The organism is Rhodococcus sp. PML026, assembly GCF_000963615.1.
Lineage (GTDB): Bacteria > Actinomycetota > Actinomycetes > Mycobacteriales > Mycobacteriaceae > Rhodococcoides > Rhodococcoides fascians.
In genome coordinates, this window is record NZ_KQ031373.1 from 84,684 (window position 1) to 134,557 (window position 49,874).

Annotated in this window: 49 protein-coding genes and 1 tRNA gene (1 of these 50 only partly in view); 22 read left to right on the plus strand and 28 right to left on the minus strand. The window is 65.2% G+C overall.

Features of this window, described 5'->3' with window-relative positions:
* The 4 genes from VF34_RS10980 to VF34_RS10995 form a co-directional block, all read right to left on the minus strand.
* Positions 1 to 533, minus strand: partial view of an ABC transporter substrate-binding protein gene (locus VF34_RS10980; protein ID WP_231578213.1) — the 5' portion only. Its footprint begins 451 nt before the window's first position; the window shows 533 of its 984 coding nt (coding positions 1–533); its start codon is at positions 531 to 533; its stop codon lies beyond the left edge, outside the window.
* A gap of 44 nt (positions 534 to 577) precedes the next feature.
* On the minus strand, positions 578 to 1,723 hold the full coding sequence (locus tag VF34_RS10985; protein ID WP_239536539.1) for an acyl-CoA dehydrogenase family protein: 1,146 nt from the start codon (positions 1,721 to 1,723) through the stop codon (positions 578 to 580).
* A 62-nt stretch (positions 1,724 to 1,785) separates the two neighbouring features.
* A complete protein-coding gene (locus VF34_RS10990) occupies positions 1,786 to 2,613 on the minus strand; it encodes an SDR family oxidoreductase (RefSeq protein ID WP_027494413.1) in 828 nt (275 codons plus the stop codon).
* Positions 2,614 to 2,685: 72 nt separating this feature from the next.
* The gene (locus tag VF34_RS10995) at positions 2,686 to 3,507 is read right to left on the minus strand and encodes a sulfurtransferase (RefSeq protein ID WP_045841420.1); all 822 of its coding nucleotides are present in this window, start codon (positions 3,505 to 3,507) and stop codon (positions 2,686 to 2,688) included.
* 65 nt (positions 3,508 to 3,572) lie between these two features.
* On the opposite strand from VF34_RS10995, the gene VF34_RS11000 reads away from it, so the two are divergent.
* A complete protein-coding gene (locus VF34_RS11000; protein WP_045841421.1) occupies positions 3,573 to 4,718 on the plus strand; it encodes an NADH:flavin oxidoreductase in 1,146 nt (381 codons plus the stop codon).
* Positions 4,719 to 4,773: 55 nt separating this feature from the next.
* Here the strand turns inward: VF34_RS11000 and VF34_RS24320 are convergent, their stop codons facing one another.
* Positions 4,774 to 6,816, minus strand: coding sequence for an HNH endonuclease signature motif containing protein (locus VF34_RS24320; protein ID WP_052718661.1), 2,043 nt, complete (start codon positions 6,814 to 6,816; stop codon positions 4,774 to 4,776).
* A gap of 211 nt (positions 6,817 to 7,027) precedes the next feature.
* On the opposite strand from VF34_RS24320, the gene VF34_RS11015 reads away from it, so the two are divergent.
* Both VF34_RS11015 and VF34_RS11020 read left to right on the plus strand, forming a co-directional pair.
* Positions 7,028 to 7,993 carry an arsenic resistance protein gene (locus VF34_RS11015; protein WP_231578214.1) on the plus strand — a complete coding sequence of 322 codons (966 nt, stop codon included), beginning with the start codon at positions 7,028 to 7,030 and terminating at the stop codon, positions 7,991 to 7,993.
* Positions 7,994 to 8,002: 9 nt separating this feature from the next.
* Positions 8,003 to 8,257: a hypothetical protein gene (locus tag VF34_RS11020; protein WP_045841422.1), complete on the plus strand. Its 255-nt coding sequence runs from the start codon at positions 8,003 to 8,005 to the stop codon at positions 8,255 to 8,257.
* On the opposite strand, the gene VF34_RS11025 is transcribed toward VF34_RS11020, so the two are convergent.
* Positions 8,254 to 9,036: an IclR family transcriptional regulator gene (locus tag VF34_RS11025; protein ID WP_230072931.1), complete on the minus strand. Its 783-nt coding sequence runs from the start codon at positions 9,034 to 9,036 to the stop codon at positions 8,254 to 8,256. The two genes, VF34_RS11020 and VF34_RS11025, sit on opposite strands and share 4 nt — an antisense overlap.
* A 141-nt stretch (positions 9,037 to 9,177) precedes the next feature.
* Here VF34_RS11025 and VF34_RS11030 point away from each other — a divergent pair, with 141 nt between their 5' ends.
* Together VF34_RS11030 and VF34_RS11035 are read left to right on the plus strand one after the other, a co-directional pair.
* Positions 9,178 to 9,939 carry a CoA transferase subunit A gene (locus VF34_RS11030; RefSeq protein WP_027494423.1) on the plus strand — a complete coding sequence of 254 codons (762 nt, stop codon included), beginning with the start codon at positions 9,178 to 9,180 and terminating at the stop codon, positions 9,937 to 9,939.
* The gene (locus VF34_RS11035) at positions 9,936 to 10,574 is read left to right on the plus strand and encodes a 3-oxoacid CoA-transferase subunit B (protein ID WP_027494424.1); all 639 of its coding nucleotides are present in this window, start codon (positions 9,936 to 9,938) and stop codon (positions 10,572 to 10,574) included. Before VF34_RS11030 ends, VF34_RS11035 begins: the two co-directional genes overlap by 4 nt.
* Positions 10,575 to 10,646: 72 nt before the next feature.
* On the opposite strand, the gene VF34_RS11040 is transcribed toward VF34_RS11035, so the two are convergent.
* Positions 10,647 to 11,495, minus strand: a complete 849-nt coding sequence (locus VF34_RS11040) for an aldo/keto reductase (protein ID WP_027494425.1) — start codon at positions 11,493 to 11,495, stop codon at positions 10,647 to 10,649.
* Between the two features lie 54 nt (positions 11,496 to 11,549).
* Here VF34_RS11040 and VF34_RS11045 point away from each other — a divergent pair, with 54 nt between their 5' ends.
* From VF34_RS11045 to VF34_RS11065, 5 genes are all read left to right on the plus strand, one after another.
* Positions 11,550 to 13,223 carry a phospholipase D family protein gene (locus VF34_RS11045; RefSeq protein WP_045841647.1) on the plus strand — a complete coding sequence of 558 codons (1,674 nt, stop codon included), beginning with the start codon at positions 11,550 to 11,552 and terminating at the stop codon, positions 13,221 to 13,223.
* Positions 13,224 to 13,280: 57 nt separating this feature from the next.
* Positions 13,281 to 14,234 carry a 1-phosphofructokinase family hexose kinase gene (locus VF34_RS11050; RefSeq protein WP_045841424.1) on the plus strand — a complete coding sequence of 318 codons (954 nt, stop codon included), beginning with the start codon at positions 13,281 to 13,283 and terminating at the stop codon, positions 14,232 to 14,234.
* Positions 14,231 to 14,980, plus strand: coding sequence for a 5'/3'-nucleotidase SurE (surE, locus tag VF34_RS11055; RefSeq protein WP_032369346.1), 750 nt, complete (start codon positions 14,231 to 14,233; stop codon positions 14,978 to 14,980). Before VF34_RS11050 ends, surE begins: the two co-directional genes overlap by 4 nt.
* A 90-nt stretch (positions 14,981 to 15,070) precedes the next feature.
* A complete protein-coding gene (locus VF34_RS11060; protein ID WP_032364515.1) occupies positions 15,071 to 16,144 on the plus strand; it encodes a M4 family metallopeptidase in 1,074 nt (357 codons plus the stop codon).
* A gap of 9 nt (positions 16,145 to 16,153) precedes the next feature.
* On the plus strand, positions 16,154 to 16,435 hold the full coding sequence (locus VF34_RS11065) for a protealysin inhibitor emfourin (RefSeq protein WP_052053277.1): 282 nt from the start codon (positions 16,154 to 16,156) through the stop codon (positions 16,433 to 16,435).
* Between the two features lie 14 nt (positions 16,436 to 16,449).
* Here VF34_RS11065 and VF34_RS11070 read toward each other — a convergent pair whose 3' ends face one another.
* The 3 genes from VF34_RS11070 to VF34_RS11080 are packed head-to-tail and all read right to left on the minus strand — an operon-like array spanning position 16,450 to position 19,529.
* The gene (locus VF34_RS11070; RefSeq protein WP_032391319.1) at positions 16,450 to 17,109 is read right to left on the minus strand and encodes an NADPH-dependent F420 reductase; all 660 of its coding nucleotides are present in this window, start codon (positions 17,107 to 17,109) and stop codon (positions 16,450 to 16,452) included.
* A 37-nt stretch (positions 17,110 to 17,146) separates the two neighbouring features.
* Positions 17,147 to 18,637 (minus strand): flavin-containing monooxygenase, encoded by a 1,491-nt coding sequence (locus VF34_RS11075; RefSeq protein WP_045841425.1) that lies wholly within the window; start codon positions 18,635 to 18,637, stop codon positions 17,147 to 17,149.
* Positions 18,638 to 18,662: 25 nt separating this feature from the next.
* The gene (locus tag VF34_RS11080) at positions 18,663 to 19,529 is read right to left on the minus strand and encodes an SDR family oxidoreductase (RefSeq protein WP_045841648.1); all 867 of its coding nucleotides are present in this window, start codon (positions 19,527 to 19,529) and stop codon (positions 18,663 to 18,665) included.
* Between the two features lie 72 nt (positions 19,530 to 19,601).
* Here VF34_RS11080 and VF34_RS11085 point away from each other — a divergent pair, with 72 nt between their 5' ends.
* Positions 19,602 to 20,246, plus strand: a complete 645-nt coding sequence (locus VF34_RS11085) for a TetR/AcrR family transcriptional regulator (protein ID WP_045841426.1) — start codon at positions 19,602 to 19,604, stop codon at positions 20,244 to 20,246.
* Between the two features lie 7 nt (positions 20,247 to 20,253).
* Here the strand turns inward: VF34_RS11085 and VF34_RS11090 are convergent, their stop codons facing one another.
* The gene (locus tag VF34_RS11090; protein WP_045841427.1) at positions 20,254 to 21,255 is read right to left on the minus strand and encodes an EamA family transporter; all 1,002 of its coding nucleotides are present in this window, start codon (positions 21,253 to 21,255) and stop codon (positions 20,254 to 20,256) included.
* Positions 21,256 to 21,294: 39 nt separating this feature from the next.
* On the opposite strand from VF34_RS11090, the gene VF34_RS11095 reads away from it, so the two are divergent.
* Both VF34_RS11095 and VF34_RS11100 read left to right on the plus strand, forming a co-directional pair.
* A complete protein-coding gene (locus VF34_RS11095) occupies positions 21,295 to 21,828 on the plus strand; it encodes a CGNR zinc finger domain-containing protein (protein ID WP_045841428.1) in 534 nt (177 codons plus the stop codon).
* A 118-nt stretch (positions 21,829 to 21,946) separates the two neighbouring features.
* Positions 21,947 to 22,207 carry a hypothetical protein gene (locus tag VF34_RS11100; RefSeq protein WP_052053276.1) on the plus strand — a complete coding sequence of 87 codons (261 nt, stop codon included), beginning with the start codon at positions 21,947 to 21,949 and terminating at the stop codon, positions 22,205 to 22,207.
* Between the two features lie 28 nt (positions 22,208 to 22,235).
* Here the strand turns inward: VF34_RS11100 and VF34_RS11105 are convergent, their stop codons facing one another.
* The 5 genes from VF34_RS11105 to VF34_RS11125 form a co-directional block, all read right to left on the minus strand.
* Positions 22,236 to 23,345, minus strand: a complete 1,110-nt coding sequence (locus tag VF34_RS11105; protein WP_032373875.1) for a hypothetical protein — start codon at positions 23,343 to 23,345, stop codon at positions 22,236 to 22,238.
* Positions 23,342 to 24,697, minus strand: coding sequence for a hypothetical protein (locus tag VF34_RS11110; RefSeq protein WP_032373822.1), 1,356 nt, complete (start codon positions 24,695 to 24,697; stop codon positions 23,342 to 23,344). The genes VF34_RS11105 and VF34_RS11110 overlap by 4 nt, the downstream gene beginning before the upstream one ends.
* A 48-nt stretch (positions 24,698 to 24,745) precedes the next feature.
* Positions 24,746 to 25,978, minus strand: a complete 1,233-nt coding sequence (locus tag VF34_RS11115; protein WP_032373821.1) for an AGE family epimerase/isomerase — start codon at positions 25,976 to 25,978, stop codon at positions 24,746 to 24,748.
* A 39-nt stretch (positions 25,979 to 26,017) separates the two neighbouring features.
* Positions 26,018 to 26,575 (minus strand): dihydrofolate reductase family protein, encoded by a 558-nt coding sequence (locus VF34_RS11120; protein WP_027494440.1) that lies wholly within the window; start codon positions 26,573 to 26,575, stop codon positions 26,018 to 26,020.
* Between the two features lie 75 nt (positions 26,576 to 26,650).
* The gene (locus VF34_RS11125; RefSeq protein WP_032373820.1) at positions 26,651 to 27,031 is read right to left on the minus strand and encodes a RidA family protein; all 381 of its coding nucleotides are present in this window, start codon (positions 27,029 to 27,031) and stop codon (positions 26,651 to 26,653) included.
* 109 nt (positions 27,032 to 27,140) lie between these two features.
* On the opposite strand from VF34_RS11125, the gene VF34_RS11130 reads away from it, so the two are divergent.
* The gene (locus VF34_RS11130) at positions 27,141 to 27,509 is read left to right on the plus strand and encodes a winged helix-turn-helix transcriptional regulator (protein WP_032364524.1); all 369 of its coding nucleotides are present in this window, start codon (positions 27,141 to 27,143) and stop codon (positions 27,507 to 27,509) included.
* A 4-nt stretch (positions 27,510 to 27,513) separates the two neighbouring features.
* Here VF34_RS11130 and VF34_RS11135 read toward each other — a convergent pair whose 3' ends face one another.
* Complete coding sequence (locus VF34_RS11135; RefSeq protein ID WP_032373819.1) at positions 27,514 to 28,605, minus strand: spore photoproduct lyase family protein; 1,092 nt, start codon at positions 28,603 to 28,605, stop codon at positions 27,514 to 27,516.
* Positions 28,606 to 28,655: 50 nt separating this feature from the next.
* Entirely contained in the window at positions 28,656 to 29,540 is an 885-nt protein-coding gene (locus VF34_RS11140) for a LysR family transcriptional regulator (protein WP_032373818.1), read from the minus strand.
* 112 nt (positions 29,541 to 29,652) lie between these two features.
* Between VF34_RS11140 and VF34_RS11145 the strand changes: the two genes are divergently transcribed.
* A complete protein-coding gene (locus tag VF34_RS11145; RefSeq protein ID WP_032373817.1) occupies positions 29,653 to 30,900 on the plus strand; it encodes an MFS transporter in 1,248 nt (415 codons plus the stop codon).
* A gap of 3 nt (positions 30,901 to 30,903) precedes the next feature.
* On the opposite strand, the gene VF34_RS11150 is transcribed toward VF34_RS11145, so the two are convergent.
* Both VF34_RS11150 and VF34_RS11155 read right to left on the minus strand, forming a co-directional pair.
* Entirely contained in the window at positions 30,904 to 32,160 is a 1,257-nt protein-coding gene (locus VF34_RS11150) for a putative bifunctional diguanylate cyclase/phosphodiesterase (RefSeq protein ID WP_052718662.1), read from the minus strand.
* A complete protein-coding gene (locus VF34_RS11155) occupies positions 32,060 to 33,181 on the minus strand; it encodes a PAS domain-containing protein (RefSeq protein WP_045841430.1) in 1,122 nt (373 codons plus the stop codon). Before VF34_RS11155 ends, VF34_RS11150 begins: the two co-directional genes overlap by 101 nt.
* Before the next feature lie 303 nt (positions 33,182 to 33,484).
* Here VF34_RS11155 and VF34_RS11160 point away from each other — a divergent pair, with 303 nt between their 5' ends.
* From VF34_RS11160 to VF34_RS11175, 4 genes are read left to right on the plus strand one after another with little or no spacing between them, the layout of a single operon-like run.
* Positions 33,485 to 34,582: a DNA alkylation repair protein gene (locus VF34_RS11160; RefSeq protein ID WP_045841431.1), complete on the plus strand. Its 1,098-nt coding sequence runs from the start codon at positions 33,485 to 33,487 to the stop codon at positions 34,580 to 34,582.
* A gap of 59 nt (positions 34,583 to 34,641) precedes the next feature.
* Entirely contained in the window at positions 34,642 to 35,733 is a 1,092-nt protein-coding gene (locus VF34_RS11165; RefSeq protein WP_156158518.1) for a LolA family protein, read from the plus strand.
* Positions 35,730 to 36,692: an ABC transporter ATP-binding protein gene (locus tag VF34_RS11170; RefSeq protein WP_032386024.1), complete on the plus strand. Its 963-nt coding sequence runs from the start codon at positions 35,730 to 35,732 to the stop codon at positions 36,690 to 36,692. Before VF34_RS11165 ends, VF34_RS11170 begins: the two co-directional genes overlap by 4 nt.
* On the plus strand, positions 36,689 to 37,501 hold the full coding sequence (locus tag VF34_RS11175; protein WP_027494448.1) for an ABC transporter permease: 813 nt from the start codon (positions 36,689 to 36,691) through the stop codon (positions 37,499 to 37,501). The genes VF34_RS11170 and VF34_RS11175 overlap by 4 nt, the downstream gene beginning before the upstream one ends.
* On the opposite strand, the gene VF34_RS11180 is transcribed toward VF34_RS11175, so the two are convergent.
* The 4 genes from VF34_RS11180 to VF34_RS11195 all read right to left on the minus strand — a co-directional run bounded on the left by VF34_RS11180 (position 37,491) and on the right by VF34_RS11195 (position 39,531).
* The gene (locus VF34_RS11180; RefSeq protein WP_045841432.1) at positions 37,491 to 38,300 is read right to left on the minus strand and encodes a lipase family alpha/beta hydrolase; all 810 of its coding nucleotides are present in this window, start codon (positions 38,298 to 38,300) and stop codon (positions 37,491 to 37,493) included. The two genes, VF34_RS11175 and VF34_RS11180, sit on opposite strands and share 11 nt — an antisense overlap.
* 52 nt (positions 38,301 to 38,352) lie before the next feature.
* Positions 38,353 to 38,571 (minus strand): hypothetical protein, encoded by a 219-nt coding sequence (locus VF34_RS11185; protein ID WP_032364533.1) that lies wholly within the window; start codon positions 38,569 to 38,571, stop codon positions 38,353 to 38,355.
* A gap of 125 nt (positions 38,572 to 38,696) precedes the next feature.
* Positions 38,697 to 38,769: transfer RNA gene (locus VF34_RS11190), tRNA-Thr, on the minus strand.
* 66 nt (positions 38,770 to 38,835) lie between these two features.
* Positions 38,836 to 39,531: an SDR family oxidoreductase gene (locus VF34_RS11195; protein ID WP_045841433.1), complete on the minus strand. Its 696-nt coding sequence runs from the start codon at positions 39,529 to 39,531 to the stop codon at positions 38,836 to 38,838.
* 87 nt (positions 39,532 to 39,618) lie between these two features.
* On the opposite strand from VF34_RS11195, the gene VF34_RS11200 reads away from it, so the two are divergent.
* On the plus strand, positions 39,619 to 40,137 hold the full coding sequence (locus VF34_RS11200; protein WP_045841434.1) for a CGNR zinc finger domain-containing protein: 519 nt from the start codon (positions 39,619 to 39,621) through the stop codon (positions 40,135 to 40,137).
* Here the strand turns inward: VF34_RS11200 and VF34_RS11205 are convergent.
* The 4 genes from VF34_RS11205 to VF34_RS11220 form a co-directional block, all read right to left on the minus strand.
* A complete protein-coding gene (locus VF34_RS11205; protein ID WP_027494468.1) occupies positions 40,134 to 41,321 on the minus strand; it encodes a DNA polymerase III subunit delta' in 1,188 nt (395 codons plus the stop codon). The two genes, VF34_RS11200 and VF34_RS11205, sit on opposite strands and share 4 nt — an antisense overlap.
* Before the next feature lie 118 nt (positions 41,322 to 41,439).
* On the minus strand, positions 41,440 to 44,445 hold the full coding sequence (topA, locus tag VF34_RS11210) for a type I DNA topoisomerase (RefSeq protein ID WP_027494469.1): 3,006 nt from the start codon (positions 44,443 to 44,445) through the stop codon (positions 41,440 to 41,442).
* Between the two features lie 109 nt (positions 44,446 to 44,554).
* A complete protein-coding gene (locus VF34_RS11215) occupies positions 44,555 to 45,142 on the minus strand; it encodes a hypothetical protein (protein ID WP_032364537.1) in 588 nt (195 codons plus the stop codon).
* Positions 45,143 to 45,293: 151 nt separating this feature from the next.
* Positions 45,294 to 45,497 (minus strand): cold-shock protein, encoded by a 204-nt coding sequence (locus tag VF34_RS11220; protein WP_005248460.1) that lies wholly within the window; start codon positions 45,495 to 45,497, stop codon positions 45,294 to 45,296.
* A gap of 470 nt (positions 45,498 to 45,967) precedes the next feature.
* Between VF34_RS11220 and VF34_RS11225 the strand changes: the two genes are divergently transcribed.
* Positions 45,968 to 48,337: a DEAD/DEAH box helicase gene (locus VF34_RS11225; protein ID WP_045841435.1), complete on the plus strand. Its 2,370-nt coding sequence runs from the start codon at positions 45,968 to 45,970 to the stop codon at positions 48,335 to 48,337.
* Between the two features lie 243 nt (positions 48,338 to 48,580).
* On the plus strand, positions 48,581 to 49,843 hold the full coding sequence (locus VF34_RS11230; RefSeq protein ID WP_045841436.1) for an alpha-hydroxy acid oxidase: 1,263 nt from the start codon (positions 48,581 to 48,583) through the stop codon (positions 49,841 to 49,843).
* Positions 49,844 to 49,874 lie beyond the last annotated feature (31 nt).

Sequence of the window (49,874 nt, forward strand, 5' to 3'; positions counted from 1 at the left end):
ATGATGCTCTGTGCATCGTCCTCGCGATCGAGCACCCGCCCGAGCGTCTCGATCTGCGATTCCCACGTCTCGACCTTCTCCGCCTTCGGAAATATCGTGGGCGCGACGTCGGACAAGCTCGTGTACGGCTCTATCGACGGTATCCCCGACAGCAGGATCAGGTCGGGCTGTAGCGCCGCGATCTGCTCGGTCGGCACCGAAGCCCCCATCTGATCGACGGCGGCCGGGTCGAGCATCTGGGCATCCGTACCCACTGCGGACTGCCAGGGGTAGAGCCCGCGTTCGTCGCCGTTCGATCCGGCGGAGACATACCCGACGGGTTGCACGTCGAATTCGAGCAGAGCGTCCACCCACTGCTGCCCGAACGCGACGATGCGCTGTGGCGTTCCCGTGATCTGCGTGGGTCCGGCGAGTGTGTCGACGGTGATGATGCGGGTGTCGGAGCCGGCGTCGTCAGCGGTGTTACTGCTGCACGATGCCAGCGTCAGGGCCGTGGCGACGGCAAAGGCGCACCCCAGGAAGGTCCTTGTCATCGGCAGAAATTAGCACAGCCTTGCCTTCCTGAGGTGAGCTACGTTCACATGTACTTGCGCAGCTCCATCTTCGCGATGGACATCTTGTGCACCTCGTCGGGACCGTCGGCGAGCCGCAGCGTCCGCACGTGTGCGTACATCATCGCCAGCGGGAAGTCGTTGCTGACTCCGCCGCCGCCGTGCACCTGAATGGCGCGGTCGATGATCTTCAGCGCCATCTCGGGCGCAGCGACCTTGATCGCGGCGATCTCGGTGCGTGCTTCCTTGTTTCCGACGGTGTCCATCAGGTACGCGGCCTTGAACGTGAGCAGCCGCGTCTTCTCGATCTCGATGCGCGCCTCGGCGATCCAGTCCTGGATGTTCGCACGCATGGCGACCGGCTTGCCGAAGGTCACCCGTGAAACCGCACGGCGACAAAGTAATTCGAGCGCCCGTTCCGCAACACCGATGGTCCGCATCGCGTGATGGATACGGCCGGGCCCCAGCCGAGCCTGACTGATGGCGAATCCCTCACCCGGCCCCTTCAGCACGTCCTTCGCCGGCACCCGCACGTCCTCGAAGAGAACCTCGGCGTGGCCCTCTCGGTCGACGTAGCCGAAGACGGGCAGGTTGCGCAGCACGGTGACGCCGGGCGCATCGATGGGCACGACGAGCATCGACTGCTGCCGGTGCGTTGCTGCCTCGGGATCGGTCTTGCCCATGACGATCAGAACCTTGCAGTTCTTGTGCATCGCGTTCGACGTCCACCATTTGCGCCCGTTCAGGATGAAGTCGTCGCCGTCGCGGTCCATCTTCATTGCGATGTTGGTGGCATCGGAACTGGCGACGTCGGGCTCGGTCATCGCGAAGGCCGAGCGAATCTTGCCGTCCAGCAACGGCTTCAGATACTTCTCTTTGTGCTCGTCGGTACCGAAGAGGGTGAACACCTCCATGTTGCCGGTATCGGGTGCGTTGCAGTTGCATGCCTCGGGGGCGAGCAGGCTGCGGCCCATGATCTCGGCCAGCGGAGCGTATTCGAGGTTGGTCAGGCCGGGGCCCCACTCGGGGTGCGGATGGAACAGATTCCACAGTCCACGCGAGCGCGCTTCCTTCTTCAGGTCCTCGAGAATCGGGGGATGGAAGTGCGGGTCACCGGCTTCGAGCATCTGTTGCTCGTACACCGCCTCCGCCGGATAGACGTGAGAGTCCATGAACTCCAACAAATCCGACTCGTACTTCTTCGCGCGGTCGCTGGTCTCGAAAAATGCCACGTTCAGTTCCCCTGTTGGTTGTCGAGCAAGCTGTCCTGGTAGCGGCGCATGCCGCGCAACCACCGGTCGTAATCGGCACCTTTGTTGCGGTACATGTCCAGTACGTTCTCGTGGGGCAGGATCAGGAACTGCTCCCGGTCCATCGCGTCGAGCACCACGTCGGCGACGTCGAGCGGCTCGAGCACAGCACCCGCGCTCAGTACCGCGGCAGTTGCGGCCGCTCCCAAGGCATCTCCCGATTCGCGGCCTTCGTAGAGCAGCTTGGTATTGACGCCCATCGGGCACAGGCAGCTGACGCGAATGCCCCGATTGCCGTAGGTGACGTTGAGCCATTCGGCGAATCCCACCGCGGCATGCTTGGTCGTCGCGTATGTCGCGGAACCGATCTGGGTGAGCAAGCCGGCTGCAGAGGCCGTACTGACGAAGTAGCCCTCACCCCGTTCGAGCCAACCGGGCACCAACAGCTGCGCAGCGCGGATGTGTGCGCGCACATTGACGTCGAAGGACAGGTCCCAGTCCTGTTCGCTGGCGTCGAGCCCGGGGGCACCACTGATGCCGGCGTTTGCGAAATACAGATCGACCGGACCGAACGACTCTTCGGCGACCGCGATCAGCCGCTCGATATCCCCGATGTCCGACGCGTCGGCCGCGGCAGCGACGGCTGTGCCCGGCCGGTCCCGCTCGATGGCGTCGACGACGGACCGGGCCGTGGACTCGTCCACATCGGAGACGACGACGCGGGCTCCGTGTTCGGTGAGTCTGGCGGCGATGGCTCCGCCGATTCCGCCACCACCTCCGGTGACGATGGCGACCTTGCCTGCAACCTTCATTCCCCAGGTATAGTTGAAGTCAGATTCAAGTTCAACCCTGGTTGGATGAACTGCCAGGTCAGCGCCGGTGTGTCATGCCCTCGGCCGCGTCGGATCGGTGATCCAACCCGACCACGAGCCGGGATACAACGCGGCATCGATGCCTGCCAACTCCAGTGCGAGAACCTGATGTGCAGCGGTCACGCCCGAGCCGCAGTAGACGGCGACGTCCTTTCCCTTCGGTACGAGTCCACCGAATGCGCCATCGAGTACCTCCGGGGGCAGGAAGCGCCCGTCGGAATCGACATTGTCGGTCGTCGGCCTGTTGACCGCCCCGGGGATGTGGCCGGCCACGGGATCGACTGGCTCGACCTCGCCGCGGAATCGCTCGGGTGCGCGGGCGTCGAGCAGGACGTTCTCGCGTGCGAAGTCGAGCACGTCCCCGACTTCGAGGACCCGGGCCAGCGGCGGCCGCGCCGTGAACGATCCAGCCGCCACGATCGAGGGCTCGGTGCCGACGGAATAGCCCTCGTCGACCCATCGCGCGAACCCGCCGTCGAGGACGCGCACATCCCGGTGGCCGAAGTAGCGGAGCAACCACCAGGCCCGCGCAGCCGCAGTTGCCGGCCCCGCGTCGTAGACCACCACCGCGGAATCGTCGCCGACTCCGGCTCCTCGCATCGCCGCAACGAACGTATCCGCGTCGGGCAGCGGATGGCGACCACGATCGTCTGGCGGTGCCGCCAGTTTCGTACCGAGATCGACGAATTGCGCGGTCGGGATGTGCCCCGCCTCGTAACCTGCTCTGTCGCTACCGTTTTGAAGGGTCCACCGAATGTCCAGGACCACTGGGCCGCGACCCATCTCGAACAGACCGTGCAATTCGGAAGCTGATATCAGCGGCGACTGGCTCATAATGTTTCGACGCTAACAGTCCGGGAGGGGGAATAGCTCGGACTCCGGCCAGGTTGTGCGCAGGCGTGACCGAAACTGCAACGACAACACCGCACCTGTCCACCGCCGGGCTCTTCGAGCCGTTCGAGGTCAAGTCGCTGAAGCTGCGTAACCGCTTCGCGATGGCCCCGATGACGAGGGCGTTCTCGCCCGACGGCATCCCCGGCCCGGACGTGGCGGAGTACTACCGCAAACGTGCAGCAGGCGGCACCGGCCTCATCATCACCGAGGGCACGTACATCCCCGACCCCGCCGCAGGACCGCACACCCGCGTACCGAGGATCTACGGCGACGCCAGCCTCGAAGGATGGAAGGGCGTCGTCGATGCGGTCCACGCCGAGGGCAGCGCGATCATCCCCCAGCTGTGGCACCTGGGGGTCGAGCGCGGCACCGAGCCACGCCTGTTCCCCGACGTCACCACCGTCAGCCCGTCCGGCATCGCTCTCGACGGCTCCTCCGTCGGTCGCGCCTTCACCGACGCCGACCTCGACGAACTGACCTCGCACTGGGTCCAGGCTGCCGTCAACGCGAAGAACACCGGCTTCGACGGCCTGGAACTGCACGGTGCTCACGGTTACCTCCTCGACGAATTCCTCTGGGCAACAACCAATGTGCGTGACGACGAATGCGGCGGATCTCTCGAGGCCCGGACCCGCTTCCCCGCACAGGTTGTCGCCGCGATCCGCGCCGCGGTGGGTGAGGACTTTGCCATCGTGTACCGCTTCTCGCAGTGGAAGAGCAACCACTTCGACGCTCGACTCGCAGAGAACCCGGCCGAACTCGATCGCGTCCTCACGCCGCTGGTCGACGCAGGCGTGGACGTACTGCATGCTTCGACTCGTCGGCACTGGGATCCGGCATTCCCCGAACTGGACGGAGTGGACGGCAAGCTCGGTCTGGCCGGTTGGACGCGCAAGCTCACCGGCGTTCCGACCATCACCGTCGGCTCCGTGGGCCTCGATTCGGTGTTCACCTCGGCATGGTCGGAGGACGCGGCCTCCGGTGTGACGGGATTGGACGCGCTGGCGGGCCAGTTCCAGGACGGCGAGTTCGATCTGGTGGCTGTCGGACGCGCGCTGCTCTCCGATCCGGAGTGGGTGAACAAGGTCGGCGACGGCCGCGTCGACGAGCGCATCGAATTCACGCGCGACCACATTCGGAACCTGGTCTAGCGCTTACAGCTCCACCACGTCATCTCGCACCGGCACCATCGTTTTGGGCACGCGCCTAGAACGGTGGTGCTGTGTCGTCTTCCTCGTCGTTCGGCTCCGGCTGCGGTGTCGGTGTCGGGTTGTCCGGTGGGTCGGGGTAGGCGACGATGCCGGATCGTTTGGGTTTGGTGGGTATGTACGGCCGGAGGTCGTTCCCGATGATGGGTACGGCTGTTCCGTTGGCGGGCAGGGTGATTCGGGTGGTCTTCGAGGTGGAGGTCCATAGGATGGCACCACCGGGGAGCATGACCGCTTTCCAATAGCCGGCGGTCTTGACGCTGTGGTGGTATTCGCAGAGGCATTGGAGGTTGTTGACTGTCGTCCAGCCGCCGCCGAGTGGATTGGCGTGGTCGAACGGAGCGACGTGGTCGAGTTGGCAGCGTTCCGCAGGTCGGTGGCAGCCGGGGAAACGGCAATGGCGGTCGCGTAGCCGGACTGCGGCGGTGGTGAGGGCGTCGGGCCGGTAGATCAGGGCTCGGTCGGTGAGGGGGTCGCGCCCGACGGACTTGCCGAGAGTGGGGTCGGCGGCGATGGCGGCTTCGAGCGCTGCGGCCAGGGATGCGTTACCGATATAGATGCCTGAGGAAGTGCGCTGTGCGGTGCGGCCTGCGGGGCGGATCGTCGGGTTGTCGGGGCGGACCTCCGAGGATAGGTCTAGGGCAGAGCTGTGCCGTGTGCCCCTGCCGACGGGTGTGTGAGTACAGAACAGGGCTGCAGAGGACGCCAAGGCATTCCGACGTCGTTGCCGGTGCTGGGTCTCGTCGTAGTCGGTCGGCTCAGGCGGTGAAGAGTCTGGCTTCGAATGCGATTCTGCGGCAACCGAACCCGAACCCTGGCCCGGCCCTGCGCCGGGATGCGGTCCTGGGTCCGGTAGCGACGGTGGCGGTAGCGACGGTGGCGGTACCGAAGGCGGCGGTATCGACGGTAGTGGCGCTGCTGTGTTCGTTGCAGTGCCAGTGCCAGTGCCAGTGCCAGTGCCAGTGCCAGTGCCAGTGCCAGTGCCAGTATCCGTCCGCGTTACTCGCGTATCCGGTTTCGCTGCATTCGGTTCCGCGTTGGTTTGTGTCGCGTCAGGCTCTGCCGGCTCGGGCTCTGTCGCACTCGGCTCGGCTGTGGTTTCTGCCGAGCGTTGTTCCCATTCCCCGGTTTCCGGGTTCTGCACTGCCAGTCCGAGTTTCTCTGCCAACGTCACCGCCTCGGTGAGCAGGACCTGCCAGTGACTGTTGCGCGCCAATGCCCGCGCGAGGTCGGGATCGATGGATCCGTGCCCGGCCAGGTACGCCGGGTTCGCGAGCAGTCCGATCAGCGTTGCGATGTCGACAGTGACCATCGTCAACGGCACCCGACGATCCGGCAGCTCTGCATCTTTCTTCGGGCAGTCCGCTCGTTGGCACAGGCATACCAGCCTGGGTTCTCCGTGCATCCGGGCCATGAAGGCGTCACACAGCCGATCTTGTTTGCCGCGTGGGTCTTTCGGGCAGAGTGTGTCGGCCATTTCCTCCAGGAGCTGCCATGCGGCCGCGGCTTCGGGGGCGGTCAATTCTGCTCGGATCCGCGCCAACTCCCCAGCCGGGGCGTAGGAAACATTGCGGAACCTTTTCGCGAACTCCCGCAACGCTGCTGCTTCCTCCGGCGCGACCCGCAGAAGAATGTCCCAGATCTCCTTCTCCAAAGGCCCCGGTGACGACCGTCGGGCCGCCTCGACGATCTCGTCCTCGACCGACCTCACGATGCCGTCCGAGAGGTTGTCGAGGATCCGGCACACCACCCTCACTCGCGGAAGGTCGATCTCCCCAGCCTCGAATGCCTTCTTCACCAGCGGCAGTCGAGTGTGCAGGGCGACCCCGACCGAGACATACGCCTCGGCGACCGTCGCCGAACACCCCAACGCCACCGCCATCTCGGTGCGCCCATACCGGCTGTAGTGCTTGTGCTTGGTGTCGAGAGTGATCCAGCTCCGATGGACGTCGTAGCACGCGGAAATCTTGCGAGCCGCCAGCCGATTCTCTTCCCGCGCAGCAGCGGTCAACGCATCCAACGACACCGTCGGTATCGCCATCTCTTCACCCCCCAGTGAATCGAAACAAGAACGCATGTTCGAACTGAAAGAAGAGTATCCCGACCCACCGACAAGAACGCCGGACCCGTCGAACCCCAGGTCGTCGGACCGACGCGGCGATGATCGCGTACCCGAGCCACATCCCCCGAATACTCGACAACGCCTATCCTCGGTACGTGCCCACCCTCTGCACTTCATCGACGAGTACCACGTGACCGGTTCGGCAGTGGCGTGGCTCGAGAAGTTCCAGATCCCGCTGTATCTACTGGCGTTGGCCGTCGGAGTTGTTGTCGGGTTGGCGGCACCGGCATCGGCTCCCGCATTCGAGATCGCCATCAATCCGGTGCTGATCGTCTTGCTCTACGCAACGTTCCTCGCAGTTCCGTTCTCCGCCATCGGCGATTCGCTACGCGACCGGAATTTCTTGCTGAGCGTCGTGGTGCTCAATTTCGTACTCGTCCCGATCGTCGTGTTCGCACTGACCCGGTTCGTTGCGAGTAACGAAGCGGTGCTCGTCGGGATACTTCTCGTGCTGTTGGCTCCGTGCATCGACTACGTCATCGTCTTCAGCGGATTGGCCGGGGCGGCATCGGAACGACTTCTCGCCGCTGCTCCATTACTGATGCTGCTGCAGATCGCGTTCTTGCCGCTCTACCTCTGGTTGTTCGTCGGACCCGACCTGGTGAAGATCATCGACGTCGCACCGTTCGTCGAGGCGTTCGTCCTACTGATCGCGCTGCCACTGACATCGGCTGCGGCAACGCAATGGTTGGCACGACGCACACGCCTCGGCACTCGCATCATGGACGCCATGGCAGCGGCAATGGTGCCGATCATGATGGCGACCCTCGCAGTCGTCGTCGCATCTCAGGTCGACGCAGTCCGCAGCGAGGCATCTCAGCTGATCGCAGCAGTGCCGATCTTCGTGGCGTTCCTGGTCGTCATGGCCGTCGTGGGACTCGCGACGGCTCGGGTCACCCGCCAGGACGTGCCCGCGACCCGGGCTTTGATCTTCTCCGGGGCGACCCGGAACTCGCTGGTGGTGCTGCCTCTCGCGCTCGCGCTGCCGCCGGCTCTTTCCCTCGCCGCAGTGGTCGTGGTGACGCAGACGTTGGTGGAGCTGATCGGCATGATCGCGTACGTCAGAATTGTTCCTCGCCTCGCACGGGCGACTTAGACTCCGTACATGACCGAACCCACGCCATCCGACCTGACCGCGCTACGTGCACAGGCTGCGGGCGGTGACCAGGACGCGATCGACGAATTGGTGGAGCAGGGCACCGTCGACGATCTGCGTTCACTTGCCGCAGCCGGCAACAGCGACGCCGTCGACATGCTCGTCGAACGCGCCGGAGAGCGCGAGGACCGCGACGAACTGCAGCGACTGGCAGCCGGCGGAAGCCAGGATGCCGCAGACATTCTCGAAGAACTGGACGGCTAGATCGGATCGGGACGGGTGCCCACCTGCAGGGTGAGCCGGTGCGCGGCGTCGAGCAGCATCTTTCCCAACTCCCGACGTCTGTCCTCTCGAAATCTCGTTTCCACACCGGTCAGACTCAACGCCCATGCCGGCCTGCGGCCGCGGTCGAACACCGCCGCGCCCAGTCCCCAGCTGCCTTCCACGAGCAACGCCGGGTTGACGGCGTAGCCCGAGGATCGCGTCAGCTCGATCCGGTGGCGAATGGCCGACTCCGAATGATCGGTTCCCCACTCGGGCACCAGATCGACGCCGTCCAGGTAGTCGTCCACCTCGCGGTCCGGGAGATGGGCGAGAACGGCCAAGCCTGCGGAGGCCACCCCGAGCGGTAATCGGATGCCCTCGTACAGCACATGCGACCGTAGCGGGAAGCTGCCCTCCACCCGAAGCAGACACACCGTCTCACCACCTCGACGCGCGGACAGGAACGCGCTCTCACCACTCCGCATTGCCAAGTCCTGCACGATATCTCGGGCCTGATCGGTGACGTCGTAGCGCAACGCGGCCATGGAGCCGAGGAGGTAGATTTCCGGTCCCAGTGCCCACCGTCCGGTCGCCGTATCGCGGTCGACGAATCCCTCGTCGGCCAGTTCCGTCAACAACCGATGCGCCGTCGGGCGCGCAACTCCAGCGGACCTCGCCAACTCGGTGGTCGAGGTACCGGTCGCCTCCGCCGCACTGGCGGCACGCAGCAGAGCACACACTTTGGCGATGACGCCTGCGTTGGCATCGAGCACAGTCACCGCACCACTGTACGTCCACTGAGTGAACGCTGACGCACTTCATGTTCGACATTCGAGCAGAATTTCCTAAAACAGCCGCGATGCGCGCTGGTCGAGTTCACTGGACCCATCGTTTGCTCAACGAACACATCAGGAGTTCACGTGACAGGAAAGACCTACGACTCCGCAGCCGACGCGGTGGCGGACATCGGTAGAGGAGCGACCATCGCGGTCGGCGGCTTCGGCCTGTGCGGCATCCCCGATGCCCTCATCGAGGCCATCGCCGACACCGACGCGGACGAATTGGAGGTGTTCTCCAACAACTGCGGCGTCGACGGCTACGGATTGGGAATTCTGTTGGCAGCCGGACGTATTCGCCGCGTCACTGCGTCGTACGTCGGCGAGAACAAAGAGTTCGCCCGGCAGTACCTCGCCGGCGAACTCGAAGTGGAACTGACACCGCAGGGCACGCTCGCCGAACGTCTCCGCGCCGGCGGCACCGGCATTCCCGCTTTCTTCACCCCCGCCGGGGTCGGCAGCCCCATCGCCGACGGCGGAATGCCGTGGCGCTACAACGCCGACGGTTCCGTCTCGATCGAGTCACCGCCCAAGGAAACACGGGTGTTCGGCAACAAACGCTACGTGCTCGAGGAGGCGATCAACGCCGACTTCGCTCTGGTGCATGCCGAGATCGGCGACACCGCAGGCAATCTCGTGTTCGACAAGACAGCGATGAACTTCAATCCGCTGGCAGCGATGGCGGGCAGGATCACCATCGCTCAGGTGGAGAAGCTCGTCGAGCCCGGCGAAATCGACCCGGCCCAGGTGCATCTTCCCGGAGTGTTCGTCCAACGTGTCGTACATACCGGTCCACAGGACAAGCGCATCGAAAAGCGCACCGTCAGTTCAGGAGTTCGAGCATGACCGCAGGATGGACCCGAGACCGGATGGCCGAGCGTGCAGCGGCCGAGATGGTCGACGGCGAATACGTCAACCTCGGCATCGGCTTGCCGACGCTGATCCCGGGCTACCTCACCGACAAGGTGAACGTCACTCTGCATTCGGAGAACGGCATCCTCGGCACCGGCCCCTACCCCACCGAGGACGAGGTCGACGCCAACCTCATCAATGCCGGAAAGGAGACCGTCACCGTCAATCCCGGTGCGTCGTACTTCGATTCGTCGCTGAGCTTCGGCATGATCCGAGGCGGCCACATCGACACAGCCGTTCTCGGCGGCATGCAGGTCTCCCGTAACGGCGACCTCGCCAACTGGATGGTCCCCGGCAAGATGGTCAAGGGCATGGGCGGCGCGATGGACCTGGTGCACGGGGCTCGACGCGTCATCGTGGTCATGGAACACACCGACCGCGACGGCAATCCGAAGATCCTCGACGCGTGCACCCTGCCGCTGACCGGCCAGGGCGTCGTCGACCGCATCATCACCAACCTGGCCGTCATCGACGTCGTCGGCGACGGCACGCTCGAGCTCGTGGAACTGGCACCGGGCGTGACCACCGAACAGGTCATCGCCGCCACCGGATCAACCCTGAAGCACTGAAGCACCGACAGCCGTTCGAACAACACTGTGGGCCCGAACGTCCGAAGACGTTCGGGCCCACAGTGTTACGTTCTAGTCCGGGATCATGTCGAACGTGTCCGGATTCGGACCGTTCCGGCCTTCCTCGCCCTTGTCGAGTGCAGTGATCGCATCGACGTCGGCCGAGCTCAGCTCGAAGTCGAAGATGTCGAAGTTGGCCTTCACGCGCTCCGGTGTCACCGACTTCGGGAAGATGATGTTGCCCCGCTGAATATGCCAGCGCAGCACCACCTGTGCGACGGATTTGCCTGTGGCGTCGGCGATTCGCTTCAGTTCCGCGTCGTCGAGAACGTTGCCCTGAGCGATCGGCGACCACGCCTCGGTAGGGATGGCATGTTCGCGGCCGTAGGCCCACACGTCGTGGTTGACGAAGTACGGGTGCACCTCGATCTGGTTCACCGCGGGGACCGTCTCGGTCTCTTCGGCGAGGCGATCGAGGTGAGCGGGCTGAAAGTTCGAGACGCCGATGTTGCGGGCCCGGCCGTCGGCGGCGAACTCCTCCAACGTCTTCCACGTGGAGACGAAGTCGCCGTCGTACCGGGTGGGCAGCGGCCAGTGGATGAGGAAGAGATCGACGTAGTCGGTCCCGAGGTCGCTGAGCGTCTTGTCGAACGCCGAGCGCGCGTCGTCGGGCCGATGGAAACCGTTGTTGAGCTTGCTGGTGACGAACACCGATTCGCGGTCGATGCCGGAGTTGCGAATGCCCTCGCCGACCTGCTTCTCGTTGCCGTACATCTGCGCGGTGTCGATGTGTCGGTAGCCGATCTCGAGCGCCGTTTCGACGGCCTTCGCGGTCTCGTCGGCGTCGATCTGAAAGACGCCGAAACCGAGCTGGGGAATCTGCTTGCCGTTTCTGAGCGTGACGTTGGGTACCTGAGTCATATCGCCGGGGTGCCCGCCCACTGTGGCCTTCAAACCGGGTGGAACAATGCCATCGTGATAGTGCAGCGCATCCGGCGCGTCGTAGACGGAGTTGCCGAGAAATTCGGTCGGTCCACCTCTGCTCTGACAGCTCCCGAGCGCAGTTTCGATCCGGGGCACCCATGGTTCCTGACCGCGCCCGAGCGAGGCAACGACGACACCCGAATTTCGGCCTGGACCGAGGGCAATCGCGTCGAGAACCTCGTGCACGGCAAGACGTACTTCGCGGCACTCGCACGGGCCCTCGAGCAGACCGAGCGCGACGATCTGGTGCTCTTCACCGATTGGCGCGGGGACCCGGAGCAGCTGCTCACCGACGACGGCGTGACCGTCGAGGATGCGCTGGCCGCCGTCGCGCACCGCGGTGGCGTCGTCAAGGGCATGGTGTGGCGCTCCCACATGGAAACCCTCGGTTTCACCGGTCCGAAGAACCGCAAGCTCGCGCTGCGGCTGGAGGAGGCGGGCGGCGAGGTCATTCTGGACCAGCGCGTGCTGGTCACCGGAAGCCACCATCAGAAGTTCGTGGTCGTGCGGTACGGCAGGAAAGATCTGCCCGACGTCGCTTTCGTGGGCGGTATCGATCTGGCCCGTGCTCGACGCGACGACGCCGATCACTTCGGTGATCCCGTCTCGCGCCCCTTCCCGCCCGAGTACGGCGAGATTCCGGCGTGGCACGACGTGCAGGTGCAGATCGAGGGGCCCGCAGTCCGGGATGTGGAGGACGTCTTCCGCGAACGGTGGGAAGATCCCGCGGCGCTCTCGCGTCTACCGTGGCACGCCATTCCCGATTTCCTGCGCGGAGTCACGCGTGAACCGTCGGAGTTGCCACCCGCTGCCGCCGCCCCGGAGCCGCAGGGCACGTGCTCGGTTCAGCTGCTGCGTACCTACCCGCGTCGACGACCCGCCTACCCGTTCGCGACGAGAGGCGAGCGCAGCGCGGCCCGCGCATACGCCAAAGCCCTGGACCGTGCCACCGAGCTGATCTACATTGAGGACCAATATCTGTGGTCCGTCGACGTCGCGCGCGTGTTCGCCGCGGCACTGCGCCGCAAGCCGAACCTGCGGCTGGTGGTGGTGGTGCCCAAGCACCTCGACGACGACAGCAACTTGACCATTCCCTCTGCGCTGCTGGGACACTCGGCGGCGCTCGGGGTCATCCGCGCAGCCGGCGGTGACCGCGTACTGGTACTCGACATCGAAAACGACCGTGGCATACCGGTATACGTGCACTCGAAGGTCTGCATCATCGACGACGTGTGGGCGGCAGTGGGGTCGGACAACTTCAATCGCCGTTCATGGACCCATGATTCGGAGCTGACCGCAGCCATCGTCGACGAGCAGCGCGACGATCGGGCACCGCTCGACCCAGCGGGCCTCGGCGACGGTGCCAGAACCCACGCGCGCAACCTGAGACTCGAACTGATCCGCGAACACCTCGGGCGGACCGACGGCGACGACGCCGACCTCGTCGACCCGCAGCAGTTCTTCGACGTGATCTCGGCGAGCGCGACGGCCCTGGACAACTGGCACCGCAACCCGTCCGCGAAACCCCGGCCCGTCGGCCGTCTGCGAATGCACGAGATCACGGTGCCGCCCGTCTGGCAGCAGCGACTCGCCGCACTCGCCTATCGGTTGTTCGTCGACCCTGACGGACGCCCCATCGGGATGCGCCTGCGTCGTCGATTCTGAGTCGACGTTTTCGAGTTGTAGCTGTTTCGGACCTGACATATCGGGCATTCGCTCACGATGTCCACCTCCTCTCGCGCACCGAGCGCGCTCGTCTTTGCGCCGTCCCCACTACTGACGGTGACCCTCGACGCTGCCCCCAACGGCAGTACCGAACTGCACGTGCACGCGGGCGGTCAGGGTCACTGGATCGCCAGGATGGCGTCGGTGCTGGGTCTCGATGTCACACTCGCCGGGGTGTTCGGCGGCGAGATCGGTGCCGTACTGCGCGGCATCGTCGAGAGTGAGGGCATATCCGTCGTCTCCGTCGACATCGGCCAGGAAAGCGGCTCCTACGTGCACGATCGCCGCAGCGGAGAGCGCGAGGTACTGGCCACGGTCGATCCGCCGCCGCTGGCCAGGCACGCGCTCGACGACCTGTTCGGCGCGGCACTGGCCACCGGTGCCCGCAGCGACGTGGCAATTCTCGGCGGTCCGCACGCCGACAACATCGTGCCTGCGGAGGTGTACGAGCGGCTGTGTGCCGACCTGCGCGCACTCGAGGTCCCGGTGGTCGCCGACCTGTCGGGCCCCACCATGCTGGCCGCCCTCGCCGGCGGCCTCACGGTGCTCAAGGTCAGCCACGAGGACCTCATTGCCGACGGCGGAGCCGAGTCCGAGGACCCGAAGCACCTGATCGACGCGATGAAAAAGATGCACGACGACGGTGCCGAGGTGGTCGTGATCTCCCGAGCGGGAGACCCCGCCCTGGCGTTGGTCGAAGGAGACGTGCTGGAGATCGTCACCCCGGGTCTACAGATGGTCGACCACCACGGCGCAGGCGATTCGATGAGCGCCGGCATCGCCGCCGGAATCGCTCAGGGACTGTCGATGCCGGAGGCGCTCCGCCTTGGCGGCGGCGCGGGCACTGCCAACGTCACCCGCCGCGGCCTCGGTAGCGGCCGGAAAGACCTGGTTCTCGGACTCACCGAATCGGTCGACGTGCGTCCGTACGGCAAGGCGGGCAAGAAATGAGGGCGCTGATCACCAACGACGACGGTGTGGACAGCGCAGGCATCGCGCTGCTGGCGCGGGTCGCGCTCGACGCCGGCCTCGACGTCGTGGTGGCCGCTCCCCATGAAGAACGCAGCGGTGCCAGTGCATCGTTGACGGGGATGGGCGTCGACGATCACCTCGGTATCGGGCGAACCGAGATCGAGGGGTTGCGCGGTGTCGAAGTGTATGCGGTACAGGCCTCACCGGCCCTCATCGCGTTCGTCGCCACTCGAGGTGCGTTCGGCGATCCACCCGACGTCGTCCTCTCCGGCATCAATCACGGCCCCAATACCGGTGCAGCCGTACTGCATTCGGGCACGGTGGGCGCGGCGCTGACCGCATTGACGCACGGGGTTCCCGCCATGGCGCTGTCGTCGCTCGCCACCCGGCCGTCGCACTGGGACACCGCCGAACACGTCGCGCATCTGGCGGTGACATGGATGATCTCGCATCTGACCGTCGATGCGGTCGTCAACGTCAACATTCCCGACGTTGCACGGTCGGATTTCGCCGGGATCGTTCCGGCCTCGCTGGCCCGATACGGCGCGGTGCAGGCCGAAATAGGCGATCGCGGAGAAGATTTCGTCACCGTCCGGTTCGACGAAATCCACGCCGAGGACGACGACTCCGACGCCTCCCTACTGGCCCGGAACTGGGCGACCGTCACCGCGCTGCGTCCCCCGAGCGAGGTGGACAGTATCGATCTGTCGACGCTGCGTGAGTGAGCTCGGTGCGGTGGACCCGAATGTGTCGGTGCCCTCGGGCACACTGGGAACCATCACCGCACATGCCACGGACCTAGGGGGTCACCGCACATGACGAAAGATACCGATTCCGGATCGTTCCGCAGGCTCCACTCGCATGGCGTAGTTCCACCGTTTCTGCTCGAGCGTCTGCAGGGAGCCGGTGCCCGCGCGACTCTGCTGGCCGACCGCGAGATGCGGGCGGGCCGAGAGGTCGTCCAGGCACGTACCGCCATCGCACCGCGGACCGGCGGCACCCTCGAACGCACCATCTCCGATGCGAAAGCGACCCGCGACCTCCCGGGTCAGCAGGTTCGCGCCGAGGGTGAGGATCCCACCGGTGATGCTGCGACCGACGAGGCATACGACGGTCTCGGTGCCACGTATCTGTTCTTCGACGAGGTGTACGGCTACTCGAGTCTCGACGGCAGCGGCCTGCCCCTCGATGCGACGGTGCATTACGGCCGGGACTACGACAACGCGTTCTGGGACGGCTCTCGCATGGTGTTCGGCGACGGCGACGGCGAAGTGTTCGCCCGCTTCACCGTTTCTCTGGGCGTCATCGCGCACGAGCTCGCGCACGGGTTCACGCAGTACACCACCCCGCTCGAATACAAGGACCAGGCCGGCGCACTGAACGAGTCCATCTCCGACGTGTTCGGTGCACTCGTGGAGCAGTACACCGCGAAGCAGAACGCCGAGGACGCGTCGTGGTTGATCGGCGAAGGTCTGTTCCTGCCCGCGGTGCAGGGCAAGGCGCTGCGCTCGCTTCTCGAGCCCGGCACCGCGTACGACGACGATGTACTCGGCAAGGACCCACAGCCGGCGAGCATGGACGACTTCGTCGTCACCACCGAGGACGACGGCGGTGTGCACATTAACTCGGGCATTCCCAACCGCGCGTTCGCCGTCGCCGCAACCACGTTGGGTGGCCCGGCGTGGGATCGCGTCGGGCAGGTCTGGTTCGACACCATGACTGTCGGGGGTCTGGCACCGACGGTCGACTTCGCGGGTTTCTCCGCGGCGACGCTGCTCGCAGCGCAGAAGCGATTCGGTACCGATTCCGACGTCGCCCGGGCCGTGGCCACCGGTTGGTCTACCGTGGGAGTTCAGTCAACACGGGAGCCGAGCGACGATCGGGTGTGATCGAGGGGCATGAGCCTGCGCATCGAGGTACTGCGAACCGGTGGGATCGCCGGGATGTCCAAACGCGGAGTGGTCGAGACCGACGAGCCGGAATGGCAGTCGCTGGTCGAGGCTGCGCGCCCGTACCTCGCTGAGCCGCCCCCACCCGAGCCCGCCGAGTCGCAGGCCCGCGACCTCTTCGTGTGGAACGTGTCTGTGGGCGAGCAGTCGTGCCGGGTCGGCGATTCGGCCCTGACCGGGCCGCTACGCGACCTCGCGGAGCGCACACTCCGCGAGGGTCGCGTCAGGTAGTTCAGCAGCTCGGCTCAAGCTTTCCATTCCGCGGAGCGTTCCGGGGACGCCTCGGCCAACGCCTTCACCGTGTCGTCGACGCCGAAGTCCTTGCCGTACACCGGGGTTCCCGGCTGCTGACGCCAGGACTCGGCGAGCGAACCGGCATCGACCGGGTCGAAGCCGAGCTCGTCGATCACCGAGAACACCAGCTTCTTCGACTCTGCGTCGTCCCCGGCGATCGGCAGTGCGATGCGCTTGTCGGTCCCGGCAGGAACACCATTCTTCAGCAGGTGCTTCCAGTAGATTCCGTTGAACGCCTTGATCACCGGCTCACCGAGCTGCTGCGACACCCATACGCTCTCGGGTGTGCCGCCTTCGATGTCTTCGATCAGACCGTCGCGCTGCTGCGGGTAGTAGTTGTTCGTTTCGATGATCGGTGCTCCGGGCTTGCGCGCGCCGGCGATGTCGGCGGCGAGGTCGGGCACGTTCTTCTGCGGGATGCTAAGGATGACCAGGTCGGCATCCTGCGCCGCGTCCGCTGCCCACACCGCCGTCGCTCCGGTTTCCGACGCCAGCTCCGCCAGAGTCTCCGGGTCGCGTGAGTTCGAGAATCGAACCTCATGACCGAGCGCCGTCAAGCGACGCACGAGCGTTCCACCGATGAATCCACTTCCGATGATGCCAATTTTCATGTCCGGAACAAACGATCAGGGACTCGATCTATTCCCGTCAGGAGGCGACCGCGGCCTTCGATCGAGGCCGCCCGAACTTCATCGCCTTGTCGACGAGCTTGCCGTACCGCAGAACCGGCAGGTCGCGGAAGTAATTCATCCGCAGCTTCCACGGGGTTTCGCTGCCCTGCCTCGGGAAGTTGTCCACGGCCCGCAGCACGTAGCCGGCGGCGAAATCGAGGAACGGCTCTTCGTCCACGGACGGGTCGCGTTCGAGCTCGACGGTGCTGTACCCGTTCTCGTCCATGTGTGCGAGCAGGCGCATGACGTAGTTGGAGACCATGTCGGCTTTGAGCGTCCACGACGCGTTGGTGTACCCGACGACAAAAGCGAAGTTGGGGATTCCGGTGAGCATCATGCCCTTGTACGCCATGGTGCCGGGCAGATCCACGTCTCTACCGTCGACGCGGAAGGTCGCGCCGCCGAGTGCGGACAAGTTCAATCCCGTTGCGGTGACGACGATATCGGCGTCGAGGTGCTGCCCGGACTTCAGCTTCAGGCCGGTCTCGGTGAAGCTGTCGATGTGATCGGTGACGATCGAGACCTCGTCCTTGCGGATCGAGCGGAACAGATCGTTGTCGGGCACCAGGCACAGGCGCTGATCCCACGGGTTGTACGACGGGGTGAAGTGGGTGTCGAGGTCGTATCCCTTCGGCAGCCATCCCTCCTGCATCTTCCGGATCCGCTTCTTCATGAATTCCGGGTACTTCTGGCTCAACGAGAAGATCAACATGGCCATCGACACGTTCTTGAGCCGAGTCACGCTGTACGCCAACTTCTTCGGCAAACGCTTCCGCAGTGTCTGCGCAATCGGATCCTTCGAGGGGAGCGAGAGGATGTAGCTCGGCGAGCGCTGCAGCAGCGTCACGTGCTCGGCCTCACGAGCGAGGTTGGGAGCCAGTGTGATCGCCGTTGCACCGCTGCCGATGACGACGACCTTCTTGCCCGCGTAATCCAGATCCTCGGGCCAGTGTTGCGGGTGGATCACCTGCCCACCGAAGTTCTCCTGGCCGACGAACTCCGGGCTGAAACCCTTGTCGTAGTTGTAGTAACCACTGCAGGAGAACACGAACGACGCGGTGATCGTGACGGTCTCGTCGGTGTCGCTGCGCTGCGCCGTGACCGTCCAGAACTGCTGCTCGGACGACCATTCGAGGGCGACGACCTTGTGGTGGTATCGAATGTGCTTGTCCACACCCGCTTCTCGTGCGGTTTCGACAATATAGTTACGGATGTCGGAACCGTCGGCGATGGACTTCTCTCCCGTCCACGGCTTGAAGCTGTACCCGAGGGTGTACATGTCGGAATCGGAGCGAATACCGGGATAGCGGAACAGATCCCAGGTGCCACCGATCGCCCCGCGGCTTTCGAGGATGGTGTACGTCTTCCCGGGCAGATCGTGCCCGAGGTGACGCGCGGCACCGATCCCGGACAGGCCGGCACCGATGATGAGGACATCGACGTCGGGGGTGGTCAGTACGGCAGTCATGAGCAACGATTCCTTCGGTGGGGGGTCAGCTGATTTTGTTGCGGGCGCTCTCGGACCTACCGAGGCGCGCTACTTCTTCGTCCATCTTGGGCAGGATCGTCGGCACGTGCGCCAACATGCTGCGATCGCCGACGCGCGAGGTGATGACGGCCTTGAACCAGGACGCCGCACCAACCCACCGCGGTACGTAGACGCGGCGCTTGCGCTTGGCCAGGCCGTCGACGAACGCATCCACGCACTGCTCGACGGTCATCGTCTTCCCGAGGGGGCCGGGCAGTACCGCGAGCAAATCCTGGAATGCCGTGAGATCGGACTTCGCGTCCTGGACCATCGGGGTATCGATCCAGGCCATGTGGGCCGAGCCGACGTCGACTCCTCGGTAGTTCACTTCCAGCCGAGGCGCATTGGCGAAATGCTCGGCTGCGGCCTTGCTGGCGTTGTACGCGGCCAAGCCGGGGCACGGGGTGAACGCGGCCAGCGAGGAGACGACGAGGATGTAGCCGTTGCGTTCGATCAGCGACGGCAACGCAGCGCGGACGGTGTTGAACACGCCCATCACGTTGATGTCCATGACGCGCTGGAACGTGGCCGGGTCCACCTGCAGGATCGATCCGTAGCTGGCGATTCCCGCATTGGCGAGCACCAGATCGATGCCTCCGTAGGCCGCGATGCCGCCGTCGACGGCGCGCTGCATGTCGTCCAGATTTCGGACGTCGGCGACGAACGCCTCGGCCTTCAGCTGCGTCGCGACCTCCCGCAGCGGAGCCTCGTCGACGTCGACGAGTACCAACTTGGCTCCACGACCTGCCAACGCACGTGCGGTCTCGGCACCGATTCCTCGTGCCGCGCCTGTGATCAGAACGACCTTGTTCCGGAGCGTCGATGACGCCATGTCTCCCCCTCGATCGAGATGCATTCCTGCGAACACTTTGCATCTGATACCGAGCGGTGTCAAGATCTGTCTGTGACTACCCATCACAGTGACGTCGGCAGGACGTACCGCGGAGCTCCCCCGCAGCAGCGGCAGCAGGAGCGTCGAACCCGGCTGCTCGATGCCGCCGTCGAAGTGTTCGGCACCACCGGGTACCGGACGGCGACCGTGGAGAAGGTCTGCAGCGAAGCGGGGCTGACCAAGCGCTACTTCTACGAGTCCTTCACCAACAGCGAAGAACTCCTGATGGCCACCTACGCCCGCGCCACCGACGCGATGCGCGAGAGCATCCTCGCCGGAGCGGCCTCGGAGACGGAGTCCAGCGAACAGGTGCTCCGAGGAGCCCTGACCGGATTCTTCACATTCGTCGCCGAGCACCCAAAATCCGCTCGTATCGCCTTCGTGGAAATTCTCGGCGTATCCCCCACCGTCGACGCGCTGTACCGAAAGACCACCACCTCGTTCTCCACGACAGTGCTACAGGTGGCCGAGACCGTCGGATCCAGCCGTGGCCTGGCCGGACCGAACCGTCGAACATTGGCAATGGGACTCGTCGGCGCGGTCCTCACCATCGCTCAGCAGTGGCTGCTGTCCCCCGAACGCGAACCTCTGGACTCGGTGATCGCCAGTGCCCACACCATCCTGGCCGCGGTGGTGTTCGGACGCGTCGACGGCTGAGCAGTTGTCATGCCCTGCTCTGCAGCGGCTCCACCGGTTCGTCCGCGGTCACGCGTTCACCCGATTTGACGACGACGACGCCGAGCAAAATCAGTGCGCCACCGGCCAATTGGATCGGACCCGGAGCCTGGCCGAGCAACAGCCACGCGAACACGAGGGCCGCAACAACTTCCATCAGACCCATGAACGACGCCAGCCGCGAGCCGAGGCGTCGACCCGCGGCGATCCCGAGTACGTAGGCCAACGCGGCGGTCACCACTCCGAGCCCGATGATCGGAACCCACCACGGCACAACAGCATCGACGAAGGTGACGTCGGTCAGTGGGGCCGCGAACGGCACGATTCCGACGAGCCCGGCAACCAGCAGGATCAGCCCACCCGCGAGCAATCCGCCGCCGGCGAGCACGATCGGTGGCAGTCCGTTGCTCTCGTCCGCGGAGAGCACCCAGTAGACAGCTGCCCCGGCCATCGCACCGAGCGCCCACAACACACCGACGCTGTCGACGTCGGCACCGGAGATCAGGTCCAGCACGAGCACCAGACCCATCGCGGCCAACAGCGCACCCACCAGGGTCAGGCGACCGGGGCGTTGGTGATGGCGGAACCACATCCACCCGATGACGGCAACAGGCGAGGTGAATTCGATGAGCAGCGCTACACCCACCTCCATGCGGCCGACCGCGTTGAAGAAGGCGAGCTGGCAGCCTGCGACCGCAAACGCTCCGTACGCAGCGATCAGCTTCCAGTTCTTGGCCAACAGGCTCCAGCGTCCGCGCAGCGCCAAGATCGACGGAATCAGCAAGACGGCGGCGGCCAGCAGAATGCGCGCGGTCACCGCAGCCCCGGCAGTCCAGCCGGCGTCGAGCAATCCTGTGGCCAACGAGCCGGAGAGTCCGAACGACGCGGCCGAGAGCAACGCGAACCCGAGCCCCGAAAGCCGGCGCGATCGCGCGGCAGCGTCGTGTGCAGCCGCGCGATCCACCGTCGTGTCATGAGTGTAAGCCGTCATGACATGTGACAGTAAAGAGTGAATTGGTAAGGTGTCAACATGCTTTTTGCTCATGACGCAGAACTGTCGCTTCTGTCCGCCGTGGCATTGGTCAATTCCGCCGAGGACCCGGACACGCTGACCACACGAGAGCACCTGGCCGAGTTCATAACCGAACAGGGGTACTCCGGGCGATTCGACGGCGACGACGCAGAGCTGGACGCCGTCCGAGCCCTGCGACCGACCCTGCGATCACTGCTCACCAGCAGTCGAGACGATGCCGTGCTCGAGGTGAACCGCTTGCTTGCCGAATCCTCGGCCCTGCCCCGACTGGTCCGGCACGACACTCTCGACTGGCACGTCCATGCCGTCGCCGACGACAGTCCACTGGCAACCCGCATCGTCGTCGAGACCGCGATGGCCATGATCGACGTCATCCGAGCCGACGAGCTCTCTCGTTTCGACGTCTGCGCCGATCCGGACTGCAACGGGCTGGTTCTCGACCTCTCCCGAAACCGCTCTCGCCGCTTCTGCAGCACCACCTGCGGCAACCGCGCGGCGGTCGCCGCGTACCGCGCACGCAAGGCCCAGTAGCACCGCAGGGCTTAGACGACCGGGTTTCGGGTATTCGGCGACGGAACTTAGCGAGAGGAACATCCCCATGGTCGAGAAAAGGCCTTCGAAAACGAGCTGGGCACGTGCAGTCGAGAACATGCTGGCCGTCATCTTGATCTTCGCCGGAATCGCATCCGCGGGCGGTCTGATCGCGGCTCTGGCGGGCGGCTTCGAGGGATGGGCGATCGTCGCCGGCATCACCGTGGTCGTACTGTTCGCAGCCGCGTTCTTCGCCGTTCGCGATGGTGCCCGACGACGCGCGCGGGAAGTCGACACCGTCGTCTACTCCCCCGACAACACCGATCAACTGTTCGACGTGGACCCGAACACCGGTGAGCGCACTCCGCACCGGGAATAGCACTGCCGCACGGTAGAGCTGCTCGGCGTCAACTCGGAACCGATTCGAGACGAACCATCGAATCGGTTCCGAGGAAGAACACACCCGATCGCGTCTGGGCGATAGTGCCGCTGTCGGTGAACCCATCGGATCCAGCCGGGATGGTCCAATGCCACCGCACATCACCGGAATCCGTGGTTGCGACATACGCCGGACCGTCGATCGAATAACGAGTGTTGCCGATGACCTTGTCCGTATCGAACGGATCCGGCAACTCCCACACAGTAGCGCCGGTGGAGTCGACGACGGTGTCATCCGAGGTCATGTCGAGACCCCGGACGGGTGCTCCGGTGGTCGGATCGAAAAATGTCGCCTCCCCGCCCATCGCCACGACGCCTCGCCCGTCGGCCGTGTGAATCACTGTGCCACTCAGGCCCTCCCACCCCATGGATGTGGTGATCGGTAGCCTCCACATTCGGTCGAGTGCATTCACCGACCCGCCGTGCAACACGGATTCGCCGTCCTCAGGGCTGCCTTCCAACAACAGCACCGATGTCCCGTCGCTCTCGATCGCGTAGACGTACCAGTCCTCGGGGACCGGTATCCGCTTCACCACCCCGTCGTTCGTACCGATAGTGACGAGGGACTGCACATCGGAATACGTGTCGAGACAGACGATCTCGCTCTGAACGGGAACGCTCGCGCATACGTCGACTGTTCCGGGCGACGCCTTCCATCGCACACTGCCGTCGTCGGCATCGAGGGCCACGAACTCGACTGCATCGAGCGAAGACGACCGTGGATTCGGCAGGCCCATTGCGGTGACGAGAACATCGCCGGCGTCGATCACGCCCGTGACCCCGAGATCGAACGTCAAACTTGCGGTCGGCGAACGGAATGCAGCGAATTGCCTGCCGTAGACGGTCTCTGCGTCGATCCGCGAGCTGGGCTCGAGCGCCGGCCCAGCCGGCACCTCAATTGTCTCCGTCTCCTCCGAGAACGTCGGCATCTCGTCGAACGCCGACGTCGTTGCATCGTCCATCGACGGCTTTACGGACACGTCCACATTCACCAGCACGACCGCAGCCGCGGCGACGGATACCACTGCCACCGTCACCGCGGCTGCAGCGAGAACAGTGCGTGTCGTCGAATCCTTCACGGCCACTCCGTGATCGGAGCTTGGGCGACTGCATCCAGTAGCTCGAATGGCAGCGGTTCCGGCCGTGTCGAACGGCCCCCGCCAGGAACGAAATCCGCCGTCGACCGAACCGACACCTGCACGCCGGACGGTCGCGTCAGCGTGACCGACCTCGCCAACCGCATGGTTCCGTCCTCCGCGGTCATGCTGCTCGACAGATCGACGTCGTACGATTCGAGCACCGAACCGTCGGGCAGTGTTCGCAACTCGACAACAGGTTCGTACGCATTTTCCGGATCGTAGGGGTCCCTCGCCACCGGGAGTGCCGCGCCGGAGGACGCAGAAATCGACAGCGCTACATCGGAGTTCACTACGTCGATGTCCGTACAGGCACCCCTGCCCGTGCGATCGGGTACCAGTGACCCGATCGGCCGGTTCAGGACGGGCGCGTCGGATAGCGCCTGCCACGTTGTCGTCAACGCCTCGTTCGCGGCGTCCAAGGACACCTCGTCGATATCCACCGCTGTCGCCTCCCCTGCGAGCGAGACCGAGCAATCCTGGCGCGGCGCAGCGCTTCCCGCCGGTGCAGGCGAACCGACTCGGAGGCCCGGCAGCGCCGCGATTCGGGTCAACTCGGATGTGTCCAAGGGAAATTCGGGACCGACGGTAGTACTGAGATTCGCGGTGACCAGAGTTCCGTCCGGGTGATACGCCGTCGCTCTGCGACTGTTCGTGCGGTCACCGCCGATCTCGTACCAACTGTCGTCGGTATCGACCACCGTTCCGTCGGGCTCGGTGGTGCGGGCGTCGAGAACGCCTGCGACACAGGCCGGAATCCCCGTCGACGACGGTCGAACATCGACGCTGGAAAACGCAGACACCCCCGCGCGAGTCAGGTCGCCGCGGGCACTGGTGCTTGCCTCGAGGCCCTCCGGCACATTACCGCCGAAGTCGTCCACCGGTTGGAAGGTCAGCGACTGGGATGGGGCGGCCAACTTCACGGTGACATCCGCTGGAAGTGCGCCCACGAGAGCGTCGGTCATCGCTCCCGCCTTGCTCGCGGTCAACCACGGGTAGGCAGGATTGTCGTAGGACGGAGCCTGACTCCCGATGACCGAGATGAGGCGCCCATCCTCACTGGGCGGGGGTGGCTCGACCTCGGAGCACCCCGGAATGTCGGCCGGATACTCGACAGGCTCGGAGACGATGGAGTAGTCACCGTCGCGCGCGGCCTCTCCGGATGACACAGCATTTCCGGGCGGCAGTTCACTTTCCGGCGAATGCAGCAGTCCGGCCGCAACGACACCGAGTGCGACCACCGTGACGATGACGGATACGTCGATGACGGCGTTGTGTCTTCTACCTTCGCGCACGAGACGACACTACATACCCAACGGACGGTTTTGGTCCGATGCGGCCATTCAGGCCGCCAGCAGCGCCGCCACCATACTCGAGCTGTTCACACCTCGGCTGATCCATGTTGCCTGCACAGCGTGGTACAGGTCGGGTTTGCCACTCCACACCGTGGCTGCGGGCCTGTTGTCCGCGTCGAGTTCGTGATGCCAGGAGCCGTCGACGAGGTCGATGAAGGAGTCGGCGGCAATGTCCCACCAGGTGCGATAGTCGTTGTCGTAGCGGTCTTCTCCGGTCCGACGACCCAGTGTCGCGGCGGCCGCGATCGCCTCGCACAACACCCAGTGCAGACGCTCTCTCACTACCGGTCGCCCAGTCCAGTCGGTGGTGTAGACGAAGCCAGGCGACGGGCCGCCGGGTTGCCAGCCGTCCTGCGCCGCGCGGTGATACAGCGACGCGGCGGCGGCAACGTAATCGTGGCCACCAGGGCTATCGGCCACGAGACTCGCCTGCACGAGCAGCCGCGCCCACTCGAAACCGTGCCCCACCGTTGCTCCGTAAGGCTTGAACTGGTTTGCTGTGTCGCCGCTGTTGTACTCGAGCATCGGCTGCCATTCCGCAGTGAAATGCTCGGGAATGCGATTCTCGTTCGCCTGTGACCAGCCGATCACGTTGTCGCAGATGCGTACTGCCCTGCTTCGCCAGACCTCGGGCGCACCCGCATCGGCCGCCGCCAGCAGCGCCTCGACCATGTGCATGTTGGCGTTGATTCCGCGATAGCCGTCGAGCGCGGTCCAGCTCGCATTCCAGGTGTCTGCGCACATGCCGTGGTTCTCGTCCCAGAATCGCCGATCCACGACCTCGAGGGCTTCGTCGAGAAGCCCCCGTCCACTGGGGTGTCCCGCCGCTGCGGCTGCGGCTGCAGCCAACACTACGAAGGCGTGCGTGTAGGCCGTCTTCGTCGCATCGGGAGACGAGGCGTCGGCGCTGGACTCGAACCACCCGCCGTTCGTGCTGTCCCGCAACGTCGTCAGTAGACCGTCGAACACTCGATCGGCTTTCCTACGAGACCCCGGATACCCCTGCATCGAGGCCAGGAAATGCACGTGCGCCATCCGAGCAGTGATGTAGGTCAGGGCCGGATGGCTCAGGTCCGGATGTCCGCGGTCGTTCAACCACGCCGCTCCCCCGGCAGGATGCTCGAGCGAGCTACCGAACCGGAGGAGCCGAGCCGATTCTGTGTCGAGCCACCGCTGGTGCGCGGGCAAGGTCCACCACTGACGACGATCACCGGATGTCATGAGCCCATTCTGCGCGATCGGGCCGGACGACAGGTCTGCTTACCGAACCACCCTGTACCGCAGATACATCCAGCCCGACGTGGGGAAGTGCCTCTGCTCTTCCAGCACCAGGTTCAGTCGGTGCCCCACGGGGAAGTACGGCTTTCCACCACCCAGGATGGTCGGGACGACAATGAGCTCGAACTGGTCGATCGAGTCGAACAGCGATGCGGCCAACGACGCGCCGGCGACGGCCAACGTGCCCTCGGTCTCCCGTTTCATTCGCTCCACTTCCGCGACGGCGTCGGCACTACGGACCAGCCGGCAACCGTCGGGCACGGAAGTGAGGGTGTCCGAGAAGACCACCCGGGGAGTTGCCTTGTACAGCTCGGCGAATTCGGCTTCGACGGGGTCGCCGGCCGCCCGTTCCGGGTCGGTCCAGTAGTCCTCCATGGCCTCGTACAGCCGCCGTCCGAACAGAAAGACGCTCGTCTCCACGGTCTGTCGATTCGAGAACCGATGCGATTCCTCGTCGGGCATCGAGTAGTCGAGGCTGCCGTCGGGATCCTCGATGTAGCCGTCGAGGGAAACATGCAGGTTGTAGGTCAGAATCGCCATGTCACTCCAAAGGTCGGGTGGGTTTGCCGGTATCGACCTCCGCACCGCCGAGAAGTCACCGGCCTATCCGCGGTTTCAGTCCAGAATCGCGGTTGCTTCCACCTCGACCCGCACGTCCGGTTCGAAGAGGTAATCCACTCCGATCAACGACGCAGGCGGCATGGGAGTCGGCAGTCCGATCTCGTCGGCGACGCGCGTGACGCCGTCCATGAACTCACCGATCAGCTCGGGAGCCCAGTGCGTGACGTAGAACGTCAGCCGCAGTACGTCCTCGAATGTTGCTCCTGCACCGGTCAATCCGATCGCGGTATTGCGCAGCGCCTGCGCAACCTGACCGGCGAGGTCGTCGGTATCGATGGCCGACCCGTCCTCGTTCCGGGCGATCTGACCGCTGACGTGGACGTGTCGAGAACCCTGACCCACCGCCACGTGGTGATACGGGGTGGGTTGCATCATTCCGGGCGGGGTGAATCGAGTGACGCTCGTGGTTGGTCCTTCGTCGTAGAAATTCAGGTATAACGTTGATACCTGGTACACAAAGGACACTTCAAGGGAACCTGGTTTCATGACCGATACCGCCGACGGCACCGCAGAACTCACGATCACTGCCCCGCACCGCGAACTGTTGGATCAGGTGCTGGACAAATGGTCGCTGCAAGTACTCAACGAATTGTGCGAGCGCCCCTGCCGATTCAACGATCTCCGCCGCGGGATTCCCGAGGTGACTCAGAAGTCCCTCACCGCAACGCTGCGGAAGCTCGAACGCAACGGAATCATCGAACGCACGGTGCTGAGCACCCGCCCGGTGGCGGTGGAATATCGAATCACTCCCCTGGGCAAAACGCTTCGAACTCCCGTCGACGTCCTGCTAGCGTGGGCAACCACGCACATGGACGACATCGACCGAGCGCGAGACCGATTCGATGCCCTGTGACGGTTCACGTCCAGTACAGCAGCTGCGCGTCGGGCAGAACGTCGCGAAGTTCGTCGACGAACCAGCTGCGCATCTCGGCCATCGTGTCCTTCGGATAGACGTATTTCACGCCGCCGAACTTGTTTCTCTTCGCTGTGCGCGCGCCCTCGTCCATCTCCAGTTTCGTTCCCGGATACCAGCTCAACAACACATCCTTGCTCGACGGCGTGAAGCGGTGAGTGATGATTTCGGCGGTCAGATCGAGATCGGTCACATCGCGCAACGCGTCGGCGACATTCGCGAGCAATCGACCGTACTGCTCGCGCCACTGCGGGATCGGCATGATCGGCGCGATCGTCAACCCCACTCGGTAACCGGCCAGTGCCAACTGCCGCAGAGCTTCTATCCGAGCCGGCATACGTGCCGTGCCGCCCTCGAAGCGGTGCGCGATGTCATCGGCGTTGACCGACAGCCGAACTCGCGTTCGGCGGCCGTGGTCGAGCGTCACCAACTCGCGGACGTCGTCGAACTTGGTGGTGAAACGCAGCGATACGTCGTCGCCGTACACGCCCGCGCCCACTCTGCGAACGGCCTCGGCAAGAGAGCCCGTCACGTGTTCGATCCCCAAAGGATCGGTGTAGCAGGATAACTCGAATGTGGTGCCTTCGTGCCCGCGCTCATCGGTGCCGGAGGTGATGGAACCGCGGCCTGCGTGAGTGCCGATACCGGCCAGCACGTCGTCGAGGTTGGCGAAGACCCTGGTGATCGGCGGACCGGCCAACGAGCCGGCGAGATAGCAGTACTGGCAATGCGCCGGGCATCCCTTGGCCAGGTCGATCCGCCAGTCCGCGCTCGGCGGAATCGGTTGCGGTTTCAGCACACTCGGCGGGGCGACCACCACGGCCATCGTCGACTTGGCTCGTGCGTAGGTCTCGCGCTCGGACTCACCACGCAGTCCGGTGAGGCGGTCACCGGACAGAATGTCGATGTCGGCGACGCCTGCTGCTTCGCACCGACGGAGAATTTCCGCGGTGTGGGGTAACTCGGACGCAGACTTGGTGACCAGGACACGCGAGGGTGTCCAGAGTCGAGTGGGGGCAACCAGAAGATCATCCATTACTCGTGTTCAACGCGTCGCAGCGTGCAATGCTTCCCGGTTACCGCAGCTCAGGCGAGAAATTCGTCGAGCACGCCCAGCAGGGCACGTACCGCCGCGCTCGGAGCGCGAGTCGACGAGGTCGCAACCGCGAGCGGCCACGTCAGATCCACTTTCGACACCGTGGTGACGACCACACCGCTCCGCTCGGTCAGGACGAACCGGGGTAGCAGCGATATCCCGAGGCCGTTGCGGACGTAGGCAACGCCGGTGGAGATATCGGTGATTTCGATGCTCACGCGTCGTTGCAATCCCGCGTCGGCGAACGCGCGGTCGGCCACCGCGCGATTTCCGAAGCCGATCGGCGAGTCGATGAAGTCGTACGGTGCAATGTCGTCCAGCGTCAAGGACTCTCGTTCGGCCAGGGGGTGGTCCGACGGGAGCACCAGATCCAATACCGACGACGCGAGTTCGCGCACGTCGATCCCGGCGGGCCGTCGGCCGGAGTCGGAGACGAACGCGAGGTCCAGTCGGCCGTCTGCCACCGATTCGAGTAGCCCCTGAGTGCCCGACGGCGCTGCGCCGGTGATGAGCTGGACGTGCGGAAACCGGCGGTGGTACTCGCCCAGCAGACCGGGAAGGTCGATCAGCTTGATCGAGGTCAACGTGCCGATTCTGACGGTGCCGCGCAGGCCGCCTCGAACGTCGTCGACCGCATCACGGGCATCGCGAGCGGCATCGAGGACCACCCGAGCACGGGGAAGCAGAGCCCGGCCTGCCTCGGTCAGCAGCACACGCTTGGAGTTGCGATCGAGCAGCGATGCACCCAGTTCTCGTTCGAGGGACTTGATCGCCGCCGAAACCGCAGATTGAACGATATGCAGACGGGCAGCGGCACGGGTGAAGTTCTGTTCTTCACTGACCGCGACGAAGTATTCGAGGTGGCGCAGCTCCATCCATCGATGATCGCATATCGAGATAGTTGTCAGCGTTTTTCTTCGTTGGACGTGATCGTCGAGTCCGAGGACAGTCGTATCCGAACGAACAACACCGACATCGGAGAACGACATGTCCTACGACACCCTGCCCGCCGCTCCGCCGGCACAGACTCACTCACCGACCTCGACTCGTCGACACGGCGTCGGCTTCTGGGTGGTTGCGGCGGCATTCCTCACCGCGATGGCGTTCTCCACCGTGCCCAGCCCGCTGTACCCGCTCTATCAGGTGCGTGACGGCTTCTCGACGTTCATGGTCACGATCGTGTTCGCGGCCTACGCCGTCGGCGTGATCGTCAGTCTTGTTCTGGCCGGCCATGTCTCGGACTGGGTGGGCCGGAAGAAGGTCTTGATCGCCGCGTTGCTGCTCGAATTGGTGGCTGCGGTCATGTTCCTCAGCGGCACTGCACTTCCTCTACTGCTCGTCGCACGGCTCATCACCGGACTCGGCGTCGGAGCACTCACCGCGACGGCCACGGCCTACCTGCACGAGCTGCATTCTACGCACCGGCCGACCGCGTCCGGCCAGCGATTCGAGAAGGTCTCCACCGCAGCGAACATCGGCGGACTCGGCGTCGGGCCGTTGGTAGCCGGGTTCCTGGCGCAGTTCGTCGCGGCTCCCCTGCACACCCCGTATCTGGTGTTCGCGGTACTGATCGTCGTCGCTGTCGTCGGTGTCGCGCTGGTACCCGAGACCGTGGCCGAAATGCCGGAGCGGCCCGCCTATCGCCCGCAGCGAATCAGTGCCGATCATGGTGATCGCGCCGGGTACTTCGCCGCTGCCGCAGCCGGTTTCGCGTCGTTCGCAGTGTTCGGTGTGTTCACCTCGGTGGCACCGGGATTCGTGGCGGGCACACTCGACCATCCGTCCCGCGCCCTCAGCGGTGCCACCGTGTTCGCAGTGTTCGGCACGGCAGCGCTCGCGCAGACGATGACCAGTCGCATGTCGAGCACAGCGAAACTCTCACTCGGCATCTCGGCCGAAGCCCTCGGTCTGATCGCGCTGGTGGTCGGAATGCACACCCTGAGCCTGCCGACATTCCTGGTCGGCGGCGTCGTGGCCGGAATCGGGGCGGGCGTCCTGTTCAAGGCTGCAGTGGGAGCCGTCGCCGCGATGGCGGCACCGGCCGAACGAAGCGAGGCCTTGGCCGGACTGTTCCTGATCGCGTACCTCGGCCTGGGCATTCCGGCCGTGGGAATCGGAATCGCCACCCTCTCGATGTCCGCAACCGCAGCCATGACCGGACTTGCGGCCTTGGTGCTGGTACTTCTACTGGGAGTGGCAACCCTGGCTCGACGGGCCTCGGCAACCCCGCGGTGAGGCTCAGGGATTCCAGGTATCCGACGCGATCTCGGCAGGCCTGCCCAGCAGATAGCCCTGTCCCTGAACAGAATTGGGCAGCGCTTCGAGTTGGTCGAGAGTTTCGATGCCCTCGACCACGCAGCCCAGTTTCAGATCGCGAGCCAGATTGATGATTGCTCCGACGATGCTGCTGCTCGTCGCGTCACTGGTCATGCTGGAGGTGAAGGACCGGTCTATCTTCACTGCGCTCACCGGCAGCGTAGCGAGGTATCGCAGGCTCGCGAAGCCCGTTCCGAAGTCGTCGATGGCGATTCCCACACCCAGCGTGCGTAATTCGCCGAGCTGACGCAGGACCGACGAGCCGGAATCGAGCAACACGGACTCGGTGAGTTCGAGAACGAGGTCCCCCGGAGCCATTCGATGCCGCTCGAGGGCTGTTTCCACTGCCGCACAAATGTCGACGTGTTGAGCCTGTCGGGCACTGAGATTCACGGCCATCGTGACGGGCTCGTCGGACGCGGAGGTAGGCGGGTTCTCGGATTTCCACCGCGCGAGGGTGCCGAGAGCGTCGTCGAGCACGCGCTCACCCAGATCGGAAATGAGCCCCGTGTCCTCGGCCACCGGGATGAATCTGTCGGGTGAAATCGCTGTGCCCGTGCTGTCCCGCAGGCGAGCGAGCGCCTCGAAACTGACGAGTCGCCGACTGCCGAGATCGTAGACCGGTTGGTAGGCCACACCGAATGTCGCGGAACCGCCGCGATCAGGATCGAGCGCGTCCCTCAGGGTCTGTTCGATGTACGCACGCTCGATCGCGTGCACCCGCAGCGCGTCGTCGAACAGTTCGATTCGGTCCTTGCCCAATTGCTTCGCCCGGTACATCGCGGAGTCCGCATCGCGCAGCGCTTCCTGGGCACTGACGCCCCGGCGGACCAACACCATCCCGACGCTTGCCGACACCACGTACTCACGGCCTCCGTACGCGATGGGCGCTGCGAGTACCGTCCGGATTCGTTCGGCGACCTGTGCGGCAAGCGCGCCGCCCGCAGGCTTGCCTGTCCCGTTCTCCGCAGGCAACGCATCGACGACGAGAACGAACTCGTCGCCGCCGACGCGGGCGATCGAGTCCTCGGCCCGCAGCACCGAACGCAAGCGGCGAGCGACCTCGACCAGCACGGCGTCACCGGCCGCATGGCCGCCGGTGTCGTTGATTCGTTTGAACCCGTCCAAATCGCAGAACAGCACCGCCGCGGCAGCGCCGGTGCGAGCCGTCCGCCGCACGCACCCGGTACCGGATGCTGACGCTCTCCCCATCCGGCAGGGAGGCAGCGTCCCGGTCCGCTGCCCGGACGACGTCGATGTCCTCGGGCACCACCGACTCCAACCCGTCCTCGGGGGCGGCGGTGTCGCCGGGTGAGCCGTCCTGGTTCGGCCCGGTCAACAACGACCTGACGTTGCGCGAGGCCCACTTCACGGTCCCGGTCTCGACATCGGTGACGATGGTGACGTCCGGCGATGCCGTCAGCACCGCATCACGGAACGCACGCGCCTGCTCGAGCTCGGCGCGCGCCTCGCGCTCGGCGGTGACGTCCTCGGACAGCACCATCGCGCCGACGATTCGACCTGTGTCATCGCGCAGAGGTCTGGTCTTGACGGCGAAGATCGAACCCGTCCGGGCACCCACGGTGTCGAAAGACGATTCCTCGCCGTCGATGGCCGCTGCGTAGTAAGGCTTCAATCGGGCGTAGACCTCCGGCGGCACAGTGTCTTGCAGCAGCTGCCCTTCCATCCGCCGCGGGTCGTATCCTTCCGCCAGCAGTCCGGCACCTTCGACGAGTATGAATCGCAGGTCGCGATCGACGACGAGCACCGACGTGTGCGGGAGGTTCGCCGCCAGCTGCCGATACCGGGCCTCGCTCGCGTCGTCGAACATCGCAGGTGAGCGGAGCAACGGTCCGTAGAAGCGGCGCATCCCCAGGTAGACGACGCCGGCGAGTGCCGTCGAGGCCGTCACCATCACATCGACGGTCCCGCCCATCGACTCCCGCATTGCGTCCAGGGTTCCCATGCCGGAATCGGTACCGAGATGCGCTGCGTGAGTGCCGAGCCCGGCCGTCAGATGCCACGCATGGATCAAGTGGTGGGCGGCACACGTCGTGAAGATCGCGGCGGTGGCGACCGCGAGCCGGTTGGCGCGAAACTGCCCGGTTCGCAACAGCCCTCGGACGATGAACAGCACGATCCCCGAGTACGCAGCAGCGGTGATCCCGTTGAGGATCACCACCCAGAGCCACCCGCTCACCGCGATCGCTCATCGGCTCGGTACACCGGGCTCACGAGTCGGTTCGAGTCGACGACGAGCACGATGCGACCCCCCAGGTTCGTAGCGCGTTGCACAGAATGATCGGACCGAGACCGGAATTCGATACTTCACCACCGAAAACCCGCATTGACCAGCGTTTCAGCACATTGTGTTTCGCGAAGGTTATCGCAGTTCTTTTTACACTGCTGCCGTTCGGGCAGCCTCGAATCGGGCGTTTCGCCGGATAATCCGCACCTTCGGTCCGCCGCCGAACGAGCACGAAGCGTCGGGTAAGAAGCTCTCATGCCCTTCGCCGATGAACTACTCGGTCCGGACGCAGCCCACACGCTGTTTCGGACCATTCGTACGGCTGCTCCGAACGCGGATCTGTCGTCGCTTCGAGAGTCGTCGGACGGGTTGGGTCCACTCGCACTCCGAGCCCGCGCCGACCTGCTGCGTGACGCGCTACTGACAGGGCTGCCGGGCGACTACGCCCAGTTCGCTCGGACCATCCGACTGGCCGCTGCGGATCCCGACTTTCGAGGCTGGTCCATCTGGCCCGTGACGAGTGCTGTCGCATCGAAGGCCGTCGACGAGCGAACTGCGACCGCATTCGACGACGGGATGTCCTTGCTCGCCGAGCTCACCGGCCGACTGACCTCCGAATTCGCCATCCGGACCTTCCTCCGGACCGATCTGGATCGGGCGCTCGCCATCGCGTCCGAGTGGACGCAATCACCGGACGAACACGTTCGCCGCCTCGCGTCGGAAGGCACTCGACCGTACTTGCCGTGGTCGGTGAGAGTGCCCGAAATCCTCGCGCGCCCCGGCGTCACCGTGCCGATTCTGGACAGGCTGTACCGAGACGACAGCGACTACGTTCGGCGGTCGGTTGCCAACCATCTCAACGACTTCAGCCGAGACATCCCGGATGTCGTCGTCGGGACCGCGGCGCGGTGGCTGGGCGAGCCGGACGCCAACACCGGCCGGCTCGCGCGCCATGCGCTTCGGACGATGATCAAGAAGGGGAACACCGACGCGCTCGCGTTACTGGGGTTCGCCCCGGCCGACCTCGAGGTGACGGGCCCTGCCGTGGACGTAGCCGAGTTGCAGATCGGCGAGAGCCTGGGATTCACCGCGAATATTCGCAACGTCGGCGTCGAGCCCGCACAGATCGCGATCGACTACGTCGTGCACCACACCAAGGCGAACGGCGGGGTGACGGGGAAAACGTTCAAGCTGACGACCAAATCGGTCGCGCCCGGCGAGAGCATCGAGGTTGCGCGCCGACACTCGTTCAGACCGTTGACCACGCGCAAGTACTACCCCGGCCCGCACTCGATCGAGCTCCAGATCAACGGTGTGAGTTACGGTCTCGCGGAGTTCGTGCTCGTCCACTAGCCGCGCGCCTTTGTACCACCCGGATGCGGCACATCGGCTACGTCCGTACGGTCGATGAGGTGCGTGGACAGTGGCGGTGGCTGGCAGTGGTGCTCGGCATCGCGCTGCTCGTCGCCACGCCCTCGGTGATCGAGCGCCTGCCCGTCGACGCGTCGGACATCGGTGCGGCGGAATTGCTGTCTCGGGTCCAGTCCTCCACCGCAACACCGTATTCGGGCTACGCCCAGGCAGTTGGCGGCGTCACCCTGCCGGTCACCGACGGACTCGGCGGCCTACCGGATCTGTTGGGCGACACCACGACCCTGCGCGCCTGGTACCGCGCCCCGGACAGCTTTCGCGTCGACACTGTCCGCCTGGCCGGTGAACGCGGTCTCTACCGGTCCCCGGCTCTGCTGTGGAGATGGGACTACGAACAGAACACGGCTGTGGCAACCCCGGTCCCCGAACCGAGCCTGCGTCTGCCGCGCGAGGCCGACCTGCTGCCGCCGGAGCTCGGGCAGCGGCTGCTCAGTGAGGCGACCACCGACGAGGTCACCCGGTTGCCGACCCGCCGAATTGCCGGCCGGGACGCCCCTGGCCTGCGGCTCGTCCCCGCCGAGCCGCAAAGCACGATCACCGAGGTCGACGTGTGGGTCGACCCCGACAGCGGGCTGCCACTGCAGGTCGACGTGCTCGCCGGCGGGGCCGCTCGCCCTGTTGTCAGCACTGCATTCCTGGACTTCTCACCCGAGATGCCCGACGCCGACACCGTCCGTTTCGTCCCGCCCCCGGGTACCGATGTGCAGCAGCAGGACGGTCTCGACATCGCCTCGTTCGCCGACGGGATCGACTCTCCCCGTCTTCCGTCCACTCTGTCCGGACTGAATCTGCGGGACCGCGACGGACCGGGATCCGTCGGGATTTACGGCCGCGGCGTGACCGAGCTGATCGCCGCTCCCCTGCCGCGTCGCGCCGCGCGCGGGCTCGTCGACCAGTTGCGGGCCGCTCCCGGCGCAGTCGTCACCGGCGACAGCGTGGCGCTGTCGATCGGACCGCTGAACGTCCTGATCACCGAGCCCGCCGGAGACCGCCGCCGATATCTGCTCTCCGGCACCGTCACCGCAGAAACCTTGGCCACCGCCGCCCAGCAGCTCGAAGGAGCAGCCACATGATCCGCACGACCGGCCTCACCAAGCGTTACGGATCGGTGCGGGCCGTCGACGGCGTCGATCTGGACGTACGCGCCGGCGACATCTACGGCTTCGTGGGCGCGAACGGCTCCGGCAAGACGACGACCGTGCGGATGCTGCTCGGGCTGGTCCTGGCCACCTCCGGGCAGATGCAGGTGCTCGGCGAGGAGATGCCCCGACGACGCAGGAGTGTGCTGCCGCGGGTGGGTGCACTGATCGAGAACCCCGCCGCCTACCCCAATCTTTCCGGGCGACGAAACCTCACGCTGCTCGACGCGGCCGGCCCCGGTGGTTCTCGGCGCACCCGCACCGCCCGCGTCGGCGAGGCCCTCGAGCAGGTGGGCCTCGCCGGGGTCGGACGCAGGCCGGTCAAGCAGTACTCGCTCGGCATGCGGCAACGCCTCGGCTTGGCCGCGGCCCTCATGCGCACCCCCGAGCTGCTGATACTGGACGAGCCGACCAACGGCCTAGATCCGCAGGGAATCCTGGAGATTCGAGAGTTGTTGCTGGACTTGCATTCACGGGGCACCACCGTGTTCCTCTCGAGCCACCTGCTGGCCGAAGTGGAGCAATTGTGCGACCGAGTGGGAGTGCTCGATCGAGGTCGCCTCGTTCTGCAGGATCAGCTCTCTGCATTCCAACAACCCACCGGCCGAGTGCTCGTGCGTACCCCCGACCCCGCCGACGCGGTGACGGTCCTGTCCGACGTGGAGGACGCCACCGTGCTCGAGCGTGACGGGCAGCAACTCGTGATCGAACACCCTGATCCGGCCCTGCTCAATCGACTGCTCGTCGAAGGCGGAGTCCGGGTGAGCGAGTTGAGCCCGCAGCAGATGAGCCTCGAGCAGTCGGTGCTGGCGGTCACCGGTGCCAGCTCGGACCGAGTCGACGGTCCTGCTGGCCCTCGCGAAGGTTCCGTCCGATCGGAGGTGACCGCATGATCGGCGTCGAACTGCGCGCGATGCTTCGCCGACCCCGCACCTGGGTCGTCATTCTCCTGCTGAACCTGCTGCCCACCATCGTCGCGGGCCTGCTGGCACTCACCGACGTCGGTCCGCGTCCCGGCGACGGCCCTGCCTTCCTGTCCGCGGTGACCACGAACGGCCAGCTCTTCCCACTCGCCGCTCTCGCCATCGTGCTCCCGCTGTTTCTTCCGGTCGCGGTGTCGGTCATCGCCGGCGATTCCGTCGCCGGCGAGGCTCAGGCCGGCACCCTGCGTTACCTGCTCGCCCGCCCCGTCGGACGAACGAAGCTGTTGGTCGCGAAGCTGATCTCGGTGGCCGCCTTCGTGCTGCTGGCCGTGGTCATCGTTGCTGCCGTCGCATACTTCGTCGGCACGACGCTGTTCGACACCACGTCGTTGGCCGGCGTGTCCAGCGTGTCCGGCACGGTACTGACAGACGAACAGGTCGCCGTGCGCACTGTCATCGCCGTGCTCTACGTGACCCTGTCGATGCTCGGAGTTGCTGCCATGGGGCTGTTCCTGTCGACCCTGACCGACTCGCCACTCGCGGCGACGCTGGGCGCGTTGGCCTTCCTCATCGCCAGCTCGCTACTGCTGACGCTGGACGCCGCCGACGCCATCGCGCCGTACCTTCCGACGCGGTACTGGCTGGCCTTCGTCGATCTCTTCCGCGACCCGGTGCCGACGCGGGACCTGGTGCGCGGCGTCGGATTGCAGGGCGTCTACGTCGTCGTGCTCCTGGGGGCCGCGTGGGCGAACTTCACCACTAAGGACATCACGAGCTGAGACGGCTGCAGTCGGCTGCGCCGAGCTCGACCGTAGAGCTGCCGTCCAACTGGGCCGAGACCATCGCGCCGACGAGAGGATCACGGGGCAGGTTTCCGTGGTCGACGGCCGAGTCCGCGCACACGCTCTGGACGGGGATGTCGATCGCCCCGTCGAGCCGGGCCGAGTTCGGCGGGGTCACCACCTGATCCAGTTCGGTCCAGATCGACACCCACTGCGGCCCGTCCGGCGTCTCGTCGCCAGAGTTCAAGCCGGCCAGCACGGAGCTGTTCGGGGCCAGCTGTTGGCAGGCGATCGGGCACCGGTCGGGCAGGACTTGGGCAGCCAGCCCCGCCACCTGGGTGCCGTGGTGTGGGGAGCCGAGGGTCACGATGCGCCGGGCCTGCTCGGCACCACCCAGGTCAGCGGCCCAGATCCGGGCCACCACCCCGCCGGCGGAATAGCCGACGACGTCGACCGAGGTCGCTCCCGTCCGAGTCAGAGCCGCGTCGACGGCGTCGCGCAGCGTCTGCGCCTGTGCGGTCAGGTCGCCGACGCCACCATCGGGCAGGGCCACGACGGTGGCGTCGCGGCCGTTCTCCCGCAGTTCCGCCGCGAGCACCTCGAGAGCATCGGTGGATCCGCCGAACCCGGGGACCAGCAGCACCGGGCCGGGAACCGACTGGTCGACGCTCGCGACGGGGTCGTTCGTGGACCGCGATGCGACGAAGGCCGCCACGGCCGCGAGAACCCCGATCAGGACGAGAGCGAGTACGACGTACGCGAGGCGACGACGGGCCGGGGCGAGGGAGGCGAACACCTCGTCCAGTGTGCCCGTCGACGGTGGTGCGGAAGGTCAGGGTGTCTGCGGTTCAGCTTTCGATGGCGGTGATCGCGTCGACAGCGATGACGACGGTGACGTAGGGGGACCCTGTGGGGACCTCGGTGAGGGCGACGGTGATGAAGCCACCGTCCTCATCGTTGTTGTCCACGGCCCCGATCTTGCCGACATGCTGGTGTCCGTCGATGGTGCTGATTCGAACGGGGGTTTCGGTATCGGAGTAGTTGGTGAAGATGACGGCGTCGATCATGTGGGTGTTCCTGTTCGTTCGGTGATGGATGTCGCGGGGTCCGCGAGGCTGACGAGTCCGACGCTCACCGGAGCGGAATACGAAAAAGCCCCTCACAGATTTGTATCGGTGAGGGGCTGAGTCTGAGCCGCCTAAGAGAATCGAACTCTTGACCTTTTCATTACGAGTGAAATGCTCTACCGACTGAGCTAAGGCGGCGTGCCTTTCGGCGTTGGTGAGTCTAACGGAGCATCGGGTCGAAACGAAAATCGCCCTCCCTGACGGTCAGCCCGCGAGGCCGAGTCCTTCCGCAGGCCCGCTGAGGATCGTCTTGACGTGCCTGGTCAGGTCGTCGGCGAGCACTTCGGTCTCCCCGGCCTCCAGGGCGTCGAGCACCTGGCGCACCACGTCGCGTGGGTCGTTCTTCGGGACGTCGAGTTCGGCGATCATGTCGGTGTCGGTGTACCCGAGATGCACCCCCACAACGAGGGTTCCCTGCGGTGCGAGCTCGAGCCGGAGCGAGTTGGTGACCGACCAGATCGCCGCCTTCGATGCGCCGTAGGCACCTGCACCGCCGAGCCACGACAGCACCGAGTGAATGTCGACCAACGCCCCGCCGCCGTTTGCCTTCAGTATCGGAGCGAACTCTTGCGCGATTCGCAGCGCGCCGAAGACATTGGTCTCGAACACCGCGCGAACCTCATCGATCGACGTCGTCAGCAACGGTGTCGTTCCGGGAGCGCCGGCGTTGTTGAAGACGATCGACACATCGGACGCGATATCGGCAAGTGCGGCAACGGAATCCGTGTCGGTGACATCGAGAGCAACGGGCACCACCCGAGGATCCGAGTCCTCTCGCGGGCTCCTCGCAGTCGCGTACACCTTCGTTGCCCCACGCTCGAGCAATGCGTCGACCGTCGCCTTGCCCAGACCGCGCTGACCGCCGGTCACCAATACCGTTGCTCCCGAAACAGACACCATCGAACTCACCCTTACGACAGAGGTTAAATGCTTTTGACTCTGTCAGTAGTAGTTGACCAGTTCGACATAGTCAAATACTGTTCACTTATGTCACAGTCGCCGACGGAGCGCTTCCGCCTCGCACCGGCACCCGACGGACTTCAGGTGGTTCAGAATCTGCTCAACACGCGAGCCATCGACGCGTACGGCCTCCCCGACCTCCTAGCGGACGGGAAGGCAGCATCGCTCGTGTGGGAGACCACGCTGTCGGACGACGATGCGGCCACGCTGCGGGCTCTGCGCTCGGATGTCGAAGCGGCCATTGCCGGCGACCTGCCGACGAGTCCGGCCGTCCGAGCAGAACTCGTACCGGGCGACGACGGCACCGTACGACTGATGCCGACCGGCACCGGGGCCGACTACATCGCGTCGAAGATGTGGTCCGAAGTGCTTCTCGCCCAACAAGCGGACACGTGGCGTCGACTCAAGCGATGCAAGAACGAGGCATGTGGATCTGCCTTCTACGACCGCTCCCGCAACAACAGCGGCGTCTGGCACGACGTGAAGACGTGCGGCAATGTCGCCAATCTTCGCGCTTCGCGGGCGCGGAAAAAAGCGAAGGACTAACGCAGCACGTCGCCGAGCGTCGCCACCATCGCATAGATCGCAAATTTGGGTTTTGCGTTGACAGCCAACGACTCTCGGCATTCGAGGATCGCCTCGATACTCTTCAGCAGAGCCTCGGGCGGTACGGCTTTCGCCATTCGCTCGACCTGCTCGGCCATGTCGGGGTGCGTAGCCGTCGCGGTCGAGCCGTACGAACGCGCGAGCGCGTCGCGGTACAGGCCCACCAGGTCCATCAACGCCCGATCCAGCGAGTCGCGGCCGGTTCTGGTGGCGCGAGACTTCTGCCGCTTCTCGAGGTCCTTCAGCACTCCGGCCGAGCCACGCAATGCTCCGGCAGCGCCCTTACCTGTACCTCCAGCTCCGAGGGCCGTGCGCAATTCCTCGGTCTCGGCCTCGTCACGAGTGGCGCTCATTTCCTTGGCCTCGTCCTCGGCGGCCTTCACCAGTTCCTCGGCTGCGAGGTATGCCTGATTGGGACGGGCCGCGGCCGACGCCAGGGCAAGTGCCCGCTTGCGTCGCGCCCGCGCGTCCTCGTCGGTGGCGAGTCGGCGTGCTCTGCCCACATGGCCGCCGCTGATCGACGCGGCCCATTCCGCGGTCTCGGCGTCGAGCTTGTCGCGGGTCTGCAGCACCTGCGCGATGGCCGGCACGGTGGGCGTCACCAACGAGACGTGCCGGCAGCGCGAGCGCAGCGTCACCGAGATGTCCTGCGGATCGACCGACGGAGCGCACAACAGGAACACCGTCCGAGCGGGCGGCTCCTCGACGACCTTGAGCAGTACGTTTCCGGCACCCTCGGTGAGTCGATCGGCATCCTCGACGACGACCACCTGCCACAGACCGGTGCTCGGCCGACGCGACGCGACCGAGACGATGTCTCGCATCTCCTTGGTACTGATGCTCAGACCCTCCGGGATGACGCGTCGCACATCGCCGTGAGTGCCTGCCATCGTCGTCGAGCACGCCTGACAGTGTCCGCACCCCGGAGTGCCCTCGGTGGTGCACTGCAACGCCGCAGCGAAGCACAGGGCGGCGATGGAACGCCCGGACCCGGGAGGGCCGGTGAAGAGCCACGAATGCGTCATCGCCGACGAGTCGACGCCCGTACGAGCAGCCACTGCTGCAGCCGTCAGATCGGCCTCGACATCTTCCTGACCGACCAAACGATCGAACACACCCGCCATGCTGGCAACCCTAACGGTTGGGACCGACTACTCCCGGCGCACTGTTCCCGGACACTGTCGAACTCGAAGCTATGGACGTTATCGCTGCTGATTCCATCCACAACTTCGAGTTCGAGAGCTACTCGCCGTCGGTCTTCTTCGCCGGTGCCTTCTTGGCAGCAGCCTTCTTCGTCGTCGTCTTGGCCGCCGTCGTCTTCGTGGCGGTCTTCTTGGCTGCAGCCTTCTTGGCCGGAGCCTTCTTCGCTGCAGCCTTCTTGGCCGGTGCCTTCTTCGCAGCGGCCTTCTTGGCCGGTGCCTTCTTCTTCACCGGGCCACGAGCACGCCTGTCCGCCAACAACTCCGACGCGCGATCGTCGGTGATCGTCTCGACCTCGTCGTCCTTGCGCAGACTTGCGTTGGTCTCGCCATCGGTGACGTACGGCCCGAATCGACCGTCCTTGATCACCATCGGCTTCTCACTGATCGGGTCGACGCCCAGTTCCCGCAGCGGCGGCTTGGCCTCACCCTGACGGCCTCGACGCTTGGGCTCGGCGTAGATCTTCAGAGCCTCTTCGAGACTGACCGTGAACATCTGATCCTCGTCGGCGAGCGAGCGAGAATCGGTGCCCTTCTTCAGATACGGGCCGTAGCGGCCGTTCTGAGCGGTGATCTCTTCCTTGGACTCGGGATCGACACCGACGACGCGCGGCAACGACAGCAGCTTGAGCGCATCCTCGAGCGTGATCGTCGCCAGATCCATCGACTTGAGCAACGAACCGGTGCGCGGCTTGGGGCCGGTGGCCTTCTTCGCGGCAGCCTTCTTGGCCGGTGCCTTCTTGGCCGCGGCCTTCTTCACCGCAGTCTTGACGCCACCGCCGCCATCACCGTCGTTGCCGGACGGCACCGGGACGATGTCGGGCTCGGGGGGCGTGGGTTCGGGTTCCGGCTCGGGCAGGATCTCGGTGACGTAGGGCCCGAAACGGCCTTCTTTCGCGACGATGTCGTGGCCGGTCAGCGGATCCACACCGAGCTTGCGGCCCTCTTGTGGTGTGGCGAACAGCTTTTCGGCGAAATCGATCGTCAGCTCGTCCGGCGGCAAGTCGTCGGGCAGGTTGGCGCGCTGGCTGATCGGATCGCCGTCCGGATCGTCGTCGTTCTTGACCATGCGCTCGAGGTACGGACCGTAACGGCCCACGCGCACATGGATTTCGCGCCCCTCTGAATCGTCGAACAGACGAATCGAGTTGATGGTGCGCGCATCGATGTCTTCGAGGTTCTGGCCCACCATCTTCTTCAGGCCACCCGAGCGCGCCACCGAACCTTCGGCACCGGTCTCGCCGCCGAAGTAGAAGCTCTGCAGCCAATCTCCGCGCCGCTCACGGCCTCCCGCGATCGCGTCGAGGTCGTCTTCCATGCCTGCGGTGAAGTCGAAGTCCACCAGACGCCCGAAGTGCGCTTCCAGCAACGCAATCACCGAGAACGCCACCCACGACGGCACGAGAGCGCTGCCACGCTTGTAGACGTAACCGCGGTCGAGGATCGTCTTGATGATCGACGAATACGTCGACGGCCGACCGATTCCCAACTCTTCGAGCGTCTTGATGAGCGACGCCTCGGTGAATCGAGCAGGCGGGTTGGTCGTGTGACCGTCGGGATCGAGCTTGGTGGCCGTCACTGCTTGGCCGGCCTTCAACGCGGGCAGACGCGACTCGGCGTCGTCGGTCTGACCGCCTGCCTCGTCGTCGACGCTCTCGACGTAGGCCTTGAGGAAGCCCGCGAACGTGATGGTGCGACCCGACGCGGAGAACGTGCACTCCTCGCCGGTACCGGCGGTTCCGGTGATGCGCAGCGTCAGCGTGGTGCCGCGCAGATCTGCCATCTGCGACGCGACCGTGCGCTGCCAGATCAGCTCGTAGAGCCGGAACTCGTCGGTCTGCAGCGCCGAATGCAGCTGACCGGGAGTCTGGAACACGTCACCCGAGGGGCGGATGGCCTCGTGCGCCTCCTGCGCGTTCTTGACCTTGCGGGTGTACTGCCGCGGAGTGGGGTGCACGTACTCCGGGCCGTACAGCTCGGTCGCCTGCGCCCGTGCCGCGGAGACCGCAGACGCGGACAGCGACGTCGAGTCGGTACGCATGTAGGTGATGTAGCCGTTCTCGTACAGACGCTGCGCGACACGCATGGTCCGCTCGGAACTGAACCGCAGCTTGCGGCCGGCCTCCTGCTGCAGCGTCGACGTCATGAACGGCGGGTACGGCTTACGCGTGTACGGCTTGTCCTCGGCGGACGCGACGGTGAGGTCGACGCCTTCGAGAGCGTCGGCGAGGCGTCGGGCATGCGGTTCGTCGAGGACGGTGACCGACTCGGTCTTGAGCTTGCCGTCGGGACCGAAGTCGCGGCCGGCGGCGACGCGATTGCCGTCGACGTTGACCAGCCGAGCTCCGAAACTGCGCGGGCTCGCCTCGGCCCCGGCGTCGAGGGTGGCAGAAATATCCCAGTACTCGGCACTGCGGAATGCCATCCGCTCGCGCTCACGCTGGACGATGATGCGGGTGGCCACGGACTGCACACGGCCTGCCGACAGCTTCGGCATGACCTTCTTCCACAGCACCGGGCTGACCTCGTAGCCGTAGAGGCGGTCGAGGATGCGGCGGGTCTCCTGCGCGTCGACGAGGTCTTGGTCCAGGTCACGGGTATCGGCGGCGGCCGCGAGGATCGCCGGCTTGGTGATCTCGTGGAAGACCATGCGTCGAACGGGGACTTTGGGGTTCAGGGTCTCGAGGAGATGCCAGGCGATGGCCTCACCCTCGCGGTCGGGGTCAGTGGCGAGATACAGCTCGTCGGCGTCCTTGAGCAGGCTTTTGAGCTCTGCGACCTTGCCCTTCTTCTCGGGCGAGACGACGTAGAGGGCCTCGAAGTCGTGGTCGACGTCCACGCCCAGACGTGCCCACGGCTCGCCCTTGTATTTGGCGGGCACGTCGGCAGCACCGCGAGGAAGGTCGCGGATATGGCCGACCGAGGCCTCGACGACATAGTTGCTCCCGAGGTAGGGAGCGATCTTTTTGGCCTTGGTCGGAGACTCGACGATGACCAGACGACGCGGCTCGGCGGAGCTGTCCCCCGAGCCGTTGTTACGTGCTGCCACCTTGCTGCCGAACCTTCCCTAGTGCGTTTTCACAAGCAGATTTGCCTGCCCCACTCCTAACAGACTGACATACGTCGAGCAAATACTCGCAGATCAGTCATTCATCTTCCTACTCAGCGTGGGGCCAATTGGTACGTGCGTCCACATTCGCAGGAGCCTCGCCGACGTTCTCGGTGAGGCGCAACAGCCGACGTCGGCCGGTGATTCGAAGGCCAGGATTGGACCCGCGGGTGCCGATCAGAGTCGGGGCGATGCCAGCGCGCATCAACGATTGAGCGAGGACCGCATGAGTCTCCGGCGCGTGCGGATCGAGGCCGAGTACGTAGCGTTCCCCCTCCGCCTCGGGACGCCCCGACGCGAGCACCCATGCCCGCAACTCCCGAGAACCGGGCACCCACCCGGGAGGCACGGCCTTCACCGCACCCTTGGTCCACAACGACGCCAACGCGGACAGTTCCGGAACCGACGCGGTGCGGACGAGAGGACGGTCTTCTTCGGACCGTCCCAGCTCTGCCGACAGACCACATTGTTCGATCAACTCGGCGATGGCATCGGCCCGCCACTGCGCGTCGACGACGACGGAGATACGCGCTGATCCCGAGGACGTGACGACATGGCCGGTGGCAGCCAGCAGTCCGCTGAGATCGGTCACCGCGGGCGGCAACGACTCGGCAGAGAAGAAGGACAGCTGGTTCACAGCATGGACATTAGGACATCGACACCGGCAGACACTGCTTTCGACTCTTCCTGGTGGTTCGCCACGAACGAAACATCCCCCTTTCTCGAACGGCTTTTCACGGCCGATCGAGAAAGGGGGATGAAGGTTCTCGTCTCCGAGGAGAAAAGAATCAGACTGCGCGAACGCCCGTTGCCTGAGGACCCTTGGTGCCCTGGCCGACCTCGAACTCGACGCGCTGGTTCTCCTCGAGGGTGCGGAAGCCGCTGCCCTGGATCTCGGAGTAGTGAACGAAAACGTCAGCGGAGCCGTCTTCTGGTGCGATGAATCCAAAGCCCTTTTCGGCGTTGAACCACTTCACAGTTCCCTGTGCCATGCTTTTCCTTCTCTTTCTAACACCGGATTCGATGGAGCGCACTTTCGATCCATCGGGCCGGTTCCGACCGCTGCACTTGTACGAATCCCCCTCAGGATTCCCCCTGATGGACGAGCTCTCCCAGTACCGCGCCCGCAACATAAGATCCTGCGAAGCGTAGAACGAACACAGAAGCTGCGACCGCGTCAAGTGAACCATGAACTCCGCGTTCGCAACAGTCGAAAACCGCCCCTTTTCGAACAAATTGCCCGTCTTGTAACAACACACAACGCCGGACGGGTGGAATGCGGCTCTCACCAGGGCTCGAGCCGCTCGTTTCGGGTCCGCGATAGCATGAGGACCCCAGGTCGCGCCTAGGCAGGAGTGGAGCCTGCGGAACGACCCAGCAAGCCCAGGAGTGGAGCCTGCGGAACGACCCAGCAAGCCCGAACGGGCGGCCAGTAGATCGAACGAATGCATGGAGACCGGCAGTGAGCGAGAAGCATCCGCACGACGGTGCGGATGTCCGGAGTTACGGGCAGCGGCTGCTGGATCGAGTGTTGGCCGGTACCCCCGCCGACGACGGCCCCGTCACGCACGTCGCCGAGATGCCGGCTCGATCGTCCAGTTTTGCACCATGGCCGTCGTGGGTCGGCCCGGAAGTGGTGCAGGTGATCACCTCTCGGGGCATCGCACAACCGTGGACGCATCAGGCCCGGGCCGCGACGCTCGCCGCCGAGGGCAGTCATGTGGTGCTCTCGACGAGTACGGCTTCGGGCAAATCGTTGGCCTATCAGCTGCCCATTCTGACGACGCTGGCCGCCGACGCCCGGGCGACGGCTCTGTATCTCGCACCGACCAAGGCCCTCGGTGCCGATCAGCTACGCACCACCATCTCGATCACCGACGAGTTGCGTTCGCTGTCAGACGATCTCGCCGAGGTGTTTCCCAGCTCGTACGACGGCGATACCCCGATCGAGATTCGGCAGTGGGCCAGAACCAATGCGCGCTGGATCTTCACCAATCCCGACATGTTGCACCTGGGCATCCTCGGTGCGCACGAACGATGGTCGCGTTTCCTGCGCAACCTGCGCTACGTGGTGGTCGACGAATGCCATTACTACCGTGGTGTTTTCGGCTCCAACGTGGCTTTGGTGCTACGCCGATTGCGACGCCTCTGCGCGCGCTACGGAGCGTCTCCGGTGTTCGTTCTCGCCAGTGCCACCACCTCGGAGCCGGGACGCGCTGCCAGTCGACTCATCGGAGCGCCCTGCGAGGAGATCACCGAAGACGGCTCGCCCCACGGAGCGCGTACCGTCGCACTCTGGGAACCGCCGCTGCTCAAGGAGATAACCGGCGAGAACGGTGCGCCGGTACGCAAATCGGCGGGGGCCGAGGCGTCGCGCATCATGGCGGATCTGTTGATCGAGGGTGCACGGACACTCGCGTTCGTACGGTCCAGGCGCGGAGCCGAGGTCACTGCGTTGGGGACCCAGAGAATTCTCGCCGACGTCGATCCGCAACTGGTCCGACGCGTCGCCGCTTATCGCGCAGGCTATTTGGCCGAGGATCGTCGCAAACTCGAACGCGACCTGTCCGACGGCACCCTGCTGGGAGTGGCCACCACCAACGCACTCGAACTCGGCGTCGACATCGCCGGTTTGGACGCCGTCATCGTCGCCGGCTTCCCGGGCACCGTCGCCTCGTTCTGGCAGCAGGGTGGGCGTGCCGGACGACGCGGGGAGGGCTCACTGCTGGTACTCGTCGCGCGCGACGATCCGTTGGATACCTACTTGGTGCATCACCCGGCTGCCCTGCTGGACAAGCCGGTCGAGGCAACCGTCACCGACCCGACCAATCCGTACATCCTCGCTCCCCAATTGCTCTGCGCTGCAGTCGAACTACCGATCACCCTAGCCGAGGCCGAGGCGTTGAGCGCGGAATCGGTACTCGAAGAGCTCGAACTGAAGGGCTACGTGCGTAAGCGTCCTCACGGGTGGTTCATCACCCCCGAGGGGCAGCAGCTGTCTCCGCACGGTGCGGTCAACATTCGCGGCGGCACGGGCGTGCAGGTCGCCATCGTCGACGGCGAATCCGGCCGCATGCTCGGCACAGTCGACGGCGGACGTGCCCCTGCCACTGCACATCCCGGTGCGGTGCACATTCATCAGGGCGAGTCCTTCGTGGTCGACGAGCTCGATCTCGAGGCCGGCCTCGCGCTGGTGCATGCCGAACAACCCGAGTGGAACACCTCGGCGCGCGAGATCACCGACATCGCGATCACGGCGGTGCACGAATCCGTCGACTACGGCGAGGTCCGCGTCGCGCTGGTGCAGGTGAACGTCACCCATCAGGTGGTGGGATATCTTCGACGCCTCCCGTCGGGAGAGGTCCTCGATTCCATCGAACTCGACATGCCGGCCCAGACCCTCGACACCCGCGCCGTCATGTACACCATCACCCCGGAGTTGTTGGAGCACAGCGGTGTTCCATTCGAGCGATTCCCCGGATCGCTGCACGCGGCCGAGCACGCCGCCATCGGCTTGCTGCCGTTGGTCGCGACCTGCGATCGATGGGACATCGGCGGAGTGTCGACGGCATTACACCCCGACACCGGCCTGCCGACGGTCTTCGTCTACGACGGTTACGACGGCGGAGCAGGCTTCGCAGACCGCGGACACGTGGCCATCGCCGACTGGCTCGCCGCCACCAAGGACGCCATCGTCTCCTGCGAATGTCAGACCGGTTGCCCGTCCTGTGTGCAATCCCCGAAATGCGGAAACGGCAACGACCCCCTGGACAAAGAGGGTGCCGTTCGAGTGCTGACCGCAGTGTTGGCGGCCGTCACTCGCGAGGGATGAGCCGGCCGATCTCGCAGTCAGGAACCTGGTGGCTGGGGACCGAGTGGGGGTTCACCGCAAACGCGCGCGCGTTTGCCATGCGCGCGCAAAATTGCCAGGGTTTCGCGGGGATTACCAGTCATTTTTCGCAAACGCGCGCGCGTTCAAGGCTTGGATCGAACTGGTGCGCCACCCTGCTTGTCGTTGCCAACACCTCGGGTGGTGTGGTGGGGAGAGGATCAGCCCACAGAATCGAGACAACGCATGACCATTGCCCGGCAGATACCGAAAGCCACCGACCTGCGCGAGGTGCTCTCGTTCAAGAAGCCCGATCTGAACCTGCGTCGACGACGCCTCAGCGCGGCACTGACCATCGACGATCTCCGCACCATCGCCCGTCGCCGTACCCCGCGCGCGGCATTCGACTACACCGACGGCGCGGCCGACGCCGAGATCTCGCTCTCCCGGGCCCGGCAGGCCTTCCGCGACGTCGAATTCCACCCCTCGATCCTGCGAGACGTCTCCCACGTCGACACCTCGACGACGGTGTTCGGCGGACCGTCCGCGCTTCCGTTCGGTATCGCGCCGACGGGTTTCACCCGCTTGATGCAGACCGAGGGCGAATACGCCGGTTCTGCCGCCGCCGGCGCTGCGGGGATTCCGTTCTCCCTCTCGACGCTGGGCACCACGTCGATCGAGGACGTCAAGGCCACCAACCCGAACGGCCGAAACTGGTTCCAGCTCTACGTCATGCGTAACCGCGACATCTCGTTCGGACTGGTCGAACGCGCCGCGAAAGCAGGCTTCGACACCCTCCTGTTCACGGTCGACACACCGGTCGCCGGAGCTCGCCTGAGAGACAAACGCAACGGGTTCTCCATTCCGCCGCAGTTGACCGCGTCGACCATCGCCAACGCCATTCCGCGTCCATGGTGGTGGTGGGACTTCCTCACCACGCCCAAGTTGGAGTTCGCGTCGCTGACCTCTACCGGCGGCACAGTCGGAGAGCTGGTCGATTCAGCGATGGATCCCTCCATCTCGTTCGAGGATCTCGACGTCATCCGTGAGATCTGGCCCGGCAAGTTGGTCGTCAAAGGTGTTCAGTCGGTGGCGGATTCGGCGCGCCTGGCCGAACTGGGTGTGGACGGCATCGTTCTGTCCAATCACGGAGGCCGACAACTCGATCGGGCTCCCGTCCCCTTCCACCTGCTGCCGCAGGTCGTCCGTGAAGTCGGCTCCGACTTCGAAGTAGCCGTCGACACCGGCATCATGCACGGTTCCGACATCGTGGCCTCCATCGCAATGGGAGCATCGTTCACGCTCGTCGGCCGGGCGTATCTGTACGGCCTGATGGCCGGTGGGCGCGCGGGCGTCGACCGCATGATCGAGATTCTGAGGGAGGAGATCATCCGCACCATGCAACTGCTGCAGGTCAATTCACTCGCGGAACTGACCCCGGAACACGTCACTCAACTCACTCGGTTGGCCCCTCTGCAGTCCGGTGCCGCCGCATTCACGCCGCGATGACCGCTGCGGACGGACCGTCGCTGCCGGGGTT

Bases quoted from the DNA above. Each gene is read 5' to 3' on its own strand.
- VF34_RS10985 (WP_239536539.1), bottom strand. From the start codon at position 1,723: ATGGACTCTCACGTCTATCCGGCGGAGGCGGTGTACGAGCAACAGATG.
- VF34_RS10990 (WP_027494413.1), bottom strand. From the start codon at position 2,613: ATGAAGGTTGCAGGCAAGGTCGCCATCGTCACCGGAGGTGGTGGCGGA.
- VF34_RS10995 (WP_045841420.1), bottom strand. From the start codon at position 3,507: ATGAGCCAGTCGCCGCTGATATCAGCTTCCGAATTGCACGGTCTGTTC.
- VF34_RS24320 (WP_052718661.1), bottom strand. From the start codon at position 6,816: ATGGCGATACCGACGGTGTCGTTGGATGCGTTGACCGCTGCTGCGCGG.
- VF34_RS11020 (WP_045841422.1), top strand. From the start codon at position 8,003: ATGACCGAACCCACGCCATCCGACCTGACCGCGCTACGTGCACAGGCT.
- VF34_RS11035 (WP_027494424.1), top strand. From the start codon at position 9,936: ATGACCGCAGGATGGACCCGAGACCGGATGGCCGAGCGTGCAGCGGCC.
- VF34_RS11040 (WP_027494425.1), bottom strand. From the start codon at position 11,495: ATGACTCAGGTACCCAACGTCACGCTCAGAAACGGCAAGCAGATTCCC.
- VF34_RS11050 (WP_045841424.1), top strand. From the start codon at position 13,281: ATGTCCACCTCCTCTCGCGCACCGAGCGCGCTCGTCTTTGCGCCGTCC.
- surE (WP_032369346.1), top strand. From the start codon at position 14,231: ATGAGGGCGCTGATCACCAACGACGACGGTGTGGACAGCGCAGGCATC.
- VF34_RS11060 (WP_032364515.1), top strand. From the start codon at position 15,071: ATGACGAAAGATACCGATTCCGGATCGTTCCGCAGGCTCCACTCGCAT.
- VF34_RS11065 (WP_052053277.1), top strand. From the start codon at position 16,154: ATGAGCCTGCGCATCGAGGTACTGCGAACCGGTGGGATCGCCGGGATG.
- VF34_RS11070 (WP_032391319.1), bottom strand. From the start codon at position 17,109: ATGAAAATTGGCATCATCGGAAGTGGATTCATCGGTGGAACGCTCGTG.
- VF34_RS11075 (WP_045841425.1), bottom strand. From the start codon at position 18,637: ATGACTGCCGTACTGACCACCCCCGACGTCGATGTCCTCATCATCGGT.
- VF34_RS11080 (WP_045841648.1), bottom strand. From the start codon at position 19,529: ATGGCGTCATCGACGCTCCGGAACAAGGTCGTTCTGATCACAGGCGCG.
- VF34_RS11090 (WP_045841427.1), bottom strand. From the start codon at position 21,255: ATGACGGCTTACACTCATGACACGACGGTGGATCGCGCGGCTGCACAC.
- VF34_RS11095 (WP_045841428.1), top strand. From the start codon at position 21,295: ATGCTTTTTGCTCATGACGCAGAACTGTCGCTTCTGTCCGCCGTGGCA.
- VF34_RS11100 (WP_052053276.1), top strand. From the start codon at position 21,947: ATGCTGGCCGTCATCTTGATCTTCGCCGGAATCGCATCCGCGGGCGGT.
- VF34_RS11115 (WP_032373821.1), bottom strand. From the start codon at position 25,978: ATGACATCCGGTGATCGTCGTCAGTGGTGGACCTTGCCCGCGCACCAG.
- VF34_RS11120 (WP_027494440.1), bottom strand. From the start codon at position 26,575: ATGGCGATTCTGACCTACAACCTGCATGTTTCCCTCGACGGCTACATC.
- VF34_RS11125 (WP_032373820.1), bottom strand. From the start codon at position 27,031: ATGATGCAACCCACCCCGTATCACCACGTGGCGGTGGGTCAGGGTTCT.
- VF34_RS11130 (WP_032364524.1), top strand. From the start codon at position 27,141: ATGACCGATACCGCCGACGGCACCGCAGAACTCACGATCACTGCCCCG.
- VF34_RS11135 (WP_032373819.1), bottom strand. From the start codon at position 28,605: ATGGATGATCTTCTGGTTGCCCCCACTCGACTCTGGACACCCTCGCGT.
- VF34_RS11140 (WP_032373818.1), bottom strand. From the start codon at position 29,540: ATGGAGCTGCGCCACCTCGAATACTTCGTCGCGGTCAGTGAAGAACAG.
- VF34_RS11145 (WP_032373817.1), top strand. From the start codon at position 29,653: ATGTCCTACGACACCCTGCCCGCCGCTCCGCCGGCACAGACTCACTCA.
- VF34_RS11160 (WP_045841431.1), top strand. From the start codon at position 33,485: ATGCCCTTCGCCGATGAACTACTCGGTCCGGACGCAGCCCACACGCTG.
- VF34_RS11170 (WP_032386024.1), top strand. From the start codon at position 35,730: ATGATCCGCACGACCGGCCTCACCAAGCGTTACGGATCGGTGCGGGCC.
- VF34_RS11175 (WP_027494448.1), top strand. From the start codon at position 36,689: ATGATCGGCGTCGAACTGCGCGCGATGCTTCGCCGACCCCGCACCTGG.
- VF34_RS11185 (WP_032364533.1), bottom strand. From the start codon at position 38,571: ATGATCGACGCCGTCATCTTCACCAACTACTCCGATACCGAAACCCCC.
- VF34_RS11195 (WP_045841433.1), bottom strand. From the start codon at position 39,531: ATGGTGTCTGTTTCGGGAGCAACGGTATTGGTGACCGGCGGTCAGCGC.
- VF34_RS11200 (WP_045841434.1), top strand. From the start codon at position 39,619: ATGTCACAGTCGCCGACGGAGCGCTTCCGCCTCGCACCGGCACCCGAC.
- VF34_RS11205 (WP_027494468.1), bottom strand. From the start codon at position 41,321: ATGGCGGGTGTGTTCGATCGTTTGGTCGGTCAGGAAGATGTCGAGGCC.
- VF34_RS11220 (WP_005248460.1), bottom strand. From the start codon at position 45,497: ATGGCACAGGGAACTGTGAAGTGGTTCAACGCCGAAAAGGGCTTTGGA.
- VF34_RS11230 (WP_045841436.1), top strand. From the start codon at position 48,581: ATGACCATTGCCCGGCAGATACCGAAAGCCACCGACCTGCGCGAGGTG.